This window comes from Gemmatimonadota bacterium, assembly GCA_022560615.1.
In the GTDB taxonomy this organism is placed as follows: Bacteria; Gemmatimonadota; Gemmatimonadetes; order Longimicrobiales; family Gaopeijiaceae; genus UBA1138.
In genome coordinates this window covers 287,582-345,252 of record JADFSR010000001.1, presented here as the reverse complement: position 1 = coordinate 345,252, position 57,671 = coordinate 287,582, and the positions used below count along the sequence as shown (strand labels likewise).

The window sequence follows — 57,671 nt, the reverse complement described above, 5'->3', positions numbered from 1 at the left end:
TTCTCGAGCTCACGCACGTTTCCCGGCCACGTGTACGCCGCAAGTCGCTTCAAGGCATCCGCGGTAGCCGCGCGAACAGGAGAAGCGGTACGGTCGCGCAACTTGTCGATGAAGTGGTCGACCAATAGTGGGATGTCCTCCCTTCGCTCACGGAGCGGTGGGAGAACCACCGGAACCACGTGCAGCCGATAGAAGAGGTCCTCCCGGAAGGCGCCATCGGAGAGCAGCGCCTCGGGTGACGAGTTCGTGGCCGTGATGATGCGCACGTCTACCGAGATCGTCTCTTCGCCCCCGACGCGCTCGAGTTCCCGCTCCTGCAGAACACGCAGCAACCGTACCTGCGTCGCCTGCGGCACGGTGGCGATCTCGTCGAGAAAGAGCGTGCCTCCATCCGCGAGCTCAAAGCGTCCCCGGCGTCGCTTCTCAGCCCCGGTGAAAGCGCCCTTCTCGTGACCGAAGAGTTCGGAGTCGAGCAGACTTTCGGAAAGCGCGCCGCAGTTGACCCGAACGAATGGTCCGTCCTTGCGGCTGGACCCGGCGTGAACGGCGCGCGCGACCAACTCCTTCCCTGTGCCGGACTCGCCGTAGATCATCACGCTGGACTCGCTGGGGGCGACCCTGCTGATCCAGCGGAAGACCTCCTGCATGGGCTGCGACTCTCCCACCATCTCACCGTATCGGGCGACCGTCTCATCACGCAGGTAGGTGTTCTCGACACGGAGCGCGACGTTTTCGCGACGGAGGCGCAGTCGCTCGGCGCGATCGGCGACAAGCCGGTCCACCTTGACGCCGAACTCCTCCGACGAGAACGGCTTGGTAATGAAGTCGGCAGCGCCGAGCTTCATCGCCTCGACGACCCTCTCGATCGTGCCGTGCGCCGTGATGACCATGACCTCGGTCTCAGGCGTCGAAGCTTTGACTCGCTCGAGCACCTCCATGCCGTTCATACGGGACATCCTGAGGTCGGTGATGACCAGGTCGGCCGCCTCTTCCTCGAGAAGCTCGAGCCCGCGCTGTCCGCTCTCGGCGGACCTCGTACGATGACCGCGGCGCCTCAGGAGGAGCTCGAGCCCCTCCCTGATGGAGTCGTGGTCGTCGATGATGAGGATCTCAGCCATACGTACAGCGCTATTCCGGGCCCGCGATCGCGCGGGGAGGATCTTCCAAGCTGCCAAAATATAGACGGAACTCGGCACCTCTCCCACCATTTCTTTCTGAGCTGTCGGTGAGCTCCACGCGCCCGCCGTTCGCTTCGGCGACCTTCTTCACGATCGCGAGACCGAGGCCGGCACCTTGCTCCTTGTCGGTCACGAACGGTTCGAAGACGCGGCTCCGGAGGTCATCCGGCACGCCGGGCCCGTCGTCGGAGACAGCGATGACTACCTCCGCGTTCTCGATGCGCGCATCGAGGCGCACGTGCTGTGAGGCCTGCGCAGCGTTGCGCAGCAGGTTCAACGTCGCGCGCTTCACGTGCTCATCTCTCACGAGAGCCATCAGCGGCGTCTCCGGCAGAATCAGGTCGAGCGTCCCACCGCGGTCGTCCATTTCGGCCTCGACCAGCTCCACCGCCTCACGGATCGGACCGCGTACGTCGCTCGCGTGCTCCGCCCTGCCCATGGGCCGCGCGAAGGTCAGGAAGTCGCTGATGATGACGTTGAGCGCCGTGACTTCGGTGCGCACGCGCGATATGAGTCGCGCCCTCTCCTCAGGATCCTCGGTCTCCTCCGCCGCGGACGCGAAGAGCTCTAGACCTTCGAGCGGATTCCGAATCTCATGCGCGACCTGCGCAAGCATCAGCCGCAATTGCTCGTCCCGCGTCAGGATGCCCAGTCGCATACGCTCCATCGCACGCGCGAGTCGTCCCACCTCGTGGCCGCCCTCTTCGGCGACCGGTTCCTGCATGTGTCCACGCTGGATCCGGGTCGCGACTCGGGCTAGGCGTTCCAGCGGCTGGACAACGCTTGCCGCCAGGACCGTCGCCAGCAGCACGGCGAGCACCGCAGCGGCCGCGGCGCCGACGAACAAGTTCCGCCGAAGTTGTGCGAGCGGCTGCAGGTAGTCAGCGGGCAGCAGAATGGCGAATACCGTCTCGCGGTCGTCGAGCACCGCGAAACCCCACTTGAATCTTCGACCCTCTAAGCTGAACGAGAGGGTCGTCGCGTCGCCAACGAGTCTGGCCTCTGCGAGCTCAGGCGCGAACAAGGCAAACTGCGGAAGCGGCGCCCCGATCGGAATCGAATCGGCGGGAAAGCTCGTCACCAGCGCCGTGTTGTCCGATCGGATGATGTACGACTCCGGCACCACTGAGCGCAGGCGCTGTAGTCGTGCGTGTGTCGAGGTCCAAATGTCGAGATCCTCGAAGCCCGGCTGGAGGAGTATGACACCCGATGCCGAGAGTCCGATGTCGGCCCCGGCACGCGCGACCCATCGAGCCCGCGTGTCGAGCTCCGCCTCCAGGGCTCTGCCCGCTTGCCACCACGCCGCTGCTCCACCGACCGCGGAGACACCCACCGCGAAGGCAACCATGACGAGAACGAAGCGTCTACGGAGGGACACTCAGCGAATCATCCGCCGCAAGGAACGAACTCGACGCCGACGTCGGCGAATCGGATCGGAGACGGAGTACGCGGCGATACCACGATGTGGAACGGGTAGTGCGTGCGCGCCACCGGCGAGCAGAAATCACCGGGCACCCGCTCGAACAGGTGCGTCAACGTGCCGTTGAGGACCGGGAGGATTCGACGGACTTCGACGCTGTCGCCCGCTTCGTGACGTTGACCCACGGCAGCAACGATGACCATCTCGCTTTCGAAGTCCACTTCGGGCGGCTCCGTACCGCCGGAATGTTCGAGCCAGAAGGCGCTCCACGCCGCGTCGTCCAGGACGGGGAAGGGGGCGGCAAGCGTGGCCATCGTTTCCTCGCCTCGGGCGAGCGTCCCGAACGGCACGCTGCCCTCGTACGCCGACAGGCGCGCCCGTCCCCATGTCGCGTCGCGCGCCGCCAGCGCCGCCTGCACCAATCGCGCTGCAGCCGGCGCAGGGCCAGCGTTCAGCTGCCGCAATTCGGACAGAGAGCGATCCGCACATTGCTGCCACGTCGACGTCGAGTCCCTGGGCAGGTCCATGACCGAGAAGGTGATGCGAGTATGGCCCGGCGGGCAGTCCGCAGTGACCCCGATGTAGAAGTCGGCGGCGGCGATGTCGAGCCGAAGACCGTCGACGCTACTTATGGTGGTGATGAGTTGCACGTACGCCGAGACGAAGGCGAAGGGCTCGCCCGAGCTCTCAACCAGCGATTCGTCGCCGACGAGCCCTCGGTAGGAGATGCGCTCGTAGACGCTCCAGGCACCGGAGGACTGCCACTCGATCCGTTGGAGGAGCATACCGACCGGGATAAACGTCCCGGCTTCGAAGCCCCTTGGCGTTTCAAGCTCGATCGTAATGCTACCCGAGAGGCCGAACCTCAGCGACTCGGGTCCAATCCCGTTGTCGTCTCCACACGCGACTCCGAACACTGCTATCATGAGTGCGCAGGCGCTACCGAGGCCGAATCGCAGTACGCGATTGGCTTCGGTTCGGACCCCCAACAGCGTTGGAGCAGAGTGGCGCCGATGAATCATCGTGATCGCTTGAAGCAGCTTCTCGTAGAACGGTCTGTGAGACTGGGGGATTTTACCCTCGCAAGCGGGGCACGTTCGAACTACTACATCGATGCACGCCCCACGACGATGAGTGCCGAAGGCCAGCTTCTCGTCGGTCACGTGGCTCTCGAGTTGGTTTTGGACAGCGGCCTGCAGCCGACGCACGTCGGGGGACTCACCATGGGCGCCGATCCCATCGCTTATGCGATCGCCCACAGAAGCGCCCTCGACGGTCGTCCGATCGATGGCTTCTCCGTCCGAAAGAAAGCTAAGGAGCACGGCACGGGGCAGCGCGTCGAAGGCGGATTACAGGCCACTTCACGCTGCCTGATGGTCGAAGACTCAATGACGACGGGAAGAAGCACCCTTGAGGCGGTACGAGCGGTCCAGGAGTTCGGCGCCCTCGTAGTCGGCGTCATGACACTGGTAGATCGCTCTGAAGACGCCACTGGCCTGTTCGCCGCAGAAGGACTTCCGCTCTTATCCGTCTTCACGGGCGAAGAAATTTTGGAGGCAGCGCGAGCGCTTCGCTGACTCGTCCGTATCCGACACGCTCTGCTCAGTCCAGCAGACGCAGAGGCATCACCAAGCAGAGATAATCGATGTCGTCGTCGCCTGCCGGCTCGATTGTCGCTGCGCGTTCAGGCGCTTTGAACGCGAGATCGACCTCATCTGTCGGCATGTAACGGAGAACTTCTAGGAGGTAATTTGCATTGAAGCCTATTTCCAATTCCTCACCGTCATAGCCGATCTCCAATTCATCGTGCCCCTCACCGAGATCGGGGGTAAGCACATTCAGGTGCACACGACCAGGCTCGAACTTCAGACGGATCCGGTGCGTCTGGTCGGAGGCTACGACCGCCATCCGACGGACCGCGGACTCCAACGCCTTTTTATCGATTCTGGCTACTTTGTCGTTATCGCGCGGAATCACTTGATCGTAGTTTGGATACGTTCCTTCAATAAGGCGCGTATATACTTCGGTGAAGTCAGCCCGAAATCCGAGATGATTCCCGCTACGTGCAACCTCGAGGGTATCGTTGTCCTCAAAGAGGCGTTGCACATGTTGAAGTGCACTCGGTGGTACGATGAAGTCTGCCGAGGGGGCACCACTCGATTCCGCCGGCACACCCATTCGAGCCAGGCGATGTCCATTGGTTGCCACCATACGCATCGATCCGTCACGTAACTCCCACAGCACACCATTCAAGATCGGACGGCTCTCTTCCGTGGACACTGCAAAGACAGTGTGGTGGATGAGTCCTTTCACGTCCTTACCCTTGACGGTCCACGCTTCGCTGAAGTCGACCTCCGGAAGGCTTGGAAACTCGTCAGCGGGTAAGCCGTTCAACTTGAAGTGGCTCCTTCCGCATTTCAGTTCGATCTGCTCACCGCGGGTCGCGACCTCAACCGGCTGTTCGGGAAGCTCACGCGTGATCTCCTGCAGTTTCTTCCCCGGTGCCGTCAGGCGACCCGGTTCTTTGACGTCGGCTGGTGCCTTCACGCGCACGGCAACGTCCAAGTCGGTCCCGCTCATCCACACGCCATCTTCTTTTGCTTCGAAGAGAATGTTGGAGAGAACCGGAAGTGTCGTCTTGGACGGGATGCTTGCCGAGACGGCTGCAAGACCGTTGTGAAGGTTTTGCCGGGTGATCGTGAAGTTCATCGAGCCGTAGCTCCTCGTATGCCCAGGATCATGCTTTTTTCAACGCAGCTAAATACTATCTCTCTTCTCATTAGAAAAACATAGTAGTAGTAGTAGCTGTGGATGTGTGGATCGCAACTGTATGTAGGTGTGTTTTATCGTTTATCTGTAACGATTTCGAGGCTACTGAGGCAGTGTAGAATTTCTGTGGGTTTTTTGGTCTCGTGCTGTGTGCTGCACATGTCTCAGAGAGCGATGTGGAAAAGGAGTGGACTTTCCCACGGTGTATCCACGGAAGCTGTGCGTGGCGGATTGGAGCGTTAACAGGAGCTGCTAATCCGTGTTTTTGCACTCCGCCCGTGCAGCATCGACTTGCTCGCGAAAGATAGGGTCACGCTCCATCTGGGCTTCAACCTTCCGGATCGAGTGAATTACGGTGGAATGATCTCGGCCTCCGAAGAGCTCCCCGATCCGCACGAGCGACGTGTCGAGAGTCTGCTTGATAAGATACATGGCGACCTGCCGCGGTACCGTCAGGTCTTTGGTACGGCGTTTCGAGGCGAGTGCCTCTGGGCGGACCCGCCAGCGTCGCGCTACAGTCTCGCGAATGCGCTCCGGAGACAGAAAGGGTCCCTCGTCGCGGTGGCGACCTAGCACGCCGTGAAGCGCTGTGCGTGCCAACTGGGGCGTGATCTCTCGATGAGTAAGCGAGGAGAACGCAAGCAGCTTAATTACAGCGCCTTCGAGCTCACGGACCGAGGAGGTGCAGGAACGCGCGATCATGTCGAGCACTTCGTCGTCGATCGACAGGTTGTCGTCGGCTGCTTTCTTTCGGAGGATGGCTATCCGTGTCTCGTAGTCGGGAGGCCTCACATCGACCACGAGACCCCACTCGAAGCGGGAAACCAGACGATTCTCGAGACCCGGAAGGTCCTTCGGGGGTCGGTCACTCGTGACAACGATCTGTCGCTGAGCGTCGTAGAGCGCGTTGAACGTGTGGAAGAACTCCTCCTGGGTCCGCTCTTTCCCCGCCAGGAAGTGCACATCGTCTACCAGGAGCAGATCCATCTCCCGGTACCGTCTCCGGAAGTCGGCCATCGCCCCTTGCTGGATCGACGTGACCAGCTCGTTAGTGAACTGCTCGGAGGAGAGGTAGCAGATCTTGCGCGTGGGATCGTTCATCAAGACCTGGTGCCCGATCGCGTGCATCAGGTGTGTCTTGCCGAGGCCAACCCCGCCGTAGAGAAAGAGCGGGTTATACATCTTGGCGGGTTTGTTGGCGACCGCCTGTGCGGCTGCGGCAGCCAGTTGGTTGTCCACACCGACGACGAAGCGCTCGAAGGTGTAGCGCTCGTTCAGTACCGGGCGGCGCGCGCGGAGGGCACCGGAAGCAACGGGAGTGTTCCCCACAGCGGTGGGCGAAGGTGTGGTCAGCTCGATGGAGGGCAGCGGAATGGGGGACGGATCGGCGCTACACGAGGCCGTGATCTTCACCGGATGTCCAAGGATGCGCTCTGCGGCCCCGGTGAGCACTTGGCCGAACTTGTCCTCGAGCCATTCGACGTGAAAGCGGGAGGGTACCTCGACCTGGAGTTCGTCGGACGTCAGTGCGACGGCCTTGGCGGCTGCGACCCAGGTGAGATAGGCGTGCTCCGGAATGGACCCGCGGGCACTCTTTTGGATTCGGGCCCAAAGCTCGACCGCGGTCAGCTCCATTCCACCTCTTGTGTGCTGTGTCTCTCTTCGGTCAGGGCGGCCGAATGTGCTGAGAGGCAGGTGGCAGCTACGGACATGTGTGGAGCGTGCAGGCGCTGAAAATGTAGTGCTGTTGAGTGGTTCCCCTCCGGCAGGAGCGCCGAAGCTACCAAGCGTGTGTCGGGAAGTCAAACCGGCAGTCAGGAGGGGCGTTTTGGACGGGTTCGCTCCCTACCGTGGGGAGGCCGTTGACGCGTTCTGACACCCTCGGCTATCTTTCCGGGCTTCTTTCTGAACGCACGAAAACGATGGGCTGGACTAATCACCATGATGCCGACTTACCGACCTCGGAACCGCAAGCGGGTGAACAAGCACGGGTTCCGGGAGCGCATGAAGACGAAGGGTGGTCGCAAGATACTGAACCGTCGTCGGAGGCGAGGTCGGACCCGTCTGGTGGTCACGATCGGTCGGAAGTAGTCGCGGTTTCGACGGAGCGGGGAGAGCGCCTGCCGCGGAGCGCGCGTATCCGGCACAGCACAGAAATCCGCGCGCTATTGGAGCGGGGGAAGCGGAAGAGGACGACAAACCTGGATGTCTTCCTCATGCCTTCCCCCGCTTCGCGTTCGCGCCTCGGCCTCATTGTGCCGAAGCACGGGCGAGGGATCGTGGAGCGAAACAAATTGAAGAGAAGGCTGCGTGAAATCGGTAGAAGGGAAGTCCTCCCCGAACTGGACGCGAGCGGAAATGGTGGGGACCTGTTGATCCGAGCACGCCGCGCAGCGTACGACGCGGAGTTCGGTCAACTGCGGTTCGACGTCCATGAGGCGGTGGAGGCGCTGTGCTCAGACGAATCGTAATCAGTGTGATCCGCGTCTATCAAATAGGGATCTCACCGTGGACGCCGGCTACGTGCCGCTTCACGCCGACGTGCTCCGAGTACGCGATCGACGCGATCGGCACGCACGGTGTGGCCCGCGGAAGCTGGCTGACCATGAAGCGTGTGGGCCGCTGTCATCCGTGGGGTGGCTTCGGATTGGATCCGGTACCGCCTCGCATAAATAGACAAGCTAGATGAAGACCGAAGTCCGCTTTTTGCTGGCTATATTGTTGATGCTGGGTGTGCTCGTCGGCACCAACCTTCTGTTCCCGCCGGTGGTGCCGGAAGAAGCGCTGTTGCCTGCGGCCGGTGCAGTGGGCGGAGGGGCATCGGCCGCCGATCCCGCAGCCAATATGGATGGCACGGCGGCTGCCGGAGTGCCCGAGATCCCGATTTCTGGCGCCCCGGCGATTCCCAGAGCGCGCGACGCAGTGACTGTGGAGCCCACGGCCGATCCGACCGCGGTGTCGGAGCGCAGGATCGCGGTCGAGGGGCCGCTCTATCGCTACGAGTTCTCGAACTACGGCGCACGGATGATGTCTGCTCAGATGTCAGAGTTCGAAGCGCTCAACAGAGGGGGGGTCGTCGACCTCGTGAAGGATGGGTCGGGCGGGTATATGGGCCAGAAACTCCTCGTGGGCTCGGACACCGTGGACCTGAGTCGTGTGCCGTTCACGGTGGAGCCAGCGGACGGTCTGACGATGGATGCCGGTGCGGGAGCGCGTACGCTACGTTTTGTCTACGAACATCCGACCGATCCGTTCACTTTCGTCCTCGAGTACGAATTCAACCCGGACGAATACACGGTTGGAGTGAGAGGGAGCGTGGAGGGGGATCTCGAGCGCCCGCTGTTACTGACCGACCTGGGTGAGGGGCTCGCATACTCCGAGGCCGACTCCGTGGGCGAGTCGCGCGCGATGGCGTACGTGACCAACCACGTGGAGGAGGGCATCGAATCGACACTCCTGAACAAAGCCGAGCCGACCATCGTGGAGGGTCCGCTGCTGTGGGCAGCATTCCGAAGCAAGTTCTTCGTCTTGGCGTTGCTTGCGGGTGAGAGCGACGAGGCCGCGACCGAGTCGCGGTACCTCGGCGGATTGATCGTGCAGCCGACCGAGGCTGCGGAAGTCGTCCGTGTCGCCGCTGCCCAACCGCTGATGAACGACGGCAGCTTCGCCTATCGGCTCTTTTTGGGTCCGCAGGAGCACGCACTGCTCAGCTCTCTTGGGCAGGGCATGGAGGAGGTGAACCCGTACGGTTGGAAGTTCTTCCAGCCGATCGTGCGACCGATCGTGTCCGTGATCATGACCATTTTCGTATACCTGCACACGAAGCTATCTGTCGGTTACGGCTGGGTGCTGATCATCTTCGGTGTCATGATGCGCGTCGTGCTCTTTCCGCTGAACCAGAAGGCGATGAAGGCGCAGCTCCGCAACATGGCCGTGCAGCCGTTGCTCAAGGAGATCCAGGAGAAGTACAAGGACCAACCGGAGAAGCTGCAGAAGGAGATGATGCGGCTCTACAAGGAGCACGGCTTCAACCCGTTGGCGGGGTGCTTGCCGATGCTGATTCCGTGGCCCGTGCTCATCGCGCTCTTCTTCGTCTTCCAGAACACGATCGAACTTCGGGGGGAGGCGTTCCTCTGGTTGCCCGACCTGTCTGCGCCGGATCCGCTCTACCTGCTGCCGGTGTTCCTGGGGCTGTCTATGTTCCTCATGCAGTATGTGAGCTACAAGTCGCTCGACACGCCGAACCCACAGATGAAGATGATGATGTACCTCATGCCGATCATGATGGTGTTCATCTTCTTCAGGCTCGCCAGCGGCTTGAACCTCTACTACTCGGTCGCGAACATCGCGACGATCCCCCAGCAGATTTGGATCTCGCGCGAGCGGTTGAAAATGAAGGGGAAACCCCCTCCGAAGATGAAGAGCGACTAGGCTGAGTAACGCTCGCGGCACTCTCTTGCGGCTTGAATTGAATGACCTTGGACGTCGACACAATCGCTGCCGTGTCGACCGCGCCTGGCCTCGGTGCGATCGCCGTGGTTCGAGTGTCGGGACCGGAAGCTTCCTCAGTCGCTTTGCGACTCCTCCCTGGACTCGAGGTGATGCCGGATCCACGGTACGCGACGCTCGCGGAGATCCGGGACCCGGACGATCATTCGGTGATCGACCGGGCGGTTGTCACCTACTTCGCCGCTCCTGCGAGCTATACCGGCGAGGACGTTGTGGAGTTCTCGTGCCACGGCGGGTGGCTGATTCCGCGATTGGTGTTGGATGCATGTCTGCGCGTGGGCGCACGCGCGGCTGAGCGCGGTGAGTTCACGAGACGTGCGTATCTCAGAGGGAAGCTGGACCTCGTGCAGGCCGAGGCGGTCTCGGATCTGATCGAGGCGCGCAGTCGCGCGCTCCACCTCGCTGCGCTCGGGCAGTTGGAGCGGGGACTGTCGGGCCGCATCTCGGACCTCCGGGAGCGGATTGTCCGCCTCGAAGCGCTCCTAGTCCACCACATCGACTTTCCGGAGGAGGACGACGCGCCGGTACCGGTGGACGAGATCATCGCGGAAGCCGCAGACGTCGTTGAACGGATCGGCCGGCTACTCGCGACGGCGCCAGAAGGGGAACTGCTCCGCGAAGGCGCGTTGGCCGTGCTCGCCGGCCGGCCGAATGCGGGCAAGTCGTCCCTCTACAATGCGCTGCTCGGAGAGGAGCGGGCGATCGTGACCGAGGAGCCTGGCACGACCCGGGATGCGTTGGAAGCGATGGTGCAAGTCGGAGGGTTTCCGTTCCGTTTGGTAGACACCGCCGGCTTGCGAGAGACCAACCGTCGCGTCGAGCAACTCGGGATCGATGTAGCCAAGCGGTACCTGAAGGACGCCGATGTCGTGCTTCTGTGCGTGCCCGCCCACGAAGAGATTTCTGAATGGGACCGCGCCTTCCTCGAGGAGCTCGAGGCGCCGGTCCTGGTGCTGCGGACGAAATCAGACCTCCGGGAGGGCTCCCGTGAAGAAAAATCGCGCGCACCCGGGGTCGGAGTGATCGAAGTCTCGGTGCGGTCGGGGGACGGGCTCGACAAACTGCGGAGTGCTCTTCCCGAGCTCGCGTACTCGGCGTTGCTCGGCGTGGGCGCTGAGGTTCCCGTCATCACGAGGCGGAGACACGCGCTCGCGCTCGAGACCGCGCGCGCCGAGGTCGACCTCTTCCGGGAAGCGCTCGAGGAGGGACTCCCCCCGGAGGTTGCGTCGACCCATCTTCGTCCTGCGGAGACCGCGCTCGAAGAAGTGCTTGGAGTGATCTCCGTGGAGGACGTGCTCGACGTTGTCTTCCGCGACTTCTGCGTAGGGAAATGAGCGAATCACCTGATGGCAAGCTGCGGCTGCGCGGATACCGGGTCCACGGGTGCGTGCAGGGCGTGGGTTTCCGGTGGTGGACGCGGTCATTAGCGGCTCGGCTCGGCCTCAGCGGTCACGTCCGGAATCTATCGAGCGGCTCCGTCGAGGTTCAGGCCGCGGGTCGTCCCGACGTCCTCGTGGAGTTCGAGCGACTGATCGCCGAGGGCCCCCTGTCGGCACAGGTGACTTCAGTCGAGCACATCGAACCAGACGGGGAGATGTCACGGGTGAGTTTCGATATCGTACTACCGTGACTGATGCCGGCGGATAACATACGGGAGCGAGAATGCATACGTCGTACGATGTAATCGTCGTGGGTGGAGGACACGCCGGCGCCGAGGCGGCGGCGGCCGCCGCGCGAGCCGGCGTGCACACGCTGCTGGTCACTCCGGATCTGACGCGCATCGGGCAAATGAGCTGCAATCCTGCCATCGGTGGTGTGGCCAAGGGGGTCGTGGCGACTGAGGTCGACGCGCTCGGGGGCGTGATGGGTCGAGCGACCGACGCGTCTCGGATCCAGTTTCGCATGCTGAACCGTTCGAAGGGGAGAGCGGTGTGGGGTCCGAGGGCGCAGTGCGACCGAGCGATGTATCCGCTCGGCGTACGTCGAGTGCTCGACGGGTTGGAGAAGTTGGACCTTTACCAGGATCTGGTGAGCGGTCTCCTGATGGAGGGTCGCCAGGTCCGTGGATTGCGCACGCGAGGAGGCCTCACCTTCGAGGCGCCGTGCGTGGTCGTGACGGCCGGCACATTCCTGCGCGGGAAGATCCACGTGGGCGGTGAGGCCGGTGTGGGTGCGGGGCGTGCGGGTGAGGCGCCGTCGATCGCGTTGGCCGAGGCGCTCGAAGCCTTGGGGCTGGAGGTCGCGCGCTTCAAGACGGGGACCCCGCCGCGAATCGATGGACGCACGATCGACTTCGAGCGCACGGAGAGGCAAGACGGGGATCCCGAGCCGTATCGGTTCTCAGCGTACACTCGGGAGGAAATCCCTGAGCAACGCCCGTGTTGGATCACATGGGCGTCGGAGGACCTCAAGAAGATCGTGGCGGATAATCTGCACAAGAGCGCGCTCTACGGGGGAGAGATTGCCGGGCGTGGGCCGCGTTACTGTCCTTCGATCGAAGACAAGATCGTCCGTTTTCCCAACGCCCCGCGGCACCGGATTTTCCTGGAGCCTGAGGGGCTGCATACGACCGAGTTCTACGTGAACGGCTTGTCGACCTCGTTGCCGGCGGAGGTGCAGCTCGAGTTCATGCGCACGATTCCGGGGCTCGAAGAGGTGGTCATGACAAAGGCGGGCTACGCGATCGAATACGACTACTTCCCCCCGCACCAACTTCGGCACACGCTCGCGCTAAAGGCGATTCCAGGTCTGTACTTCGCCGGCCAGATCAATGGTACGACCGGGTACGAGGAGGCCGCGGGGCAGGGAATCGTCGCCGGCATCAACGCTGCGCTCCGAGTGAAGGGGGAAGAGCCCTTCGTCTTGGAGCGAGATCAGGCGTACATCGGAGTGTTGATCGATGACCTGGTGACGCGGGGTGTGGACGAACCGTATCGGCTCTTCACCTCGCGAGCCGAGTTTCGACTCCTGCTTCGGCAGGATAACGCACCGCGCCGACTCGGCCCCATTGCGCGTGAGCGCGGGCTCTTGAGCGCAGCCCAGGTGGCGTCGCTCGAGAGCCGCTTACGGGAGGAGGATCGGGTGCTGACCTGGTTCAGAAGAACGATGATCCCGCCTGAGGTCGCGGGCCCGATTCTGGAGTCGGCCGACTCTATGCCGATCTCGGAACCGACCCGTGCGGTCGAGCTGGTGAAGCGACCACGCGTATCGGCCGCCTGTCTACTCGAGGGTGCGGGGGAGTCTCTCGAGCAGCTGTCTGACTCGGTGCTCAGTGCGGTTGAAGTGGAGCTCAAATATGAGGGATATGTCGCGAGAGAGCGGGAACGGGCGAACAAACTGCGTGAACAGGCGGATTTCCGGTTGGGTGACGACCTCCCGTACATGGACTTCGGGACGCTTTCCTATGAGTCCAGGGAGAAGCTCGCAAAGATTCGGCCGGAAACGCTCGCACAGGCGGGTAGGATTCCGGGCGTATCACCGGCGGATCTGCAAAACCTGCTGCTCGAAGTGCGAAGGGTTGGTGCCGGGCTGACAGACGGCCGTCGTGACTCGAGTAAGGGCGCTAGTACAATGGATCGTACCACGCGCTGACGCTAACTCAGTATATGGGGGGTGCAGAGCGCGTTTCCTTATCTCTGGCGGTGCCTGTTCCACGTGGAACAGAGGCCGCCGGATGAATGCCAAGCACGGGTTGTTCCACGTGGAACAGCCGGAAGGTGACCTACCGCCGCTGCAGATCGAAGTGCGCGAGCGCCGGTTCCGACGTGCCGTCTAGATTGAAGTCGAACTCGGTGTCACCATCCAGAATGAGGCGATCGGGACCTTCAAAGATGTAGGTCGAGATACTCCGCGAGGGAGTCGGGAACTCGCGGTTGAGGATCACCGTGGAGGGGCCCGACACCGAGATCCGGCCGATTTCCGTTTGCCCCTGACCAGCGAAGACCAGGATCGCCGTGTAGTGACCGCTCGGTTGGATATTCAGGTCGAACGACGAGCCGAGCTCAATCAAATCTACCGAGACATCGGGGGCCACAGGGCTGGAGATCACCAAAGAGGTGGCGTGCCAGTCGCCAACGAACGCGGCGAGTGATGAGTCTGGCCCGAGCGGTTCGTCGCCTCCGCAGGAGGGGAGTAGTACCGCGAGTACGATCACGCCCACCCAACGACGCCTCATGTCCAGCTCCTGCACGGAGTTAGGGACGCCTGTAGACGCGTTCGAGCCGTCCCGATCATCCATGGAATTGTTTCGGAGTCCTGCAGCTCAAGTTCAACGCCCTCATGCCCGTGGTCAAGACGCCCTGGCTTTCCGGGGTACGGCCGCAGTGGATATATTCTTCGTCCGCGCTTGTTCGAAGGCGCGTTCACGCCTTCCGAGTGGTCATGTCGCACGTCATCGCAATAGCGAATCAGAAAGGTGGGGTTGGGAAAACCACCACCGCCATAAACCTCGGGGCCTCCCTGGCGATCGCTGAGAAACGAACGCTCATCATCGACATCGACCCGCAAAGCAATGCGACGAGCGGCCTCGGCGTGGAGAGGAGAGAGTCGCTGTCCACGATTTATGACGTGCTGATCGGCGACCGCTCTGTGGACGAGAGCATCTTGCATGGGTTGCATTTCCCTTGTCTCGACCTCATTCCTTCTACTCGGGACCTGGTAGGGGCCGAGATCGAGCTCGTGCAGGCACGGCAACGGGAGACGATCCTGCGCCGTGCGCTCCAACCCATTCGCGAGCAGTACGACTTCGTCCTGGTCGATTGTCCACCGTCTCTTGGGCTCCTCACCCTAAACACGCTCACGGCGGCCGATTCGGTACTCATCCCTATCCAGTGCGAGTTTTTCGCGCTGGAGGGTTTGAGCCAATTGCTCAACACCGTACGGTTGGTCCAGAAAGGCCTGAACCCTGGGCTCGACATCGAAGGTGTCCTGCTCACGATGTACGATGGGCGGCTCAAACTCTCCCGACAGGTTGCGGCCGAGGCACGTGAATACTTTGGTGCGAAGGTCTACCAAACCTCGATCCCGAGAAACGTGAGTCTTGCGGAAGCACCGAGCTTCGGGCGGCCGATCGTGCTCTACGACGTTCTGTCGACAGGCTCCCAGTGTTACCTCGCGCTCGCACAGGAACTGGTCGCTCGAACGGCACGCGGCGCTGAGACTGACCGCGCACAGGTGGTCGGATGAGCGGGCGGGATCGACTCGGCAAGGGCCTGGGGGCGCTGCTCGGGGAGTACCTGGAGCCGGAAGCACAAAGTGGAGAAATCCACGAGCTCCCTGTGAGCGCGATCGTCCCGAACCCAGTTCAGCCTCGGCGCGTCTTCAAGGAGGGCGAGCTCGAGGAACTCGCGGATTCCATTCGGGAGAACGGACTCCTTCAGCCCCTCGTCGTGAGGCCTGCTCCCGCAGCCGCCGGCCGCTACGAGCTCATCGTGGGCGAACGTCGTCTGCGGGCGGTGACGAGCCTGGGATGGGCCGACGTTGCGGTCCTCGTTCGGGATGCGAGCGACGAGACACTGTTGGTGCTGGCTCTGGTCGAGAACCTTCAGCGTGAGGCGCTCAATCCCCTCGAAGAGGCGGAGGGTTATGCCGCGCTCAGCGAGCAGTACGGGATGAGCCAGGGCGACATTGCTAACGCGGTGGGGAAGGATCGCTCAACGGTCGCCAACCTGCTTCGTCTGCTCAAGCTACCGCCCTCGATCCGCAAGTTCGTCGAGGACGGATCACTCTCGATGGGCCACGCGCGAGCATTGCTCTCAGTTGCGGATCCGGTTCGGGCGGCGGATCTGGCTCGCGCAGCGGTGAAGGAAGGCTGGTCCGTGCGCGAGGCGGAGGAACGTGCGCGCAGCGCGGGGGCCAAAAGGCGCAGCAAAGACGCCACCACTGCAGACCCCATGATTCGCGAGCTCGAAGTCGTGCTGCGCGATGCGCTCGTCACCCGCGTCTCGATCAAACGAAAGCGTGGCGGAAGGGGCAGCATCGATATTCAGTACCACGGCGCCGAGGACTTCGAGCGGGTATTCGCGCTGATCACCGGCCGCGAGGTTTCGGATGTCGTCGAATGAATAAGGACGGCGGCCGGAAGCTCACGATCATTGTGATGGCAGATGGGGCAGCTGAGAGTCGCACGATTCACATCCCGTACAAGTGGCTCAGGGTCCTTGCGGCCGGAGCTTCCGTTTTGGCGTTAGCGCTCACGGTCATGGCGGGGAGTTGGTGGTACCTGGCCGCTCGCGCGTCGCGTGTGGCGGACCTCGAGTTCCGGCTCGAGGCGGTGGACGGTGATCGTGCCCGCGTGCAGGCCCTGGCGCGGCAGCTCGACTCGATCGAGGTGCAATACGGCAACATTCGTGACCTGTTCGGGAGTTCCGGGTCGGGTGCCGAGTCGGCTGTTTGGCTTCCGCCGGTCAGCGGTTCGCGCCGGGGCCGCGGCGTCGAGACACTGCCGGCGGTCGGGGCGTCACGGCCATCGGTTTGGCCACTCAGCGAAAGGGGATTTATCACGCAGGCGTTGATCGAAGGCGCCTCTGGCAACGACGACCACCCCGGACTCGACATCGCCGTGGCCACGGACTCCTACATCCGCGCGGCGGGGGGTGGCACCGTGGTCGACTTGGGGGAGGACAGAGTGTACGGCCGCTTCGTGGTGCTCGACCACGGCGGGGGGTACTCAACCATCTATGCCCATGCCTCGCTGCATCTCGTGGAAAGGGGGCAGCGCGTTCGCGAGCGGGAAGTCATCGCCCTGAGCGGGTCCACGGGCCAGTCCACGGCTCCGCACCTGCACTTCGAGATCCTCCTCAACGGGGAGGCTGTGGACCCGCTGACCATGGTGGAGCAGCCTTCCTAGAAGCCTCTGTGAGAGTGGGGCGCACGCCTCTTGGTAGCGTCGCCGGCGTATGGCGCTACATTTGTTTCCCCCTTCCCAGTTGATCCAGAGGTAGGTATGGCACGTGACCGGGGCGGAAGCGGTGTATCTCCGGAGTCGGTGATTTCGATCATCGGACCGGGCATGAAGGTCGTCGGCGATTGCGAGACCGACGGTACGATCCGAATCGAAGGTACTGTGGAGGGCAACGTGCGCGCCGGCAAGGCCGTGGTAGTGGGCAAGGATGGCGTGGTTTCCGGCGATATCACCACGCAAGATGCGGTAGTGTCGGGGACCGTGATCGGGACGCTGATCGCCGAGTCACGGCTCGAGCTCCAGGCCACGTGCCGCATCGAGGGCGACATCAGGGCACGCCGCATGCAGCTCGAGGAGGGGGCGATCCTCAACGGAACCGTGCAAATGGGGGAGATCCGTGGTCCCGGCACTGAGGCTTCTAGCGAGGCCGGGGCGGGACTGGCTGACCGATCAGGTAATAAGCAGACTTTTCCCCACCCGTTGATTCGACGCGGAGTTAGTTGGCGCAAGGCTCCGTAGTGCCGCAAGTGCCTGCTGCACAACGCTTTATACAGGATCCGTAGCCAACGCAGTCGACTGCCCAACCACACGGCCCTCACTTTTCCACACGCTTTCCACGCGCGCTCCGTGAGGCTCGGAGGTCGATCGCATGAAACTAGAATCCATCCTCCAGTATCTGGACGAATACCTAGCGGTTGGTGAACATCCCGACTACTCGACGGCCCTGAACGGGCTCCAGGTCGCTGGGCCGGGAGAGATCGAGCAGGTCGTGGTGGCGGTGGACGCGTCCGAAGCGTCGATCGCAGAAGCCGTGGAGCGGGGCGCGGACCTGATGATCGTGCATCACGGCCTCTTCTGGGGTGGCCTCGAACCGTTGACCGGGCGGCACTTCAGGAAGGTGCGCATGTTGATCCAGGGCGGTGTCGCCCTCTACAGCTGCCACCTACCGCTCGACAGCCATGCGGAAGTGGGCAACTGCGCGCTCCTCGCGCGTGCTCTCGGTCTGGAGTTGCAGGGGCAGTTCGGAGACTATCAGGGAACGCCGATCGGTTGGTGGGGCGCCCTGGCCGAGGCCACGACGCCCTCCGGTCTGTCGGCGCAACTCGCGGACGTTCTCGACAGGCAGGTGCACGTCATCAGGGGTGGCCCAGAGCGGGTGGAAACGGTCGGCGTGGTAACGGGGGGCGGCGCGTCCTTCGTGGAAGACGCAGTCGCCGCGGGCCTGGACGCGTTGGTTACCGGAGAAGGCGGTCACCACAGCCACTTCGACGCCATGGAGCTCGGCATCACGCTGCTCTTCGGCGGGCACTACGCGACTGAGACCTTCGGCGTGCGGGCGCTCGGGCTCCATCTCGAGGAGCGATTCAGTCTACCTTGGGAATTTGTGGATCAGCCGACGGGCTTGTAGGCCCTACCTCCCCGTCATCATCGCGTCCCGAGCAGCCTTGAACTCCTGACCGTCGTTCCATTCTGGCCAGCTGTCGTCGCCTGCGACATCGAGCAGAACCGAGAGCACGAGCGCGCCCTGCTGCACCGCACCGTCGAATACGAAGTCCTCGCTGTACTCGTCGGACGGCGCGTGGTAGCGGTTCGCCGTGTACTCAATCTGGATTTCGGAGCCCCATCCCTCGGGGCGACCCCGGTACTGCCGCCCGTGCTCGACGTAGAGAGACGGAACCCCGGCCTTGGCGAACGGGAAGTGATCGCTGCGGAAGAAGAAGCCCTTCTCCGGTTCAGCGTCCGGGCTGATGGTCAGGCCGAGCATCGCCGCGCGCCGACGCACATAGACACCCAGGGTGCTCCTTTCCTCACCGTGCACGATGATGTCGTCCGTCTCGCCCCAGAGGTTGGCACCGTCGATGTTGATCTCGGCCACCGTTTGCTTCAAAGGGTGCAACGGTGACTGCGCATACCACTGTGCGCCAAGGAGGCCCTGCTCCTCTGCCGCTGTCGCGATGAAGAGGATCGAACGCTCAGGGCCCTGAGGCATCGCGGCAACGGTACTCGCGAGGTTGAGCAGCATCGCCGTGCCCGACGCGTTGTCGTATGCACCGTTGTAGATCGAGTCGCCCTCGACGGCTTCACCGACACCGAAGTGATCGTAGTGCGACGTCACCGTGATCCACTCATCCGGACGTTCGGTGCCGCGAATGAGACCCACGACGTTCTTCGTCTCGACCATGCGCACCGAGCTCTCTACGCTTGCCGACACGGTGATCCCGGTCTCCACGGCGTTGAACGCTCGTGTGGCGGCGCGAGCCTTGAGCTCGTCGAAGTCCAGCCCTGCGGACGCGAGCGTAGCACGCGCGACGTCGAGCGATATCCATCCGACCAGGCCTGCTGGCGTCGTGCCGCTCGGGTCCGGCGGCAGGGAGAACTGCTCGCCCGACCAACCGCCACGCACAACGCTCCAGGGGTATCCCGCAGGCTCTGTCTCATGCACGATGAGGGCCCCCAGAGCCCCCTGGCGTGCCGCCTCCTCATACTTGTAGGTCCACCGTCCGTAGTAGGTCATCGCCCGGCCACCGAACAGATCCGGTTCCGCGGCCGGCGCGGGTGGATCGTTGACGAGGATCATGATGTACTTGCCCGCAACGTCGACCCCGGAGAAGTCGTTCCACTCGCTCTCGGGCGCGTCGATCCCGTATCCGACGAAGACCAACTCCGCGTCGCCGCCTGCGCCGTCGGCAACCGGATCACCGGCGTTCAGCACGAACTCCGTGAGGTAGCGCGGGGTCACGGAAGCGTTCGGTCCGGAGAAGGACAGCGACACAGTGGCCGTGTTCGTCGTCGTTCCCACCATCGGAACGGTCTGGAAGTACGACCCGCCCGGTGCCTCCAGACCGTATTCCTCGTACCGCTCAGCGACGTAGTCCGCCGCGATATCCCCGCCTGGCTGGCCGGGCGCGCGGCCCAGGAAATCATCGGACGAGAGTGTCCTCATATGCTGAGCGATCGCGGTACCGTCCAGCGCCGGGATGTGCTCGGCCATGTTGTAGCCCTGACCGGCGTCGGGAACCGCCTCGCAGGCGGCGATGACCAGGAGCGACGAGAAAACGAAAGCGCGGCGCACGATTGCTACCTCCAGAGATGTGTCGGGAACGTGCAAACGGTATACGTGCGAGCGTAGCCGTGACAACAGTGTTAGCGATCAGCATTAGAACAGCCCGTCCAATACAGGTGCACCTTCCAGCGCTTCGCCCCGCGCACCACGCGCGCGACGTCGAAGCGGAAGAGACCGTCGAGCAACGAGGTGCCCACGCCGACGCTAGCGTTAATCCCCCGGAACCAGCCGATCGAGCTACGCACCCCGGTGACGTCCACGTCATCCGCGGCGAGCACGGTCGTCACGGTGTCGTCTGTAAACGAGTCGAAGAGGAAGAAGGTCTGTCTCGAGGGCTACGCTTCGCTGACGCTCGCGGAATGCGGTCAGTTCGTAGCGCGTGCGCTCCCCGAGCTTCCGGTAGCCAAGGGACGCTCCGGTCGCCCGGTAGAACTGAGCCGTGCCTCCGCCGAGGAAAAGGGCGTCGGCGGAGCTCGGAGCTTGCCTTCATAGCTGTCGATGCCTTCGACGGTGCGAAGCTTGGCGGCGCGCGCCCGGGCCAGGAGAGCCTCCACATGCGGGTCCCTGGTACGCATCCTTGCGGGAAGGTCTCCTGCGCCCGCAGGGTCGCGGCTGGCGGGCCGATCGGAGAGCCGAGAGCAAGGAGTAGGACCACACCGGTCAAGCCAACTCGCCGGGTCCGTTGCCGCCCTTGCACAGCCGCGGTACCGTATTCCGACACCTCACGCAGCGCGCCGCGGGAGGCGTCCGCCGCGGCGTGTCGCACAACGGGAGTATCGATGATTCGCCGGCTCATTTCGGCCCTCGTGGCCCTCTCGATTTTGGCTCCCGCGCTCGCGGCCCAGAGCGTTCCTACTCCACGGGACCACTTCGGGTTCGACATGGGTGAGGACCGGAAGCTGGCGAACTGGGATCAGCTCACGGCGTACTACGAGATTCTGGCAGAGCGGAGCCCGCGTGTGGTGATGGAGTCGCTCGGCCCGACCACGATCGGCCAGCCATTCGTCATGCTCACGATCACGAGTCCCGAGAACCACGCTCGCCTCGAAGAGCTGCACGAGATCCAGATGAAGCTCTCGGATCCACGCACCATCTCCGGAGCCGCCGAGCTCGAGCGCCTCTTCGACACGGGTAAGACCGTCGTGATGATCACGCACGGCATCCACGCGACCGAGGTCGGCGGAAGTCAGGGGGCGGCACGGCTGGCGCACATCATGGCGTCCTCGAACGACGAGAAGATCCTCGAGATCCTCGACAACGTGATCTTCCTCCAGATCCCCTCGCTGAACCCCGACGGCTTGCAGTGGGTCGTGAACTGGTACAACGAGCACGTGGGTACCGAGTTCGAAGCTGCTCCCCTGCCTTGGCTTTACCAGTTCTACACGGGTCACGACAACAACCGCGACTGGTACGCGTTCACACAGAACGAGACGATCCACACTGTCGCCGCACAGAACGAGTGGCACCCGCAAATCGTGCACGATATTCACCAGATGGGTAGCAACGGTGCGCGCATCTTTTTCCCACCCTACATCGAGCCGTGGGAGCCGAACATCGATCCTGCGATCACGACCGCGGTCAACCAGCTCGGCACGTACATGGCGGCCGAGCTCACCTCTCAGGGCAAGAAAGGCGTCGTGGTAAACGCCCAATACGACGCCTTCACGCCGGCGCGGGCCTATATGCACTATCACGGCGGTGCCCGCATCCTCTCCGAAACCGCGTCCGCGCGCCTCGCCTCCCCGACCACGGTGTCTCCGGAGCGCTTTGGACCGGGTCGCAACTTCGATTCCAGCAGGCGCTCCTGGAACTTCCCGAACCCTTGGCAGGGTGGCGATTGGGGCTTACCCGACATCGTCGACTACCAGACCTCGGGAGCGCTCGCGCTGCTCACCAACGCGGCCAAGAACCGTCGCTATTGGCTCGAGAACTTCTACGGCGTGAACAAGCGCGCTGTCGACAAGTGGGATGAGTGGCCCAACGCCTGGATCATCCCGGGCGGGCAGGAAAACCAGACGGGCGTGAAGTACGCGTTGCGTTCGCTCGTTATGGCCGACGTCGAAGTACATCGCGCCGAGTCGAGCTTCTCGGTCGGAGGAATGCAGTTCCCGGCCGGTAGCTACGTGATTCCGATGAATCAGCCGTACGCCGGTTTCGCCAACTCGATGCTCGAGATCCAATACTACCCTGATCTACGGGAGTATCCGGGTGGCCCGCCCCAGCGTCCGTACGACGTGACTGCACACACGTTTGGCTACCTCTTCGACTTCGAGGCCGTCGCGATCGACGGGCATGTAGGCGTGGGCCTCTCTGAAGCGATTGAGGCTCCAGAGTTCGACTTCCGGCTGCCGGATCATCTAGCTGGGTCCGACGCACCACGCATCGCGATGTACAAGTCGTGGCAGGAGCCGATGCCTGAGGGGTGGCAGCGCTGGGTTTTCGATCAATTCGAGATGGCGTACGACACGCTGCATGACGCTGACATCCGCGGAGGGGTGCTCAGCGGCTACGACGTGCTCATCTTCCAGGCGCAGAGCGCGGAGTCGATCCGGGAGGGGTACGACGAGGGTCAGCTCCCCGCGCAGTACACGGGTGGGCTCGGCCGGCAGGGGGTGGCTGCCGTGAAGGCTTTCGTCCAAAACGGCGGACGGGTCATCGCGATCGAGGCCGCGGCAGAGTTCGTGGCGGATCTCTTCGAGCTGGAGGTTTCGAGCGTGACCGCGGGCTTGTCCAACACCGACTTCTACATTCCCGGTTCGATCCTCCGTCTGGAGCTCGACCCGTCGTCGGAGATCACTGAGGGCATGAGGAGTGAGACGGCGATTTGGTATTGGCGGAGCAGCATGGCATACGAAGTGGACGATTCCCGTGTACGCGTCGCGGCCCGCTACGGCTCGGGCGATCCGCTGCTCTCGGGTTGGGTGCTTGGTGGTGAGCACATCGCGGGCAAGCCGGCGATCCTCGAGGCGGACATCGGCGACGGCTCGCTCGTGCTCTTCGGGTTCCAGCCCAACTACCGGGCGCAGACCGTCGCGACGTGGCCGCTTCTCTTCAACGCGATGCGCAAATGAGCAAGCGCGGCGGCGGGAATCCGTTCTGCCCGGAGTGCGGAAAAGCCGCGACAGGCAATTTCTGCCAGCAGTGCGGCGCCAAGCTTGGGGGGCGCTTCTGCAACCAGTGCGGCGCCAAGGTCGCGCCGAACGCGAAGTTCTGTAACCAATGCGGCGACAAGGCGGGGGACGGAGGCGGCCATCGTGCCGCCGCGGCCGCGACCGTCGGGGGTCAGAACCTGCGGTGGTGGATCGCGGGGATCGCGATGTTCGGACTGATCATCGTGGTCGGCACGCAGATGGTCAGCCCAGGCGGGCCGGCTGCGCCGACTCCGGTGCAGCCCGCTCCGCAGACGAGTGTAGGTACGCTGCCCGACCTCACTTCGATGACGCCCATCGAAGCGGCGGACCGGTTGTTCGAACGCGTGATGCGAGCCATAACGCGGGGCGACTCCGCTGAGGCCCAACAGTTCATGCCGATGGCGGTCGGCGCCTACGAGCGGGCGCGCCCCCTCGACCTGGACGGCCTATTCCACCTCTCCCTGCTTGAGCGCACCGCCGGCTTGCTCGAGGAAGCGCTCGCGACCGCGCAGCAGATCCTCGACCAGGATCCTGACCACCTGCTCGGTCTCCACGCTGCAGCGGAGGCCGCCGCCGAGCTGGGACGGGCCGTCGAGGCCGCGCTTCACTACCGTCACATCGTCGACGTGTACGCGCCGCAGATGGCGCGTCAGCTCCTCGAGTACGTCGATCACTCAGGCATCACAGACAACCTACTCAGCGGCGCGGAGGCGTTCCTGGCCGCCCGCTGAGGGCACCAAGGGGCTCTCCCAACCACATGCGCGTCTATCTGACAGGAGGGACGGGGCTCCTCGGGTCCCACCTCGCGTCGGAACTGAGAAGTCAGGGGCATGAGGTGGTCGCACTTCACCGCCCGGACGCCGACACTCTCCCTCTGGAGGAGGCCGAGTGTGAGTTGGTCGAGGGCGACGTTCTCGACGACGCCGGCATGCTGGCTCCCGGCATGGAAGGCTGCACGCATGTCGTGCACAGTGCGGCCCTCGTGTATTCCGTTGGCACGTGGCCCGAAGTACGGGCGGTGAACGTGGATGGGACACGTAACGTGCTGACTGCTGCGGTCCAGGCGGGCGTGGGGCACGCGCTCTACGTCTCATCGGTTGCCGTCTACGGTCCGGCCGAAAGGCCAGTGGACGAGGACACCCCCATCGACTCGATCATTCCGGCGAGTGACCTGTACGCCCGCTCGAAGCGAGAAGCCGAGGAAGTGGCACGAGGCATCGAACGCGTTCAGAGCCTCCCCGTTTCGATCGTGCGACCGAGCGCGATCTACGGCGAACGAGACCGGCTGATGGTGCCTGCGTTACTGAAGATCCTGCGAATGCCGGTCGTGCCGCTGCTCGGATCAGGCATGAACACAGTCCCGGCGGTCTATGCAGGCAACCTTGCCGGCGTGCTCCGGCGCGTCCTGGAGGCGGCCCGCGGTGGGACCACGTACGACCTCGGCCTCGACCACCCGCTCACCCAACGCGACCTGCTGGAGTTCCTGGCGCGGGGTCTTGGTAGGCGTGTGAGATTCGTAACGATTCCGGCTCGACTCGTGAGTGCCTGCGCCCGGTTCCTCGAGCGCGTGGGTGTATCGACTCCGGGCGCGAGGCATGTTCCGATTTCGCGGGTGGCGCGGCTCGCGCTCGGTGACAATCCGTATCCTTCGGGGCGCGTGCGAGAGGAGCTCGGGTGGGATCCGGCGTACGAGCACCGTGACGCGCTGCTGCGAACCGGCCGCTGGGCCGCCGCCCACCTTGACAGCCCACGGGCTGCCAAAACCTCCGGGAGCAGTCGATGAGCGAGAACAGCGGTAGCCGAAGCCCTCAGCCGTATGCGCACGTCCGCCAAACGGAAGACGAGCGCCTTCTGGAGAGCGTGGAGGAGTTGCAGACGATCGGGCGGGACGCGTGGAGGATATTCCGCATCATGGGCGAGTTCGTGGAAGGCTTCGAGGGCATGAGCGAAATCGGACCCGCGGTGTCGATCTTCGGTTCGGCCAGGACGAAAAGCGGCGATCCGATGTATCAACGGTGCACCGAGACCGCACGGCTACTTGGCGAGGCAGGCTTCGGCATCATCACCGGTGGTGGACCTGGCATGATGGAAGCCGCGAACAAGGGTGCGAAAGAGGCCGGCGCCCGATCCGTCGGATGCAACATCGAGCTGCCGTTCGAGCAGTATACCAACGACTACATCGATGTCTCGATCGACTTCCGGTACTTCTTCGTGCGCAAGATGATGTTCGTGAAATACGCGGAGGCGTTCGTGATCTTCCCCGGTGGCTTCGGCACCATGGACGAGCTCTTCGAGGCGCTCACGCTCATGCAGACGCACAAGGTGCGCAACTTCCCGGTTGTGCTCTTCGGCTCCGACTATTGGGGCGGGCTGATGGAATGGATGCGCGGGACGATGGCCATCGAGGGCAAGATCGCCGAGAACGACCTCGACATCTTGCTCGTCACGGATAGTCCCGAGGAGGCGCGCGACCACATCGTGCACCGCTTCGAGTACCGCAAGTCGATTCGGGAAGGCAAGCTGCCACCAGATTGGAGTGAGCCTAGGTGATCTCCGGGCCCGTCCCTTGTAAGCAAACCCCTCTCGCAGCTACCTTTTTTGGCTCCCCGACGGAGGTCCCGCCGCTGCAGCATGCGTGGAACCGCCAGACCTGCGGGGACCTTTTCGTCTGGTGACGCCACGTCGCCAACCGGTTGTGGTTCGCCGCGCAGCGACAGCGCGGGTTGGAGGACGGAGTGAGCAAGACCGCGATGGAGACGCCGTACGGCTACGCGCCCACCGGAAAGGACACCGGGCTCGTAAAGCCGAAGGGTACCTCCAAGATCCGGGCCCATGAGGGCCTCGAGACGATCGATATCAGGTCGCGGAAGCCGCATTGGTTGAAGGTTCGGTCGCCGGGAGGCCCCAACTACTTGCGGTTGCAGAAGAAGATGCGGTCGCAGGGCCTTCACACCGTCTGTGAGGAGGCGAGCTGTCCGAACATCGGCGAGTGCTGGGAGGCCGGCACGGCCACGTTCATGATCCTCGGCGACGTCTGTACGCGAGCGTGCAAGTACTGCGGTGTCGCGCACGGACTGCCGACGAAGCTCGATACCGACGAACCGCGCCGCGTGGCAGAAACCGTCGCAAGCATGGCGCTGGAGCACGTGGTGATCACGAGCGTCAATCGCGACGAGTTACCGGACGGCGGTGCAGGTATCTTTGCCGAAACGATTCGCTCGATCCAACGAGCGGTTCCCGGATGCTCGGTGGAGGTGCTCATCCCGGACTTCAAAGGTGATGAGGACGCGCTCCAGACCGTGGTCGATGCCCAGCCGGCGATCTTGGGACACAACCTCGAGACCGTTGAGCGCCTCCACCCCGACGTGAGGCCGGGCGGACGCTATTGGCGTTCGATCTCGTACCTCGGGGCGGTGAAGCGGCTCGATCCGGGGATGATTACCAAGACCAGCATGATCCTGGGCATGGGTGAAGAGCACGACGAGGTGAGGCAGGCGATGGCCGACCTGAGAGAGGCCGCGGTCGACGTGCTCACGCTCGGACAGTATCTGCGCCCCTCTGCGATGCACATTCCCGTAGCGCGGTGGGTCACGCCTGACGAGTTCGCGATCTACAAGCGCATCGGTGAAGAGGAGTTCGGATTCAAGCACGTCGAGTCCGGGCCGCTCGTGCGCTCCAGCTATCACGCCAAAGAGCAAGCGCGTGAGGTGGTGGCGGGGGGACCGGGCAAGATCCGGTCGGTGATGGAAGCCGACATCCAGGCGCCCGCGGAGATGCGGCTGGACCTCGTTCAGCTCGAGCTCGGCCGTCCCAGCCGGCCGGTCGCGGGTTCCTGAAATGGCAGAGACCAAGACCAAGAAGACGGGCGGGAAGAAGAGGGACGTGCTGGGCGAATATGGCGTGAGCCCCGAGCTGGCCCTCGACCTGCTGAGGGACATGCTGCTCTATCGGCGTTTCGAAGAAAAAGCCGAAGAGGCGTACGCGATCGGCAAGATCGGCGGTTTTTGCCACGTGCACATCGGGCAGGAAGGTGCGGCCGCGGGCAGCATCAAGCCGCTGCGCGAAGACGACTACGTCATCACCGCGTACCGCGACCACACGCAGGCGATCGCCAAGGGTGTACACGCGAACGCGGTGATGGCCGAGTTGTTCGGTCGGGTCGATGGGGCGTCCGGCGGCAGGGGCGGGTCGATGCATATGTACGACAAGTCGTGCCGATTCATGGGCGGCCACGGCATCGTCGGCGGCCAGGTGCCGCTCGCGACCGGCATCGCTTGGAAGATCCGGTACAGCGACGAAGACACGGTCGTCATCGTCTACATGGGCGACGCGGCCGTGAACCAGGGCGGATTCCACGAGTCGTTGAACATGGCCGCCGTGTGGGAGCTTCCGGCAATCTACGTGGTCGAGAACAACGAGTACGGAATGGGGACCGCGTTCAGCCGAGTCTCCAAGACGGACATGTCCGCCAAGCCAGTCCCTCACGGGGTCCCGGCGAGCGTAGTGAACGGTCAAGACGTGCTCGCCACGTATGCGCACTTTCGTGGGCTGATCGCCGAGGTGCGGGGTGGTGGCGGTCCTCGCTTCGTGGATCTGCAGACGTACCGCTTCCGCGGTCATTCGATGTCCGATCCCGTCTCGGGCACCTACCGCCCGACCGAAGAGGTCGAGCGCCGCAAAGAGGAAGACGACCCCATCGCGATGCTGCGTGACAAGCTCCTTGCCGGGGGTCACCTCGATCAGGCCGGCCTCGAGGAGATGGACGACGAGGCCCGCCAGATCGCGCAGGACGCTGCCGATTTCGCGGAGGCTTCCCCCGTACCCGATCCCTCCTCTCTGTATGAGAACGTTTGGGCGGAGATCAACGAGAACGGGCGTCTCTTCTTCGACGGAAGGCCGAGATGACATCCCTGCGGTTCCTCACGGTAGGAGTTCATCCGTAATGGCCGTCATGACCTACCGGGATGCGCTCAACGAAGCGCTTCGCGAGGAGATGCGGCGCGATCCAGACGTCTTCCTCATGGGCGAGGAAGTCGCCGAGTACGACGGGGCGTACAAGGTATCCAAGGGCTTGCTCGAAGAGTTTGGCGACAAGCGCGTCGTCGACTCACCAATCAGCGAGCTGGGCTTCACCGGACTCTGTGTGGGCGCGGCGATGGCCGGGCTGCGTCCCGTCGTGGAGTTCATGACGTTCAACTTCGCGTTCCTGGCGATGGATCAGGTCATCAACAACGCGACGAAGATGCACTACATGTCCGACGGCCAGTTTCCGATACCGATCGTCTTCCGTGGACCGACCGGCGCCGCGCTACAGCTCTCCGGCCAGCACTCGCAGGCGTGCGAGACCTACTACTCGCACGCACCTGGCTGCAAGGTCGTCACGCCGGCAACGCCCGCAGACGCGAAGGGGCTGCTCAAGGCCTCGATCCGCGACAACGATCCGGTCGCGTTCATGGAGGGTGAGCTGCTGTACAACGTCAGGGGTGAGGTGCCCGAGGATGACGATTACGTCATCCCGCTTGGAGTGGCGGACCTGAAGAACGAGGGCTCGGACGTCTCCATCATCACGCACGGCAAAATGGTGCACATCGCGCTTCAGGCTGCCGCGAAGCTCGACAAGGACAACATCGGCGCCGACGTGCTAGACCTGCGCACCATTCGCCCTCTCGACATGGATGCGATCCTCGAGACGGTCAAGAAAACCAACCGGGTCGTGTATCTCGAAGAAGGTTGGCCGTACGCGGGCACGGGCGCGCAGATTGTTGCGATGATCCAGGAAGAGGCGTTCGACCACCTCGACGCACCGATCCTGCGTGTGACGCAAGCCGACATCCCGATGCCGTACGCCAAGAACCTCGAGATCCTGGCGAAACCTTCGGCTGACCGGGTTGTCGAGGCGTGCCACAAGGTCCTCTACCGATGATTCAGATCCGACGCGGCCCCTGGGGCCGAGGACGGCGATAGACATGGCGACCAAGGTCCACATGGAGGCGTTGTCGCCCACCATGGAGGAAGGGGAGCTCGTCCAGTGGCTCAAGGCTGAGGGTGACGACATCGCAAACGGCGACATCCTCGCCGAGATCGAGACGGACAAGGCCACCATGGAGCTCGTCGCGCGTGGTGAGGGGGTGCTTCGGAAGATCTTCCTCGCGGCGGGCGGTACGGCGGAGGTCGGCGCGGTCATCGGGGTGATTGCCGGAGCCGACGAGGACATATCGGGCATAGAGGGTGTGAGTGGTGGTGGGGCGGCAGCAGAGCCCGCCGCTACGCCTGACACGCCACTCACCCTTCCAGCATCCGCGGAGAACGGCGGCCGTGTGAAGGCGTCCCCGTTGGCCCGTCGCCTCGCAGAGGAGACGGGCGTCGACATTGCGCGCGTGCCCGGATCGGGTCCAGGCGGCCGAGTGGTCAAGCGAGACGTGGAGGCCGCGAAGACTTCTGGAGTGGCGGCCCCTGTCGCCGTGCCCGCTGCGTGGGCGCCGGACGGTGCCGAATACGAGGACATCCCGACGTCGCAGATGCGCAAGGCGATCGCGAAGCGACTCGTCACCTCGATCGGTCCTGTGCCGACGTTCTACCTCACCGTCGACGTGGACATGGGCCGCGTGATGGAGGCCAGGAAGAGCATCAACGCGATTCTCGAGAAGGACGGCATGAGGATCTCGATCAACGACATCCTGCTGAAGGCGATCGCGGCGGCGCTGCGTCAACACCCGAACTGCAACGCACAGTGGCACGACGACTTCGTCCGCCGTTTCAATGCCGTGCATCTCGGCGTTGCGGTCGCGATCGAGGATGGCCTCATCACGCCGGTCATCAAGAACGCCCACGCCAAGGGCATCGCGCAGATCAGCGCCGAAGTTCGGGAGCTCGCGGGCCGCGCTCGCGAGAAGAAGCTCATGCCCGACGAGTACACGGGCTCGACGTTCACCGTCTCCAACCTCGGCATGTTGGGCATCCACGAATTCACGGCGATCATCAACCCGCCCGAGTCGGGTATCCTGGCGGTGGGTGGCATCGTGGAGACGCCGGTTGTCATCGACGGTCAGGTCACGGTGCGGCCACGGATGCGAATCACGATGAGCTGCGACCACCGCGTCATCGACGGAGCGCAGGGCGCGCGCTTCCTGCAAACGCTACAGGGCATGCTCGAGGAACCGACGGCGATCTTGCTGTAGACCTCGTGCAGGGGCGCAACGTAGTATGACGCGATGAGAGAAAGTCATTTGCGCCGAGTGCCGCTCGGCGTGGCGACGGTCGTGATGCTGTCCGCGTCAGCCTGTGGCCCCGACCCCGCCGACCTCGTCCTCTTCGGTGGCGCGGTCGTCACGCTGTCCGACGCCGGGATCGTCGAGGGCATCGCCGTTCGGGGCGAGCGCATCATAGCAGTGGGATCGTCGGCAGACGTCCGCGTCTACGTGGGCGCCGACACGCGTGTCGTCGAGCTCGACGGCCGCTCGGTCATTCCCGGGCTCGCCGACAATCACTTTCACGGGATCGGAGGCGGACCGGGCGTCGACCTGTCGCAGACGCGCTCGCTCGCGGACGTTCTCGGCGCGATCTCGGCCCGCGCGGCGGAGACGCCCGCCGGCGGGGTGATCGTCACGAACAGCGACTGGCATGAAGGTCAGCTCGCCGAGCACCGGCTCCCGTACCGCGACGATCTGGACCGGGCTACGTCGGATCATGCTGTCGTCGTCGTGCGGGGTGGCCACGAGTACATCCTCAACAGCTCTGCGCTCGCCCGATGGGCCATTGACGAATCGACGCCGCCTGTGACGGGGGGCCGCATCGGGCGGTACGCGGACGGTCGGCTGAACGGGGAGCTGGTCGATCGGGCCAAGGGCCTCGTGGCGCTGCCGCCGAGGCCGCGCCCAACTCCCGCCGCCATGCTCGACGTGCTCGCCGAGTCCCACCGCACGCTCAACAGTCGAGGCATGACGAGCATCCGCTACCCGGGTGGCTCCCTCGGCCAGTACGGCGCGCTGCAGCAACTGAAGGAGGCCGGTCGCCTGAACATCCGGGTGGAGTTCCTATTGCGTGCCCCCGGCTCGCCGGAGGCGCTTGCTCAGGCCCTGGACGGATGGCCGACTCCCGGTGAGGGCGACGCCTGGCTGAGGATCGGCGGCGTGAAACTCGGGGTGGACGGTGGCTTCGAGGGTGGGCTCATGCGTGAAGCGTACGAGGAGCCGTGGGGTGAGGGCGGCACCTTCTACGGTCTCCAGACTGTGAGGCGCGAGCCGTTCATCGAGACCGTGCTCGCGCTTCATTCCCAGGGCTGGCGTGTCGCGACGCATGCGGTGGGCGACGCCGCGATCGACCTCGTGCTCGACGCGTACGAGGCCGCGAACGCCGATGCGCCGCTTGCGGGACTCCGCTGGGTGATCGAGCACGGCTTCATCCCGCGCGCGGACCAGTTCCCGAGGATGCGCGCACTCGGTCTGGCCGTTTCTGCGCAGAATCATCTGTATGTCGCCGCGCCGAGCCTCGTCGAGTACTGGGGAGGAGAGCGAGCCGCTTGGACGACGCCTCTTCGGGCGTATATCGACGCCGACATCCCGGTCTCGCTCGGTACGGACTCACCGGTCGTGCCGTACGACCCGTGGTGGGTCCTCCACCACTTCACCACCCGAGAGACGATCAGTGGGGGTGTGGTCGGCGCCGACCAACGAGTGACGCGCTTGGAGGCGCTTCGGGCGGCCACGGAGGGCTACGCCTACCTCACGTTCGCGGAGGACGAGCAGGGCACGCTCGAGGTCGGGAAGCTGGCCGACCTCGCGGTTACCGCCGAGGACTACCTGACGTGTGCGGATCCCTGCCTCGAGACGATGCGGGTAGACCTGACCGTCGTGGGCGGCCGGATCGTGTGGGAGCGCTAGCGCACTCGCTCCTACTCCTGTTCTGGCTCGCAAACTCCGGTACCGGCCCAAAGCGACATCCGGGTACGCGGCACCATCCGAAAGGTGACCAAACTCGGGGCCGCGACTTGGATTCAGGTAGGCGACCAGGCGATGGGTCGCTATTCTACGCCGTCGTCGTTCGACTCCCACCGTGACCAAAATGCACCGCTCCCGCCTCTTGGCGATTCTCGGTTCCCTCGCGCTCACGGTCGCCGCGTGTGGCGGTAGCCCGGCGACCACGACCGACCAACCCGTCGAGTCCGACACGACCCCGAAGAATGCCGAGGCGCACAACAGTGCACCTTACGTCGTGCTCGTGTCGTTCGATGCTTTCCGATGGGACTACCAGGACCTATACGCGACGCCCAATTTCGACCGGGTCGCGGCCGCCGGGGTTCGCGCCGAGCGGATGACCCCCGTTTTCCCCACGAAAACGTTTCCCTCGCACTACTCCATCGCGACCGGGATGTACGCGGAGAGCCACGGACTAGTGGGCAACACGTTCTGGGCTCAGGACAAGCAGGCGTGGTATAGCATCGGGAACCGAGTGGCCGTCGAGGACGGCGGCTTCTACCGAGGTGAACCGATCTGGGTCACGGCGGAGCAGCAGGGCATGATCGCCGCTTCGTTCTTTTTCGTCGGCTCGGAAGCGCCCGTGAAAGGCGTTCAGCCCACGTATTGGAATCGGTTCGATGCCTCGATCCCGAACAACACCCGTGTCGACCAGGTGCTCACGTGGCTCGGCATGCCGCTCGAGAATCGGCCGCACATGATCACGTTGTACTTCGAAGATGTCGACAACGCGGGTCACGACTTCGGCCCGGGTAGTTCTGGGGTTGGAGACGCGGTCGCGACCGTGGACGCGAATCTCGGCCGGCTACTCGACGGCATCGCTCTTTTGCCCCATGCGAACGACGTCTTCGTAGTGCTGGTCTCGGATCACGGCATGATGAGCCAAAGCGCGGACCGCGCCGATGTGCTCGACATGGAGCTCTATCCGGGTGTCCGGCTAGGCCAGGCAGGCCCATACGCTAGTCTGTACGTCGATGAAGGAGGCGCGGAGCGGGCTGCCGCAGTCCGTGACTCGATCGCGGCGACGATGCCCGAGAACGGGGTCTATCTGCGGGCCGATGTGCCGGAGCGGCTCCACTACAGTGCCGATCCACGGGTGGGCGACATCGTGATCGTGGCCGCAGCAGGGAGGTCGGTCGTCACTCCCGACCGCGTGCCAGACAGCGATGGTTTCAACCACGGCTGGGATAATGCGTTCCTGGGCATGGGCGGCATCTTCCTGGCACAGGGCCCCGGGATCGCCGGAGGACAGACGATTGACGTCTTCGAGTCGATTCACGTCTATCCCTTTCTCGCGAGCGTACTGGGATTGACGCCGAACCCGGATATCGACGGCCGACTCGAAGTCCTCCAGCCGATCCTGGGGAACTGAGCTTGCCGGTCGTATGCAGCGAGCGCTGGCCGCTGCTCATCAGGGGTGTCATCGACTCAAACTAGAATCCGCCTTCTATTTCTGTGACCCTGGCCGCGTCTTCGGCGGCGCCGTAACCCCCAGTCCACGAGGCTGTCCCCAGGTGCCCTATCGCCCCGAACTCAGGTCCGATCTTAGGTGCGGCCCCGTCCGAGGGTGAAGCGCGCATTCCCTGACGTCCACTGGGTTACGGGCCTCGTCGCGGCTCTCTTCAGCGGGCCGGTTGCTCACCTTTACCCTTCGACCCGGCTGTTCTACCTTCGTGATCCCCACGATTTCCGCCCGTCAGGGCCTGCTCCAGGCCCCTTTCATACAGTGAGGAACCACGTGGCTGGCGACAACAGCGGACGCTTCGACCTAATCGTCATCGGGAGTGGCCCGGGCGGCTATGTAGCTGCGATTCGGGCCGCTCAACTCGGTATGAACGCGGCCTGCGTCGAGGCGGAGGAGTTAGGCGGCGTCTGCCTGAACGTCGGTTGTACTCCAACGAAGGCGTTGCTCTCGAGTGCATTCTTGGTCAATGAGATGAAGGACGCGGAGAAGCACGGCATCATAGCCAAGGATGTGACCTTCGATCTCGCTCCCGCGCAGGAGCGTAGCCGTCGCGTCGCGGAGCAGATGGCGAAGGGCATCGTCCATCTCTTCAAGAAGAACAAGGTCACGCATCTGCCCGGCCACGGCCGCCTGAAGGGCGCCGGAAAGGTCGAGGTCGAGGCGCATGACGGCTCCAAGACCGTCTACGAGGCCGCCAACGTGATCATCGCTACCGGTTCGCGCCCGCGGGACCTGCCTGTGCTCAAGATCGACGAGGACCGCATCTGGTCGTCGACCGGGGCGCTCATGCAGAAAAGGGCACCCGAGTCGCTGTTCATCGTAGGCGCTGGAGCGATCGGCGTGGAATTCGCCGACATCTACGATTCCTACGGCACCAAGGTCACCGTCGTCGAGGCGCTCGATCGGATTCTGCCGCTCGAAGACGCCGAGATCTCCAACTTCATGGAGCGTCTGTACAAGAAGCGCGGCATCGACATTTACACCGGCTCCTTTTTCCAGAAGGCCGAGATCGAGGCGGACGGTGTCAAGGTCACGTTCAAGGATAAGAAGGGTGAAGAGCAGACGCTCAAGGTTGAATACGTGCTTTCCGCGGTTGGGCGCGTGCCGAATTCAGAAGACGTCGGCCTCGACGCCGCCGGAGTCAAGCTCGACGATGGGGGCTTCATCGTGGTCGATGAGCAACTCATGACCACCACGCCGGGCGTCTACGCGCTCGGCGACGTGGCCGGGCGCCAGCTTCTCGCCCACAAGGCGAGCCACGAAGGCATCGTCTGCGTCGAGCACATCGCGGGACAGGGTCATGGCACCGTCGACTACGGCAACGTGCCGAACTGTACGTACTGCCATCCGGAGGTTGCTTCCGTGGGGCTGACGGAGGAGCAGGCCAAGGAACAGGGATACGATGTCGCGGTGGGAAAATTCCCATTTGTCGCCAACGGGCGCGCGGTAGCGGGGGGCCACGCCGAGGGTTTCGTGAAGGTCGTCCGCGACAAGAAGTACTCGGAGATTCTGGGGGCCCACATCGTGGGACCGCACGCCACAGAGCTCATCGCTGAGTTCGTCGTGGGCCGTCACCTGGAGTCGACAGTCGAGGAGCTCGAGAAGGCGATGCACCCGCACCCCACGTTGTCGGAAGCCGTAGCCGAAGGAGCACTCGCCGCACTCGGAAGGCCCATTCACATCTAATCGGTGGTGGGGCCGTGGTGGCACCGTAACGCGACCCGCCAGCTGAGGCTACGCGGTTTGCGTGTCGGCGCGGAGATCGACCTCGATGCCGCGACTGGTCAAGATTCGCAGGAGCGCCTCACCGATCTTGTTGTTGGGCGTCGATGCGCCTGCTGTGATACCGAGCACGAACGGTCCCTCGGGGAGCCAGTCCGCGGTCACGATCTGCGGTGCGTCGGGGCTCAGCCCAACCTTGTGCCGGATCGTCCCCTTCTCGATGTCGATGCACGAGGCGTCCTCGACGTGGAACGTCCGCGTGTGTTGTTCACAGAGGTGCGCGAGGTGGTTCGTGTTCGAGGAGTTGTAACCGCCAATGACCAGCATGACGTCGGGCGGGTCCTCCATCATCTCGGCGACCGCGTCCTGACGCTCCTGCGTCGCCGAGCAAATCGTTCCGAACGAGCGGAAGTGTGTTGCGGCGTGCTCGTCACCGAAACGCTCGACCATCGTTTCGTGGATCTTCCAGCCGATCGCGAGCGACTCGTTGGCAAGCATCGTGGTCTGGTTGGCCACGCCGATGAACTCGAGATCGACGTCAGGGTCGAAACCGTCCGACGCCTTCTTCTCGAAGTGGGTCATGAACTCTTCGCGCGACATCTTGCCGGGCCTGTCGGCGATGTAATCGCAAATGAGCTTCGATTCATCCATGTCACGGATGATGATGAACCTGCCGCCGTCGAATTTGTGCACCTGCGAGGCGGTCGCGCGGGACTCCTCGTGCGTGTCCTTGCCGTGGATGACTGCGGTGAAGCCGTCCTTCGCATAGCTCTCCACCCGCTTCCAGACATGCAACACCGAGCCGCATGTCGTGTCGACCAGGATGCATCCGATGTTCTTCAACTCATCGAAGTCGTGAAGAGTCACTCCGAATGCCGGCATGACGGCAACGTCTTTCGGCGTGATTCGGGAGAAGTCGAAAATGCCCGACTCGTCGGGGTAAATGAAGGAGATCCCCATGTCGATCATCCGCTGGTTCACATATGGATTGTGGATGATCTCACCGACCAGATAGATCTTCTTCTCCGGGAAGTTGTGCACAGTTTCGTAGGCGTAGTCGACGGCCCGATCGACGCCGTAGCAGAAGCCGAACTTGTTCGCGAGCCTGATGGAGACATCCCCAAACTGGCCCCTGTTCCCGTTTGATCGGATCTGCTCGACCAACGCCGATTTGAATTCGGCGTCGATGACCGGCCTGAGCTCTTTCCTGAGCCCGAAGCCTTTGCGGAAGTATGTCTGCTCCATCCGTCGATTCCCCCCTGAGGCCCTTGAGGCTAGAGAGTTCACACTCGAGCGTACCCCTTGTGCCCGAGCCCGGTCCCGAGTCCTGCACACAAGTTCATCGCGGGTCTTGAACCCCGCCGGTCCTCAGGCGGGTAGTGGTTTGCATGACCACTCTTGGCCGTCTGGCTCTTCTCTTCGTCGTCGTCCCCATCATCGAGTTGATGCTGCTCATCCAGCTCGGGCAGTTCATTGGGCTCATGCCGACCCTGGCGCTGGTCGTCGCGACCGGTATCGGTGGAGCCGCGATGGCGCGAGCCGAAGGTCTGCGTGTACTCTTTCAGTTCCAAGAGGAGTTGGCCCAGGGTCGGCTGCCGGGCCAAGCGATGCTCGACGGTGCGTCGGTCCTGGTCGGTGCCGCGTTTCTGCTCACGCCGGGGGTGCTTACGGACCTGCTCGGCTTTTCGCTACTCTTTCCTCTGAGCCGACGATGGATTCAAAGGCGGTTGAAGAAGCGGCTCGAGCAGCAGATCGCGGACGGCTCGATCAGGGTCGTGGCGATGGGGCCCGGCCTGGGGTTCGGTGGCGTGGATCCGCGACAGGGACCTGAGATGGATCCCTCGAAGGGCATCGTCGTCGAGCCGAAGGAGTAGCCGAGCCTGCTCGCGCCGGAGGGGGGGCTATGCGTTCCGCAGGTCTAGCGTCGGCAGCATCCTCGCTGGCCTTCTGTGCCGCGTGGCTTGCTCGTAGGAATACGCGAGCTGGATCAGCCTGCCCTCGCTCCAGGCGCGGCCGAAGAAGAGCATCCCGATCGGCAGCCCGCGCACCGAGCCCATCGGCACCGTGATGCTCGGATATCCCGAGATCGCCGCGGGGCTGGAGGAACCCAGGCTCGACAGACCTCCGTTGATCAGGTCTGTCTTCCAAGCGGCACGTGTGGTCGCCGCCACGATCGCGTCCAGTTGGTGCTCCTCCATGAGACGGTCGATGCCTTCTTCTTGCGATAGACGCCGGGCGGTTTCCTTGAAGCCCAGATACTCCGGGTCGGTAAGCGGTCCCATTTCGTTGGCAGCGATGAGAATCTCCTGACCGAAATATGGCATCTCCCGGTCGGCATTCGCCTCGTTGAACGCGATCAGGTCCTCGAGGGTGCGCATGCCGAGCTCCGGCGAGACAGTTGAGAAGTACGCCCGCAAGTCCGCCTTGAATTCATAGAGCATCAACTGATACGCGGGAGCATTGTACTGGCTGCGGTTGTCGAGTGTGGCGGGGTCGACGATGCTCGCGCCCGCGGCCGCCATGTCGAGGATCGCCTGCTCCATGAGGTCGTCGCGGTGCCGGTCCTGCCCGAAGTAGCTGCGTTCGACGCCGATGCGCGCCCCCTGCAGGGCGTCTGAGTGGAGGAACGACGTGTAGTCCGTGCCGGCGAATGGGGCGGATGCTTGGCTCATGGGATCACGTGGGTCGGGCCCCGCCAGCGCGGTCAACATCGCTGCCGCGTCCGCCACCGTGCGCACCATCGGGCCCGCCGTGTCCTGCGTGTGGGAGATGGGGATGATACCCGAGCGGCCGACGAGGCCCACTGTGGGCTTCAGCCCGACGACGCCATTGAGGGAGGATGGGCACACGATCGAGCCGTTGGTCTCGGTACCGATCGAGCCGGCGCACAGGTTGGCCGAGGTGGCGGCACCCGACCCCGCGGATGAGCCGCACGGGTTCCGGTCGACGGCGTACGCGTTCCCGCACTGACCGCCGCGACCACTCCAGCCCGACGTCGACTCAGTGGAGCGGAAGTTGGCCCACTCGGAGAGGTTCGCCTTGGCCAGAATGATGGCGCCCGCTTCCCGCAACTGCGCGGCGACGTGGCTGTCCTGAGCGGCGACGTGGCCCTCGAGTGCGTACGAACCGGCTGTGGTCGTCATGCGGTCCGCGGTGTCGATGTTGTCCTTCACCACGATCGGGATGCCATGCAGGGGGCCACGGAGGCTCCCGCCCGCCCGTTCCTCGTCGAGCTGACGGGCGATGTCGAGTGCGTCAGGGTTTGTCTCGATGATCGCGCGAAGCTTCGGACCCTCGCGGTCCACGGCGGCGATACGGTCCAGATAGAGCTGCGTGATCTCGACCGCAGAGCGGCGGCCCGACGCCATGTCGTCCAGAAGGCCCGCGAAGGTGGCTTCTTCCAACTCGAAGGTCTCAGTGGTCCACCACGGGGCGTCGTCGGCGCCACGCATTGCCGCGGTGTTTGCCGCGGTGTCGGGAGCACAGGCCGCGGTCCCGACCGTGGCGGCGGCAGCGGCTCCCAGTCCACCGAGCTTCACGAACTCACGGCGGCCCAAGGTCATGGCCTGGCGGTCTCGCTTCTCGTCCATCGTCGCCTCCTACGGTCGCAGAGCGGTGAACGTGGAGTACGCGGGCGGGTGCGAGCAAGCTTGAAGTTCGCATAAGGGAGCCTTGGCCGCTTCAGTAGCCTCCCCATAGGTTCCCCCCCTCAACTCATTCCGTCCGGATTCCCATGAGTCACGACATCTCCTTCCTCGAGCGGCTTCTCGACGCCGCCGGGCCTTCCGGCTTCGAAGTCCGCGCGGCTCGCGTTTGGCGCGAGGACGCTGAGACCTTTGCGGACACCGTGCACACGGACGTTACGGGCAACTCGTTCGCGGTGGTGAACTCATCGGGAAGTCCGAGAGTCATGCTTGCGGGACACATCGATGAAATCGGTTTGCAGATCACTCACATCGACGATGATGGCTTCGTATACATCGCTGCGATCGGCGGGTGGGATCCGCAGGTGCTCGTCGGTCAGCGCGTCACGATCTTGAGCAAGGACGGCGACGTTGCCGGTGTGATCGGCAAGAAGGCGATCCACCTCATGGACCCCGAGGACCGCACCAAGGCGTCGGAGACGAAGAAGCTATGGGTCGACGTGGGCGCGTCCTCCAAAGACGAAATCGGCCAACTGGGCATCCGGGTCGGCGACCCCATGGTCATGTCCCAGGGGATGGTGCGCCTTGCCGGAGACAGGATCGCGAGTCGCGCCATCGATGACCGCATCGGGGCGTTCGTAGTGCTGGAGGCGATCCGTATGCTTTCCGCCGATCCGCCCGCCGCGTGTGCGACTGCGGTGGCCACCGTACAGGAGGAAATCGGGTCCGCGGGAGGTGGCGCAATGCCCAGTGCGTACGCGCTCGAGCCCGATGTCGCGATCGTCGTGGACGTGACGTTCAGTACCGACGTCCCAGACCTGGAAAAGAAGGAGTTGGGCGACCACAAGCTCGGTGGCGGTCCGGTGCTCAGCCGCGGTTCGGCTGCGCACGACGGCGTCTTCGAGATGTTGGCGTCCGTGGCTGAGGACGAGGGAATCCCCTACACGATCCAGGCGTCGCCCAAAGCGACACGCACTGACGCGGACGGGATCTTCCTCACGCGCGCGGGCGTGCCGACGGGCCTCGTATCGGTCCCGAACCGCTACATGCACTCACCGAACGAGATCATCAGCATCGAGGATCTCTTCAACTCGGCGCGCCTCATCGCCGCGTTCATCCGTCGGCTGACACCGAAAACCGACTTCACGCCGCGGTAATTGACGCTCCGATCCCCCTTCTCTACCCTTCGTGCCTCTGTCGTTGGGACCGCGGGATCCTCTCGCCCTGAGAGACGCTGACGATCGGGGTTCTTGCAGGAAGCCCACGCGGGACCGCGCTGCAGTGGGTGTGACGTTCTCATGGATGCGACAGAATGGCTTTGGATAGTGCAGAAGTGGTGCTGGCCCTACAAGAGATGCGGGAGGAGGGTTACCTCTCGGACGCGCTGCTCCGCAAAGCAGTGCGCTCGATCGACGCGGCCGATGACCGCTTCAACTGGGTCGGTGTGTATCTGCTCAACGAGGCCGAGCAGGAACTGTGGCTTCACAATTACATGGGTTCTGGCACGGACCACGCGAAGATCCCGGTGGGCACGGGTGTCTGCGGGCGCGCGGTCGCCGAGCGGACCAACCTCAATATCGCCGACGTGAGCGCCGAGGAGAATTTCCTCGTATGCTCGCCCGATACACAGTCGGAGCTAGTGGTTCTGATCCGCGCGGGTGAGGTCATCTTCGGGCAGATCGATATCGACTCGGACGATAAGGCCGCGTTCACCGAGGAAGACGAGATGGCGCTCATCAGCATTGCGGACAAACTCGCGGAGCAGCTCGCCGCGGAGCGTCGGTAGGAGTCACTGCGACGGAGCAGGCGACCTACCTGAACGCGGGTAACGCGAGCGCCTTTACGCTCGATGGGACCCGCACCTTCCTGGTAGGGAAGGACAGGGTTGCAGTGATCGATCCGGGTCCGGACGTGGAAGATCACGTCCGGGCCTTGGCTTCGGCCGTCCGGGGCGCATCGGCAAGAATGATCGTGCTGACGCACGGGCACGGTGACCATGCCGGAGCGACGCGCTCGTTGGCGGATGCGATCGGTGCGGAGGTGTGGGGTCCCAAGGGTGTGGAGCACGTCGACCACCTCCTGGGTGACGGCGACGTGGTCGAGACCGACGACGGGGAGCTCGTCGCCGTTCACACGCCGGGTCATACGGCAGAACACTTGTGCTTTTATTGGCCTCAGCGGCGCGCGCTTTTTGCCGGGGACATGTTGCTCGGACGGGGCGACACCACCTGGGTCGCCGAGTACCCCGGATGTGTCGCGGACTACTTCGACTCGATCGACCGGCTGCGGGAGCTCGACGTCTCCGTCGCATACCCCGCTCACGGCCCACCGCTGGAGGACGTGACGAAGGCGCTCGATCGCTTCGCGAGACACCGACGGATACGGGTCCGACAGGTCGAGCACGCGTTGATCGGGCACGAGAACGCGACCCCCGAGGAGTTGCTCGAGATCGTCTACGGAGGGTCGCTGCTTCCAGGCATGGACGAGCCTGCCAGACGCAGTTTGGCCGCGCTCTTGGAATACGTGAGGGACCGCTAGAGCGCCGTATCGCACCCCCCGTTGCGAGCGGGGTATGCTCGGGCATGAGCCAGCTTTTACCCTCTATGCCCTCCGCGCTCGTGCGTCGCCTGTCCGGAATTGTCGGGGCGAAGCACGTCATCACGGACCCGGATCGCCTGCTCGTATACGAGTCCGATGGCCTCACAGCGTATCGGATTACGCCCCGTGCGGTGGTGCTGCCGAACTCGACCGATGAGGTCGCCCGCGTCGTCGAGGCTCTACACGCGGAGGGGATCGAGGTCGTCCCACGAGGTGCGGGCACGGGACTGTCCGGCGGCGCCCTCGCGACCGAGAACGGCGTGGTCGTTGGCACGGCCCGCATGAACCGGATCCTGGACATCGATCCGGAGAACCGGCTCGCCCGAGTGCAGCCGGGTGTGGTCAACGCACGCCTCACGGAGGCGAGCGGTCCGCACGGGTTGTACTACGCGCCTGACCCATCGTCGCAGAGCGCCTGCACCCTGGGTGGCAACGTGGCCGAGAACTCCGGCGGACCACACTGCCTCAAGTACGGCGTCACGTCCCGGTACGTCACGGGACTCACCGTGGTACTGGCCGGAGGGCGCGTCGTTCAGCTCGGGGGTGCCGCGGGAGCTGCGTACGGGTCACTCGACCTGGTGGGGCTCTTCGTCGGTTCGGAGGGCTGCTTCGGAATCGCGACCGAGATCGAGTTGCGTCTGCTACCCATCGCGGAGGGCGTGCGCACCTTGCTCGGCATCTTCGACACCATGGAGGACGCGGGGCGTGCGGTGACCGCGATCATGGCGTCTGGTCTCATGCCGGCCGCGATCGAGATCGTGGACCAGGCCACGATCCGGGCCCTGGAGGCGAGTGTCTTCGCCGCTGGCTACCCCGTCGACGCTGCCGCTGCGCTGGTCGTCGAGTTCGACGGCACCGAGGCGGGTCTCGAGGCGGACGCGGTCAAGGCGGAAGAGTGTTGTATCGCCGAGGGTGCACGCGAGGTACAGAGGGCCACGGATGCCGAGCACCGCGCGGCGCTTTGGACGGCCCGCAAGAAGGCATTCGGCGCCATGGGGCGAATCGCGCCCGATCTGCTGGTCCAAGACGCGACGGTGCCGCGCACGAAGCTCCCGGAGGTGCTCGCACGCATCGCTCAGATCGGTGAGCGTTACGACCTCAAGATCGCGAACGTTTTCCATGCCGGAGACGGTAATCTGCACCCCAACCTCCTATTCGATCGGCAGGACGCGGACGAGCTGGACCGCGTGGAGCGCGCATCCAAGGAGATCATGCAGCTGTGCGTCGACGTGGGCGGCACGATCACCGGCGAGCACGGTGTGGGCATCGACAAGCGCGACTACATGCCACTCGTGCACAACGAGACGGAACTGGAGATGCTGCGTTCCGTGAAGCTACTCTTCGATCCCGATGAGCTCTTCAACCCGGGAAAGGTGCTTCCGAGTCGGACGTCGAGCACGAGCGAGTTGCCGGCTGGCGTGATTTCGTGACAGTGGGCAGCGCGACCCCCCTGTCCGACGTGGTTTCCGCGGAGGCGCTCGAACTTCCGCCGAGCGGCTCGGCACGGATCGCGCTTGGGCGGGAACCGGACGCGGTCGTCGCTCCCGGCTCGGTCGAAGAAGTCGTCGAGCTTCTTGCGTGGGCGCACGCCGCCGCGGTCGGGGTGATCGCGGTGGGGACCGGTGCACACCTAAGGGACCGCCGGCCCGAGCTTCCGTACATCGTGCTCTCTGCCGCGCGATTGAGCGGAGTCGAGATGTACGAGCCTGCGGATCTCACGCTGACCGCCGGGGCCGGAACCCCCCTGGCGGAGCTCGCTGGCGTGGCGGGCGAGCACCGCCAGTGGCTCCCGTTCGACCCGATGGACGTGCCAAACCGCACCTTGGGTGGACTCGCCGTGGCGGGAGTGACCGGGCCCTTGTGGGCCCTCTACGGACACGTGCGCAATCACGTGCTCGGAATGACGGTCGTGTGCGGCGACGGCCGCACGCTTCGGCTCGGTGGCCGCGTGGTGAAGAACGTCGCGGGCTTTGATCTGATCAAGCCGATGGTAGGCAGCCGCGGTCGTCTCGCGGTCGTGACGTCGGTCACGGTGCGGCTCTTTCCCGTGCCGGTGGTCGACAGGGTGCTCGTGCTCGAGGCCGCCGAGCCCGCTGCGCTGGTGCCCGCTGCCAGGGCGGTCGCGACCGCACCGACGCTTCCTGCGTCGATCGTGCTCTCTTTCTCGACCGGGGCCGCGAGCTTGCTGGTGCGCCTGCACGGTGCCGAAGACACGGTCGATGCGGACCAGCGCATGCTCGAGGCGCACGCGGGGGTCTCCTTCGCTTCGAGAGAGGGGCCGGAGGCAGAGGCATTGCTTGCCACCACCCGAGACGCCGGCGCGGACGCTGAAGTCCTGCTCCACGCCTGTACGCTGCCCTCGGAGCTAGGCGCATTGCTCGACCTGATACGAGGCACGCTCGTGGGTGTGGACAGCGTAGTCGTGGCGGACGTTGCCGAAGGCTCCGCACGGGTTGCTTTCTCTGGCGTTGCTCCAAGCGATGTCGTGCAAGCTGTACGTGCGGGAGCCGAGGCGTTGGGCGGTACCGTCGCGGTGGACCGTTGTCCCATCGACGCGAGCCCGGCGGCTCTTTCTACTCCACTCTCGCCCGCTGCCCGGGAGATCGGCGACGGGTTGAAGCGGCTCTTCGATCCCGGCGGTGTGCTACTTTGAGCCATACATTGTCGACGCTCTCCGAGGCGCTGGAGAAGCAGCGCGATCGCTTGCTCCCGTGTGTGCACTGCGGGTTTTGTCTGCCGGCTTGCCCCACGTACAACCGTCTTGGCGACGAGGCGGATTCTCCACGCGGGCGCCTGTACCTCATGAGGGCAGTTGTCGAAGGGCGGCTCGACCCCGGCTCCGACGCGTTCGCCACGCACATCGATCGATGCCTCGGGTGCCGCGCGTGTGAGCCGGTGTGTCCCTCGGGAGTCGAGTACGGTGCGCTGCTCGAGCTGGCCCGCGAAACCGTTGCTGAGCACCGTCCCTCCGGTTTCCTGACGCGCGCTCTGCTCTGGGTCTTCTCGTCCTCATTGCGGCGAGCCCTCTTCTTCATGGCGAGTCGGTCGATCCGGGGCCTCGGGGTTGCGTCGCTCGGCGCCCGCCTGATGCCGGCTGTGGGACCACCCAAGACCGCGAAGCTCGCACTCGCGATGCTCGCTTCAACGGCAGGTTGGAGCCGCCTCCGCACCTTGGGTATTGCCAAGACCGGCTCGGCCGACCTGCCGGCGAACCCGGTTGTGGCGGGTTCGCGCGGACGGGTCGCCGTGTTGATCGGCTGTGTGCAGGAGGGACTCTTCAGCCGCCTGAACCGCGCGACCGTTCGCACACTCGAGGCCAACGGCTACGAGGTGGTCCCGGTCGGCGGTCAGGATTGCTGTGGTGCGCTACACGCCCACGGAGGGGACCTCGAACAGGCGCGGGCCCTCGCGCGGGCGAACATCGCCTGCTTCGAGGCTGTCGATACCGATGCCATCGCAGTGAATACGGCAGGGTGCGGTGCCGCCATGAAGGACTATGGCGTGCTGTTGGAGAACGACCCTGAGATGTCAGCGCGAGCGAGCGAGCTCGCTGCCAAGGTGAAGGACGTCACCGAGCTGCTTGCCGATGCGGGGCCTTTGGGCGGCGCGGAAGTGACGTGCACGGTGGCGTACGATCACCCCTGCCACCTGCTGCATGCCCAGCGCGTCGAGCAGCCTCCGCTCGCGGTGCTCGCTGCCATACCGGGCACCGAGGTCCGCATCGTCGAGAAGGCGGACGAATGCTGTGGCGGAGCAGGCATCTACAGCATCACGCACCGGGAGCTCGGCGGCGAGATCGGACGGGACAAAGTGGCGGCGGTGCGCGCTTGCGCGGCGGACGCGGTCGTGACGCCCAACCCGGGCTGCATGATGCAGATCGGTGCGGGACTCCGGATGGAGGGGGCCCGAGAAGGCGTGTTGCACCCGGTCGAGCTGCTGGACGAAAGCTATCGGCGCGCCGGCTACTACCAGACCTTAGAAGGGTGATCGGAAAAGGGGCGTGGTGCCCAACACCATGAGTGATGTTTCTGCCCGAGCGCAGTCGATCCTCGAGTATCTGGCCGGGCAGCGCGACGCCATGGTCGAGATGCTCGTCTCGCTGGCGAGCAAGGAGTCGCCGAGCGACGTGGTGGCTTCCCAGGCGGCGGTGCAATCGGAGCTGTGCGAGGCCTTGTCTGAGCTGGGCTTCCGAGTGCGGCACATCTCCGGTCGTGAGACCGGTGGGCACCTGTTCGCGGTGCCTGAGAGGCGCGAGCGGGGCAGGCCTGCACAGCTGCTGATCGGGCACTCGGACACGGTTTGGCCACTCGGTACGCTGGAGTCGATGCCGGTCGTCGTCGAGAACGGCACGGTGCGCGGGCCCGGCACCTTCGACATGAAGGCCGGCATCGTTCAGGGTCTCTTCGCGCTGCGCGCGCTGCGCGACCTCGGTCATCAACCGCCTGCGACACCGATCTGGTTCATCAACTCCGACGAGGAGACCGGGAGCCCCGAGTCGAAGCGCTACGTTCGGCTGATCGCCAAGCATGTTGTGCGCACTTTCGTGCTCGAGCCGGCCTTGGGCCCGGACGGCCACCTCAAGACAGCCCGCAAAGGTGTCGGGCGCTTCAAAGTGCGGATCCACGGCAAGGCCGCTCACTCGGGGCTCGACCCCACGGGAGGGGCCTCGGCGATTCATGAGTTGATGCACGTCGTGCAACGACTTCACGCGCTCACCGATCTCGAACGTGGGGTGACTGTGAACGTCGGCGTCGTTCGGGGTGGCACGCGAGCGAACGTGATCGCGGCGGGAGCCGAGGCGGAGGTCGACGTGCGCATCGTGTCGGCATCCGATGGAGAGGCGATCGCCAAGAGCATCCGCGGACTCGAGCCGCTGACCCCCGGCACGTCGATCGAGATCGAAGGAGGCATCCAGATACCGCCGCTGGAGCGCACCGCTCGGAATCGACTGCTCTGGCGGGCCGCGATTGAGGCGGGAAGCCGTCTGGGCATCGATCTAGACGAAGACATATCGGGCGGTGGCTCCGACGGAAATACGACCAGCCAGTTCACTGCGACGCTCGACGGGCTCGGTCCCCGGGGGGACGGCGCCCACGCGCGACACGAGCACGTCGAGATCGAGGGCTTGGTCGAACGTGCGGCGCTGTTGGCGGAACTGCTCATGAGCCCGGTGGAGTCTGGCTAGTGCCCTGTCCCAGAAGTTCGCCGGCATTCGGGCACCGATGCGTTCACCCTGGCTGCGTTGCTCCTCGTCAAAATAGCTCTGCTATTCCTCCTCGTCGCGCCTTGCCAGGCCGGCGCCTCGGCACCCTCGGTGCTCGCCGAACTTCTGGGACAGGACACTAGGAATGAGCTCGCCCGGGAGCACGACCGACCTCGAGATCCGACCGCTCACCACGATCGAGGAATATCGTGCCTGCGTGGAACTCCAGGAGGAGACTTGGGGAGAGGGATTCTCGGAGGGAGTACCTCCCGCAATTCTGAAGGTCTCTCAGATACTGGGCGGTGTATGCGCCGGCGCGTACCATGCGGACGGGTGTCTGGTCGGCTTCGTGTTCGGGATGACCGGTCCGCGAGACGGCAAGCTCGTGCATTGGTCCGATATGCTCGCCGTGCGCGCGCACGCGCGCGACACGGGGCTCGGGACCCGGTTGAAGGCGTACCAGCGCGAGCAGGTCTTGGCGCGAGGTGTCGAGACGATGTACTGGACCTTCGACCCGCTGCAGTCGCGCAACGCATACCTGAACTTCAGCAAGCTCGGCATCGTCGCCCGCGAGTATGAACGCGACATGTACGGCGACACGGACTCGCCGCTGCACCGGGCCGTGGGAACCGATCGCTTCATCGCGTATTGGCTCATGAACACGGAGCGCGTCGTCGCCCGACTTGCCGGCGAGGAGCCTGGACCGAGTCACGAGGGCTTTCCTGATGCTCAGCGGGTGTTGCACGGTGATGATGTGGATGGGCTCCTTCACCCGGGCACTCCCGACCTCGGGAACCGGAGTGACCAGCTGCTCGTTGCGATTCCCGCGAACATCGTCGAGATCATGGATCGGTCTATGGATGTGGCCGTGCAGTGGAGGGGCGCCACTAGGGCGGTCTTCACGCACTATCTGAACGAAGGCTACGAGGTGCGGGAGTTGCTGCGTGCGGGGCTTATCTCCGACTACCTGCTCGTGCGCCGGGATGACACATGAGTCGCACACACATTCTGATCCTCGGGGCTGGACCTACGGGTCTGGAGGCAGGGTTGGCCGCGGTGGAGGCTGGGCTCGATTTCACGATCTTCGAGATGGCGGACGGGCCGGCTGGCAACGTGCGGTCGTGGGGGCACGTACGGACCTTCACGCCGTGGTCGATGAACGTGTCCGTGAGGGCCGGGGCGCAGCTCGCGGCCGCCGGCATCGCGGTCCCCGACGGGGATCAGTGCCCCATGGGTCATGAGCTCGTGTGGGACCTGCTGCAGCCGATCGCGGAGCTCGCCGAGGTCGCTCCGCGCATCCGCTATGGAACGCGTGTCCTCGAGATCGGTCGCGACGGGCTGTTGAAGAGCGACGAGATCGGCACCGCCCAACGCGGAGAGGCGCCTTTTCGCATTCTGGTCGAACGCGCGGGCGAAGAGAGCCTCGTCTTCGCCGACGTGGTCCTCGACTGCACGGGCAGCTACCACAACCCCAACGCTTTGGGCAGGAGCGGGATACACGCACCGGGCGAACGGTCCGTTGCCGACTCGATCGTCCGTATTTTGCCAGACGTCATCGGGAACGAGTCCGACTGGGCGGGGCAGAGGATCCTGCTGGTGGGCGAGGGCTACTCGGGGCAGACGGCCGCCCGAGATCTGGCGGAACTGTGCTCCCGGCACCCTGACACCGAAGTGACATGGGCGATCCGAAGCCAGCCGCCGAAGCTCGGGGAGGTCGCGAACGATCCGCTCCCGCAGCGCGCCGCACTCGCGGCGCACGCCCGTGGCCTGATCTCGGCCGCGACGAGCGGCACCGCGGAGGATCCGGGGATCGTGGTTCGCCTCGGCCGCTCCGTCGAGGCGCTGCGTCGAACTTCCGCCGGCATCGAGGTGACCCTTCGCGGCTCCCTGGCTGGTGAAACGGAGACCGTCGTGGTCGATCGCATCATCGCGCTCACGGGCTACGTGGGGGATCACACGATCTACCGACAGCTCCAGGTACACGAGTGCTGGGCGACGTCGGGCCCGATGAAGCTGTCGGCGGCGCTACTCGCGTCATCTTCGGTGGACTGCCTGGATCAGACGAGTCAGGGTGCCGACACGCTCAGAAACCCCGAGCCCGACTTCTTCATCCTGGGGGCCAAGTCGTACGGCCGGAACTCGACGTACCTCATGCGGGTGGGCTGGGGACAGGTGGACGAAGCCTTTTCGCTTCTCGGCAGCACCCCAGCCCTCGCCGGCGAGCGTCGATGAAGATCGAGCGTGCGGTACTGCGGCAGATTCCGCTGCGCTTGAAGGAGTACTTCGAGATCAGCAGTGGCGGCATGCAGGATCGCCGGATTCTCCTGCTGACTCTGTACTCAGAGGGCATCGAGGGATGGAGCGAATGTGTCGTGGGTGAGGACCCGGCCTACTCCTACGAGACCACGGACACCGCGTGGCACGTGCTCACGGAGTTCATCCTTCCAGCTATCGTCGGGCGGGATGCGGAAGCGCCGGAGGACATCTTGGCTCCCGTCCGTTGGGTGCGCGGCCACAACATGGCGAAGGCCGCCGTAGAGATGGCCGGCTGGGACCTCGCGGCGCGTGCCGACGGTGTCTCACTCTCCGAGAAACTGGGCGGTGATCGGGACGTCGTACCGGTCGGTGTGAGCATCGGGCTCAAGGCCACGGACGAGGAGCTACAGGAGAGTGTTGAGGGTTACCTCGACGACGGCTACGCCCGAGTGAAGATCAAGATCAAGCCGGGCCGCGACATCGAGATGCTCGCGGGGCTGCGGGAGCGGTTCCCAGACGTTGCGTTCATGGCCGACGCGAATTCGGCCTATACGCTCGACGACGTGGCTCGACTCCAGGAACTGGACGCGCTCGATCTGATGATGATCGAACAACCGCTCTCGTATGACGACTTTCTCGACCACGCACGCCTGCGGGAGCGCATCAGCACGCCGGTCTGCCTCGACGAGTCGATCAAGTCCGAAGGTGATCTGGCGCTCGCGCTGGAGTTGGGCAGCTGCCAAATCGTGAACATCAAGCCCGGTCGGGTGGGGGGGCTCGGCGTGAGCCGGCGACTGCACGACACGATGCGAGCTCGGGGCATGCCGGTCTGGTGCGGCGGCATGCTCGAGTCCGGGGTCGGGAGGGCGTACAACGTGGCGTTGGCCTCGCTTCCGGGTTTCACTCTTCCGGGGGACATCTCCGCGAGTCGACGGTACTGGGAGCAGGACATCGTCACGCCGGAGTTCGAGGTCGAAGACGGGGTCATGCGGGTACCGACTGGGGTTGGTCTGGGCGTCGAGCTCGATCTCGATCGCATCCGCGGGCTCACGGTGCGGGAGACTTCATTCACGTAGGTCCTAGAAAGTGTGATCGGAAAGGGGGGCGGGCTGCGTTGCCGTGCCACCGTGACCCACGAACCGGTAAGTACTGTCACTCATGGTGTTGGCCGCAGGGGGGTCGTGGCCTTGGAGGTCGTTTCTCCTCCTCGGACCACCGCCTTCGGCGGCGGTGCCCGAACAACTACGACTCGTTGTGGTGTCTACTCCAGGTCGGCCAGTCCGCGGTGCAGCGCGACAGGAGTTGGCGATGGCTGCGAAGAAGCCTTATAAGCACGGAAGCCACACGTTCCCACTGGAGCTTCCACCCAACCTAAACCTCGACCTTCACGCCTTTTGCACGCTCTACTTCAATGCGCCGAAGAGCGAGGTGGCCAGGCGGGCGCTCCAACGGGTCATCCAGCGCGAGACAGTCCACCCAGACAAAAAGCGCGAGTTTGAGGCCATCCGACGACGACTCTCCGGCATGACTGACGCCACGCTACAAATCGTCGAAAGGAAGGACGGTGAAGGGGAGAATGAGCTTCCGACCAGGAACGCTGATGGAAACCCGTGAAGCAGGTGCTGGAGTTCGGGCGGTGACCCCCTCGCCGCCATCCGAACTGGAGATCCGGTCGGCGCTCCGAGCTCGACTCATGCGCGCCCACGACTCCGGTGAAGACACCACCATTCTTCACGAGCTAGGCATCCGTCGCGGTCAAGTACGCATCGACCTCGCCGTCGTGAACGGCTTAATGCACGGATATGAGATAAAGTCGGACCGGGATTCCCTGCGGCGCCTGAGTGGCCAGGTTGAACTCTATAGCCAAGTGCTGGACCGAGCCACGCTTGTCGTCGGGGCCCGCCACCTCGACGATGCTGTGGGCATACTCCCTGACTGGTGGGGCGTGACGCTAATCACCTGGGAAGAGGGTACGTTGATCTTCCGCACCCTGCGTCCCGCCGAGTCCAACCCGCAGCGGGATTCTCGCGCCCTAGTTGAACTGCTGTGGCGGGACCACACGCTCGATCTTCTGGCAGAGCGGAATCTGGACATAGGAGTGCGCAGCAAGCCGCGAGCGATCCTGTGGGATCGAGCGTGCTCTCACTTCGATATCGAGGAGATTGCGTCTGCCGTTCGCTTCCACCTCAAGGCCAGAACAGCGCCGGCAACTCCTCAGTGACACACGTCAGATGATGAATGGTCCCAAGCCGCCGCCACACCTCGGCCGACCCTAATCTCGGCACACCGTTCGCGGCCTCCCACATTGATTGGCACCCACGGCAGTGTGAGCCACCGGCAAAGCGGGATCTGAGGCTGCCATACACGAGCTGAGTAGAAAGTTGTGGGAATTGCTGTTTCGCAGGAGTTTTGCGTGTGCTCTGCCCTTTGATCAGAAGCCAATCATCACTCTCCGTGTACCTGATCGACGCCGACACCGCCATCAACCGAGGATCGAAGTCCTCGACACCGGCCGGGTGCTGGATCGCGCAATCGCTGTACGTTGGAAGGCGCTCGATGTCACCCCTGAGGGCGAAAAGGCCGTCCCGCCAGGCGATCCACTCAGAGCGCTCGACTAGCACGTGAGAGTTACGACCTACCCGCCCCATGCTGGAAGGGAAGGCTGAACCCGAAACAGTAAGAGTGAGCCACCGTCTGTGGTGGGGCACGTCAGCGAGAAAAGCGTCTGTCAGCCTGAGGATGCCTTCCACAACCATGTCGTCTGCGGCGCCGAAATCGACTATCAGGTCTACTTCCTCAGGAGCCAATCCGTGGTCACCCAAGAACTCAGGAACGGTTGAGCGAAGCGTACCACGCTCGAACTCGTCACGGGTAAGTCGAAGTGCGAAACCCTGTGTTCGATAAGAGAGCGCGGCTGCAACGTCTTCCGACCGCTCTATTCCGGTGACTGGCGTGAAGGAAATGCGTTCAGCCTTCGCACGACCGAAAACCGCCGCCGAGGCGCTTGGGCCGTCAGGAGCCAGCTCGCGGGCGTCCAAGAAACAGCGGGAGTAGCCAGACAAGTTCTTGGCGAGGTCCTTGAAGGCGGTCTCGATGTGCGCCGCCAACGTCTTTTCCTTTTTCCGCTCTACTACCTCAAGCAGAGGCGTCATGTGGTCCTGCGACGCCGCGGCCACGAGCCCAAGTGCCGTCTTCTCCCCGCGCTTGACCTTCAATACCGGGACATAATGATCGGGACCAAAGCTCATCCTTCCGACTCCATTTCATGCTTCCACAAGGCCAACGGCCTCACTTCGTCAGCCAGCGTGTTGTAGTACGAAGCGAGCCCCTCCTTCGGCGTGGACTTCCCACTGAAGCATACCTTCACCATGGTGTCGAAGTCATGTAGCGGTTCGACTGCGGTCGCCACGAACCCGTCTCCGAAGCTCTCGCACAATGAGAGCAGGACCGCCTCAAGCACGATTACTCGACCGGACAACTCTGTGGCGACGTCCGGTACATTGGCAACGGCGCGCAGAGCTCGCTTATCGTGCGTCAGGACTTTTACGTTAGGTGCAGCCGCGGCCCCGAGGATCAGAGCTTCGCCCGGATCCACGTCACTGAGTGTCACGAGCTTTTCGAGAAGGTCGCCGTCCACACGCCCGAGTGCGCCCACGCTTCTTGCTACGGGCAAGAGAGCGTCGCATTTCTTGGCCCCGAAGCGTGCACGAAGTTGCCCCCGCTCCAACATGTAGGGAAGTGCTGGCAACCGGACCCAATCGGTGATGGGAATGCCCAGTGCCGAGGCGGTCGGTTTCAGCAGATTCGCTATGCCGAGCTTGCAGAAAGCGTCGGTGTCAACAGCGAGTTTCATCCGGGCGCAGGATCACCCCTGACGAGTCGCAGCAGATTGCGGTCGCTCTCTGTTGCCCCTTCCAGATCGACGTGCTGGTCCAAATGTCGTCTAAGTGATCGACTGGCCCCTTTCGCTCTATACAAGGCGTGAACGGCCATCGTGGCCATGCCATAGTCGCCCGTCTTGCGGGCCCAGGCGAAGATGCAGGCGCTGGCGTCAGCTCCGCTCGCCCGTTCCACAGCCACCGCCGTTTTCGCGAGCTGCCTGAAATCACCCGCGTCGATTGCCGGAACATCGTCATTGCCCACGAGTGTGCGGATCGCGAACTGATCCGCATCGCGCTCCATAGGGCTTTCGTCCTCGATCGCCTCGTCTTCATCGACGACGGGGCTGCCTTCCTCGCAATGATCGCCTGCAATGTGTCCAGCTTCGTGTGCGACAATGAAGGCAACTCGACCGGGCTCGTCATGCCTGTGGCCTAGGAGAATGACTGGTCTGCCCCCAACAATGCAGGCGAGGCCTTGGAAACTCGGCGCAGGCAGCAGATCGAGAGGGACGACTGGGACTCCACGGCTCCAGAGGTCCGCGAGGACGTCGTCCAAGTCAACCGGTCCGGACGCCTCGATCTGTGTGCGCCAGATCAGACCGTCCGATGGGATGGCGCGCGGTTCGACAGGATCTCTGAGAGCCCGGACAACGGCCTTCGCTACCCGGAGAGCGGTATGGATAGCCGGGGCGAGCCGGTCGCGATCAAGGTCACGCACACGACGGAGCCGCGCTCCTGGGTACACGGGTGACGAGAGCGGCTGAGCCGGATCCTTGATGACCGCAAGCGGTTGCTCCAAGAAACGAGCTATTCGCACCTCGAGATCTGGCACTAGCCCGGTATCGTTTTCACAACGTTCGTCCCACCAATCAGGAAGGATCGCCTTGTCGACGAACGCTCTGTCGAAGCCCGACTGGGACAGCCGACGAGTCAGGGTCTTGAAGTTGTGCTCTCTCAGGAGTGCCTCCCCTCGCGGTGGTTCGGGACCATAGTGGTCGTTGGCGAAACTACTCTTCGCGTACCCGTCGGCGCGAGCTGGCCTCTGGGGTGCGGCCCACCGAAGACGGGGTCATGCGGGTACCGACTGGGGTTGGTCTGGGCGTCGAGCTCGATCTCGATCGCATCCGCGGGCTCACGGTGCGGGAGACTTCATTCACCTAGCGGGTTCACGCTGCCACGCGCCGCACGCACCACGGGCAAAAACGCCAGGCCCGTTCGAGTGTTCTTCCGCAGCCGCACACACGAGCGCGCTGGTGCCCGCAAGCGGGGCACGCGAGCGCGCCGAGCGGCACTCCGGTTCCACAGGTGGCGCACGGGAGCGTACCTCCGCTCGAGGCCTGAATGAGACGCGTAATCTCGTGCGGGGTCGTGAGTCCTTCCGCCAGGACACGTCGAGCGTCCGTACCTAGCGTGCCCATCCCGGCCTCCGCCGCGAGCTGCCGAATGCGAGCGGATGGCTCTCCCCTCGAGATGGCGTCTCGCAGCGGGTCCGTGAGCGTTAGGACCTGAAATACGCCAGTCCGTCCGCGGAGTCCCTCGGCACAACGGGCACACCCCTGGCCGCGGCACTCGGTGCAGACGCGGCGTACGAGTCGCTGGGCTACGACACCTGAAAGCCCACCCCCCACGAGGAACGACGGCACGCCCATGTTCAACAGCCGGGTGACCGCGCCGGGCGCGTCGGTCGTGTGGATGGTCGAGAGGACCAGATGGCCGGTCACGGCGGCGGTCATCGCGATTTCGGCCGTCTCTCGATCACGAATCTCGCCGATCATCACGACATCCGGGTCCTGTCGGAGCACGGCCCTCAGCGCGTCGGCGAAACCGAGACCGGCTCGCCGATCGACCTGGATCTGGTTCGCGCCAGGCAGTCGATACTCGACCGGGTCCTCCAGGGTCACGACATTCTGAGTCTCACGATCCAGCTCCGACAGTGCCGCGAAGATCGTCGTGCTCTTTCCGCTGCCGGTGGGGCCAGCGACGAGGATGACCCCCTCTCCACAGAGCAGGAGGCGTCGGAGACGCGTGAGGTCCTTCGGAGCGAGACCCAATGCATCTAGGTCGGGCGGCGCGGCGCCGGGGTCCAGAATACGGACGACCGCCTTTTCGCCGCCATTCACCGGAAGTGTGCTCACGCGCAGGTTCAGCTGGCGGCCGCCCAGTTCGAGATTGATGCTCCCGTCCTGCGCTCGCCGCTTCACGGAGATGTCCATGCCGGCCATGACCTTGATGCGGGACAGCACCGCGCGCCGAGCCGCAGCCGGCAGGTCGCCAACCTGATGGAGGATGCCGTCGACACGGTGCCGCACGCGGACGTCACCACCGGTTTCCTCCACATGGATATCGCTCGCGCCGGCCTCGACCGCCGCGCGGAGTAGCGAGTCGACCAGACGCACGACCGGAGCCGCCCGCGTAGCGCGCTCCAGGTCGCTCGGCCCACTCGAGCTGTCAACGCGGAGCTCGCGGGGGAGAGCCGCGACCAGGTCCTGCATGTCGTCGGGGTAGTGAAGCTCGAGCGCCTCCTGGACGGCGTCCACGGCGGCCACGGTGGCTTCGATGCGGCGGCCCGTCTGGAAGCGCAGGTTGTCCATGGCGTTGAGGTCGAGTGGATCGGCCATCGCGATCTGGATCGTCCGGTGGCTGACTCCCAGCGGCATGACCTGATGCTCGCGTGCGAGTTCGGGTCGGACCGCCCTGAGCGCGTCTCGGCTCGGATTCAGGGGAGCTGGGACGTACTGCAAGGCGAGCTGCGTCGCGAGTGCCGAGGCCACGTGACCGGTTGTCACGCCTCCGAGGCGGACGAGTGTCTCGCCAATGCGCAGGCCGGTCGAGCGCTGCTGGGCGAGCGCCGCGTGGAGTGCTTCCTGGCCGAGGTCGGTGATCTCGACGAGCAGCTGTCCGAGGATCTTGGGTCGCGTCGTCACGCCCGGAGCATCTAGCCGACCCTGGGGCGGCGGGATGGTGTCGTGGGACTACGTATCGACTCCCAGGCAAGCAAGGATGAAGGGAGTCACCTGGCGCAGGTCGCTGAGCTCCTCCGCGTGCTCCGCGCCCGGGCCCGAAGCGATGCCGAGTGCCGGATTTCGGGTGTGTCCTGTGCGAACATCCTCGATGTTGCCGTGATCGCTGGTGACGAGCAGGAGCGTATCCGTCGCCATCTCCTGCAGCAGGCCCTCGAAGAGCCCGTCGACCCGCTGTAGCGCAGAGACCGCGGCGTCCATCGACTGTGAGTGGCCCGCAGCGTCGGTCGCGTAATGGGCGTACAGCGTCAGATCGTTATTGCTACTGATCGCGGCCAGGTTCGCGCCCGCCTCCTGAGGTGAGATCTCGGGCAGCCAGTCGTGACCGAGGTGGGTTCGCCAGCCGTCGTTCACGATCTCGCTCGACACGGCCCGGCCCTCGCCGAGCGCTTCCTCGTGGCGGTCCAGCAGGCCTGCGGCCTTGGCGGCGAGTGGAGCCGCGGCGATGAAGCGGCCCCGTCGTCCACTGCCCGGCCACCCACGGGGATACGCGTTGGCAAACGCGGCCGAGCGCCCCGCGTCGAGCGCTCGCTGCAAAACACTGCGCTGCTCGACGAGCGGCCGAAGAGCCACGGGGACCCACGGACCGAAGTGTCGCCCGTGCAGGTCGGCGGCGTTCTCACCCGTGAGCAGTGCGGTCTGCCCAGTGCCGCTCTGTGGCAAGCCTTCGATGCCGAGCGTCGCGTCGAGCGGGATCGCCAAGCCGAGGGGGCCGCTGGTTCGTGGGGTCTCGAGCGTAGGCAGACTCCCACCCATCAGCTTTAGGAAGGTGGGAATCAATCCGCGCCCCCGCGCGAACGGGTTGAACTCGGCGTCGTCGTCGCCGATCCCGACGCCGTCCAGAAAGACCAGCAGGACGCGGCCGGGCCTCGCTATCTCCCGAAGGCTACTCGGCAGGGCGTAGATCCACAGTCACTTGCACCTGGATGTGGCCCATGTCGGCTCGGTCGCGAATGGCGTCGCGAATGCGGGGCTCGAGCTTCTCGTACGCCGCCTTCACGCCCTGGCGTAGCTGCCTGCGCAGCACCTTGAGCGCGTTGACGTCCGCGCGGCTCGTCTTCGTCTCCTTCTTCGCGTCCGCGATCTCGGAGGGGTACAACTCGAACGGCGCCACGCCGACGTCATCGTAGCGTTCGTGATCCATGTACTGGACCGAGATACTGATGTCACCGCGAGCATGGTGGTGGTGGATATCACCCACGGCCTGAAAGCGAGCGGCGAGTCGGCCGAGCTCGGTTCTTTGGGCGGCCTTGGTGTAGGCGCGCTCCAGGCTGGCAAAAATTCTCTTCAGCCGCTCCGTGTTCGTCGCGTCGAGGTCCGGAATATTGGTATCGAGGTCCCGCGCCATGGCCTGCCTTTCGACATGAAAGCGCGCGTTCTCGGCGTCGCGGTTCCGCGCTCGATCGATGTTGTCGAGGATTCGGTCAGGGTTGGTCCGATAGCTCATGCGGTGCTCGATAATCTGGTCTTGTCAGTGGTCCAGGAATGGGCCCTGAACCCGGAGTCCATGAGGATAAAGGCTCCTCCACGAGTGGCCAAGGGTACTCTGGCGAAGATTCTTTCGGCCGAGGCCTGGCAACTCCGGGCCGAGCCGGGAATATTCTCCGCACCAGTTTCGTAGGCACGGTGCCTACCTATCCGGAGCGGAGAAGCCAAAATGGACGAGTCCCAAAGCACCGATGCCCCCGAAGAGGCCGGCCAGACTGAGCCGACCGACGAGGCCGTAGTGGCCGCGGAGGCCGAACAGTCTGAGATCCCGTCGCTTCCCAGCCGGCTCTTCAACGTCTTCCTGAGCCCGGGAAAGGTGATGGAGGCGGTCGCGAAGGATCCGGTGTGGGTCGGAGCGCTGCTCGTCGGCGCCGTCCTGGTTGCGCTGCAGGCCGCGCTGATCCCGTTCGACATGATTATGGAGACGCAGCGCCAGGCGGCGCTCGAGGC

55 protein-coding genes (2 of these 55 running past the window's edge) are annotated in these 57,671 nt (G+C 64.2%); 39 read left to right on the top strand and 16 right to left on the bottom strand.

The genetic code is table 11. The annotated features are described in order from the left end of the window. The 3 genes in view from IIB36_01580 to IIB36_01570 are tightly spaced (at most 10 nt apart) and all read right to left on the bottom strand, a layout consistent with a single transcriptional unit that may run on beyond the window. A protein-coding gene (locus tag IIB36_01580; protein ID MCH7530438.1) for a sigma-54-dependent Fis family transcriptional regulator crosses the window boundary here: on the bottom strand, positions 1-1,118 show its 5' portion. It extends 295 nt beyond the left edge of the window; only the first 1,118 of its 1,413 coding nucleotides appear in the window; the start codon lies at positions 1,116-1,118; its stop codon lies off the left edge, out of view. 10 nt (positions 1,119-1,128) lie between these two features. Beyond that, complete coding sequence (locus IIB36_01575; protein MCH7530437.1) at positions 1,129-2,556, bottom strand: HAMP domain-containing histidine kinase; 1,428 nt, start codon at positions 2,554-2,556, stop codon at positions 1,129-1,131. 8 nt (positions 2,557-2,564) lie between these two features. Continuing rightward, the gene (locus IIB36_01570; protein MCH7530436.1) at positions 2,565-3,524 is read right to left on the bottom strand and encodes a hypothetical protein; all 960 of its coding nucleotides are present in this window, start codon (positions 3,522-3,524) and stop codon (positions 2,565-2,567) included. An 87-nt stretch (positions 3,525-3,611) separates the two neighbouring features. Between IIB36_01570 and pyrE the strand changes: the two genes are divergently transcribed. Continuing rightward, entirely contained in the window at positions 3,612-4,175 is a 564-nt protein-coding gene (gene pyrE, locus IIB36_01565; GenBank protein MCH7530435.1) for an orotate phosphoribosyltransferase, read from the top strand. Positions 4,176-4,200: 25 nt separating this feature from the next. Here pyrE and dnaN read toward each other — a convergent pair whose 3' ends face one another. Both dnaN and dnaA read right to left on the bottom strand, forming a co-directional pair. Further along, a complete protein-coding gene (gene dnaN / locus IIB36_01560; protein MCH7530434.1) occupies positions 4,201-5,307 on the bottom strand; it encodes a DNA polymerase III subunit beta in 1,107 nt (368 codons plus the stop codon). Between the two features lie 312 nt (positions 5,308-5,619). Next, complete coding sequence (gene dnaA / locus IIB36_01555) at positions 5,620-7,002, bottom strand: chromosomal replication initiator protein DnaA (GenBank protein ID MCH7530433.1); 1,383 nt, start codon at positions 7,000-7,002, stop codon at positions 5,620-5,622. Positions 7,003-7,308: 306 nt separating this feature from the next. On the opposite strand from dnaA, the gene rpmH reads away from it, so the two are divergent. From rpmH to mnmG, 7 genes are read left to right on the top strand one after another with little or no spacing between them, the layout of a single operon-like run. Then, complete coding sequence (gene rpmH, locus IIB36_01550; protein MCH7530432.1) at positions 7,309-7,458, top strand: 50S ribosomal protein L34; 150 nt, start codon at positions 7,309-7,311, stop codon at positions 7,456-7,458. A gap of 29 nt (positions 7,459-7,487) precedes the next feature. Then, positions 7,488-7,838, top strand: coding sequence for a ribonuclease P protein component (rnpA, locus tag IIB36_01545; protein ID MCH7530431.1), 351 nt, complete (start codon positions 7,488-7,490; stop codon positions 7,836-7,838). Further along, positions 7,820-8,056 carry a membrane protein insertion efficiency factor YidD gene (gene yidD, locus IIB36_01540; GenBank protein MCH7530430.1) on the top strand — a complete coding sequence of 79 codons (237 nt, stop codon included), beginning with the start codon at positions 7,820-7,822 and terminating at the stop codon, positions 8,054-8,056. Before rnpA ends, yidD begins: the two co-directional genes overlap by 19 nt. Continuing rightward, a complete protein-coding gene (yidC, locus tag IIB36_01535; protein MCH7530429.1) occupies positions 8,053-9,798 on the top strand; it encodes a membrane protein insertase YidC in 1,746 nt (581 codons plus the stop codon). Before yidD ends, yidC begins: the two co-directional genes overlap by 4 nt. A gap of 41 nt (positions 9,799-9,839) precedes the next feature. Further along, positions 9,840-11,210, top strand: a complete 1,371-nt coding sequence (gene mnmE, locus IIB36_01530) for a tRNA uridine-5-carboxymethylaminomethyl(34) synthesis GTPase MnmE (GenBank protein MCH7530428.1) — start codon at positions 9,840-9,842, stop codon at positions 11,208-11,210. Then, positions 11,207-11,506: an acylphosphatase gene (locus IIB36_01525; GenBank protein ID MCH7530427.1), complete on the top strand. Its 300-nt coding sequence runs from the start codon at positions 11,207-11,209 to the stop codon at positions 11,504-11,506. The genes mnmE and IIB36_01525 overlap by 4 nt, the downstream gene beginning before the upstream one ends. Before the next feature lie 32 nt (positions 11,507-11,538). Beyond that, a complete protein-coding gene (gene mnmG / locus IIB36_01520) occupies positions 11,539-13,467 on the top strand; it encodes a tRNA uridine-5-carboxymethylaminomethyl(34) synthesis enzyme MnmG (protein ID MCH7530426.1) in 1,929 nt (642 codons plus the stop codon). Positions 13,468-13,597: 130 nt separating this feature from the next. On the opposite strand, the gene IIB36_01515 is transcribed toward mnmG, so the two are convergent. Then, positions 13,598-14,050, bottom strand: coding sequence for a hypothetical protein (locus tag IIB36_01515; GenBank protein ID MCH7530425.1), 453 nt, complete (start codon positions 14,048-14,050; stop codon positions 13,598-13,600). A gap of 206 nt (positions 14,051-14,256) precedes the next feature. Here IIB36_01515 and IIB36_01510 point away from each other — a divergent pair, with 206 nt between their 5' ends. From IIB36_01510 to IIB36_01490, 5 genes are all read left to right on the top strand, one after another. After that, positions 14,257-15,060: a ParA family protein gene (locus IIB36_01510; GenBank protein ID MCH7530424.1), complete on the top strand. Its 804-nt coding sequence runs from the start codon at positions 14,257-14,259 to the stop codon at positions 15,058-15,060. Then, positions 15,057-15,938, top strand: a complete 882-nt coding sequence (locus tag IIB36_01505) for a ParB/RepB/Spo0J family partition protein (protein ID MCH7530423.1) — start codon at positions 15,057-15,059, stop codon at positions 15,936-15,938. The genes IIB36_01510 and IIB36_01505 overlap by 4 nt, the downstream gene beginning before the upstream one ends. After that, positions 15,935-16,723 (top strand): M23 family metallopeptidase, encoded by a 789-nt coding sequence (locus IIB36_01500; GenBank protein ID MCH7530422.1) that lies wholly within the window; start codon positions 15,935-15,937, stop codon positions 16,721-16,723. Before IIB36_01505 ends, IIB36_01500 begins: the two co-directional genes overlap by 4 nt. Positions 16,724-16,819: 96 nt before the next feature. After that, positions 16,820-17,296 carry a polymer-forming cytoskeletal protein gene (locus IIB36_01495; GenBank protein MCH7530421.1) on the top strand — a complete coding sequence of 159 codons (477 nt, stop codon included), beginning with the start codon at positions 16,820-16,822 and terminating at the stop codon, positions 17,294-17,296. Between the two features lie 130 nt (positions 17,297-17,426). Beyond that, a complete protein-coding gene (locus IIB36_01490; GenBank protein MCH7530420.1) occupies positions 17,427-18,185 on the top strand; it encodes a Nif3-like dinuclear metal center hexameric protein in 759 nt (252 codons plus the stop codon). 3 nt (positions 18,186-18,188) lie between these two features. Here the strand turns inward: IIB36_01490 and IIB36_01485 are convergent, their stop codons facing one another. Both IIB36_01485 and IIB36_01480 read right to left on the bottom strand, forming a co-directional pair. Beyond that, a complete protein-coding gene (locus IIB36_01485) occupies positions 18,189-19,850 on the bottom strand; it encodes a M28 family peptidase (protein ID MCH7530419.1) in 1,662 nt (553 codons plus the stop codon). A gap of 71 nt (positions 19,851-19,921) precedes the next feature. Next, positions 19,922-20,128, bottom strand: a complete 207-nt coding sequence (locus IIB36_01480) for a hypothetical protein (protein MCH7530418.1) — start codon at positions 20,126-20,128, stop codon at positions 19,922-19,924. 492 nt (positions 20,129-20,620) lie between these two features. Here IIB36_01480 and IIB36_01475 point away from each other — a divergent pair, with 492 nt between their 5' ends. The 11 genes from IIB36_01475 (at position 20,621) to lpdA (ending at position 35,095) form a co-directional block, all read left to right on the top strand. Next, on the top strand, positions 20,621-22,912 hold the full coding sequence (locus tag IIB36_01475) for a hypothetical protein (protein ID MCH7530417.1): 2,292 nt from the start codon (positions 20,621-20,623) through the stop codon (positions 22,910-22,912). Beyond that, positions 22,909-23,703 (top strand): zinc ribbon domain-containing protein, encoded by a 795-nt coding sequence (locus tag IIB36_01470; protein MCH7530416.1) that lies wholly within the window; start codon positions 22,909-22,911, stop codon positions 23,701-23,703. Before IIB36_01475 ends, IIB36_01470 begins: the two co-directional genes overlap by 4 nt. 26 nt (positions 23,704-23,729) lie before the next feature. After that, complete coding sequence (locus IIB36_01465; GenBank protein MCH7530415.1) at positions 23,730-24,755, top strand: NAD(P)-dependent oxidoreductase; 1,026 nt, start codon at positions 23,730-23,732, stop codon at positions 24,753-24,755. Next, entirely contained in the window at positions 24,752-25,522 is a 771-nt protein-coding gene (locus IIB36_01460; GenBank protein MCH7530414.1) for a TIGR00730 family Rossman fold protein, read from the top strand. The genes IIB36_01465 and IIB36_01460 overlap by 4 nt, the downstream gene beginning before the upstream one ends. 200 nt (positions 25,523-25,722) lie before the next feature. Further along, positions 25,723-26,808: a lipoyl synthase gene (lipA, locus tag IIB36_01455; protein ID MCH7530413.1), complete on the top strand. Its 1,086-nt coding sequence runs from the start codon at positions 25,723-25,725 to the stop codon at positions 26,806-26,808. 1 nt (position 26,809) lies between these two features. Next, entirely contained in the window at positions 26,810-27,877 is a 1,068-nt protein-coding gene (pdhA, locus tag IIB36_01450; GenBank protein MCH7530412.1) for a pyruvate dehydrogenase (acetyl-transferring) E1 component subunit alpha, read from the top strand. Then, positions 27,813-28,895, top strand: coding sequence for a pyruvate dehydrogenase complex E1 component subunit beta (locus IIB36_01445; GenBank protein ID MCH7530411.1), 1,083 nt, complete (start codon positions 27,813-27,815; stop codon positions 28,893-28,895). The genes pdhA and IIB36_01445 overlap by 65 nt, the downstream gene beginning before the upstream one ends. 43 nt (positions 28,896-28,938) lie before the next feature. Next, positions 28,939-30,150, top strand: coding sequence for a 2-oxo acid dehydrogenase subunit E2 (locus tag IIB36_01440; GenBank protein MCH7530410.1), 1,212 nt, complete (start codon positions 28,939-28,941; stop codon positions 30,148-30,150). Between the two features lie 33 nt (positions 30,151-30,183). After that, positions 30,184-31,851, top strand: a complete 1,668-nt coding sequence (locus IIB36_01435) for an amidohydrolase (protein ID MCH7530409.1) — start codon at positions 30,184-30,186, stop codon at positions 31,849-31,851. A 181-nt stretch (positions 31,852-32,032) separates the two neighbouring features. Further along, a complete protein-coding gene (locus IIB36_01430) occupies positions 32,033-33,316 on the top strand; it encodes an alkaline phosphatase family protein (protein MCH7530408.1) in 1,284 nt (427 codons plus the stop codon). A gap of 366 nt (positions 33,317-33,682) precedes the next feature. Beyond that, positions 33,683-35,095, top strand: coding sequence for a dihydrolipoyl dehydrogenase (gene lpdA, locus IIB36_01425; protein ID MCH7530407.1), 1,413 nt, complete (start codon positions 33,683-33,685; stop codon positions 35,093-35,095). Between the two features lie 48 nt (positions 35,096-35,143). On the opposite strand, the gene IIB36_01420 is transcribed toward lpdA, so the two are convergent. Next, the gene (locus IIB36_01420; GenBank protein ID MCH7530406.1) at positions 35,144-36,376 is read right to left on the bottom strand and encodes a 4-hydroxy-3-methylbut-2-enyl diphosphate reductase; all 1,233 of its coding nucleotides are present in this window, start codon (positions 36,374-36,376) and stop codon (positions 35,144-35,146) included. A gap of 143 nt (positions 36,377-36,519) precedes the next feature. Between IIB36_01420 and IIB36_01415 the strand changes: the two genes are divergently transcribed. Further along, the gene (locus IIB36_01415; GenBank protein ID MCH7530405.1) at positions 36,520-37,005 is read left to right on the top strand and encodes an FxsA family protein; all 486 of its coding nucleotides are present in this window, start codon (positions 36,520-36,522) and stop codon (positions 37,003-37,005) included. Between the two features lie 27 nt (positions 37,006-37,032). Here IIB36_01415 and IIB36_01410 read toward each other — a convergent pair whose 3' ends face one another. Beyond that, positions 37,033-38,688 (bottom strand): amidase, encoded by a 1,656-nt coding sequence (locus IIB36_01410; GenBank protein MCH7530404.1) that lies wholly within the window; start codon positions 38,686-38,688, stop codon positions 37,033-37,035. A gap of 176 nt (positions 38,689-38,864) precedes the next feature. On the opposite strand from IIB36_01410, the gene IIB36_01405 reads away from it, so the two are divergent. The 12 genes from IIB36_01405 (at position 38,865) to IIB36_01350 (ending at position 51,053) form a co-directional block, all read left to right on the top strand. Further along, complete coding sequence (locus tag IIB36_01405) at positions 38,865-39,932, top strand: M42 family metallopeptidase (GenBank protein ID MCH7530403.1); 1,068 nt, start codon at positions 38,865-38,867, stop codon at positions 39,930-39,932. A 155-nt stretch (positions 39,933-40,087) separates the two neighbouring features. Next, positions 40,088-40,561: a GAF domain-containing protein gene (locus tag IIB36_01400; GenBank protein ID MCH7530402.1), complete on the top strand. Its 474-nt coding sequence runs from the start codon at positions 40,088-40,090 to the stop codon at positions 40,559-40,561. A gap of 104 nt (positions 40,562-40,665) precedes the next feature. Continuing rightward, positions 40,666-41,313: an MBL fold metallo-hydrolase gene (locus tag IIB36_01395; protein ID MCH7530401.1), complete on the top strand. Its 648-nt coding sequence runs from the start codon at positions 40,666-40,668 to the stop codon at positions 41,311-41,313. A 65-nt stretch (positions 41,314-41,378) separates the two neighbouring features. Next, a complete protein-coding gene (locus IIB36_01390) occupies positions 41,379-42,803 on the top strand; it encodes an FAD-binding protein (protein MCH7530400.1) in 1,425 nt (474 codons plus the stop codon). After that, positions 42,800-44,026, top strand: coding sequence for an FAD-binding protein (locus tag IIB36_01385; GenBank protein MCH7530399.1), 1,227 nt, complete (start codon positions 42,800-42,802; stop codon positions 44,024-44,026). Before IIB36_01390 ends, IIB36_01385 begins: the two co-directional genes overlap by 4 nt. A gap of 8 nt (positions 44,027-44,034) precedes the next feature. Then, positions 44,035-45,360, top strand: a complete 1,326-nt coding sequence (locus IIB36_01380) for a 4Fe-4S dicluster domain-containing protein (protein ID MCH7530398.1) — start codon at positions 44,035-44,037, stop codon at positions 45,358-45,360. 28 nt (positions 45,361-45,388) lie between these two features. After that, positions 45,389-46,558 (top strand): M20 family metallopeptidase, encoded by a 1,170-nt coding sequence (locus IIB36_01375; protein ID MCH7530397.1) that lies wholly within the window; start codon positions 45,389-45,391, stop codon positions 46,556-46,558. A gap of 163 nt (positions 46,559-46,721) precedes the next feature. After that, positions 46,722-47,570 (top strand): hypothetical protein, encoded by an 849-nt coding sequence (locus IIB36_01370; protein ID MCH7530396.1) that lies wholly within the window; start codon positions 46,722-46,724, stop codon positions 47,568-47,570. Next, on the top strand, positions 47,567-48,808 hold the full coding sequence (locus IIB36_01365; GenBank protein ID MCH7530395.1) for an FAD-dependent oxidoreductase: 1,242 nt from the start codon (positions 47,567-47,569) through the stop codon (positions 48,806-48,808). The genes IIB36_01370 and IIB36_01365 overlap by 4 nt, the downstream gene beginning before the upstream one ends. Next, complete coding sequence (gene menC / locus IIB36_01360; GenBank protein ID MCH7530394.1) at positions 48,805-49,908, top strand: o-succinylbenzoate synthase; 1,104 nt, start codon at positions 48,805-48,807, stop codon at positions 49,906-49,908. Before IIB36_01365 ends, menC begins: the two co-directional genes overlap by 4 nt. Positions 49,909-50,140: 232 nt before the next feature. Further along, positions 50,141-50,446, top strand: coding sequence for a hypothetical protein (locus IIB36_01355; protein ID MCH7530393.1), 306 nt, complete (start codon positions 50,141-50,143; stop codon positions 50,444-50,446). A gap of 22 nt (positions 50,447-50,468) precedes the next feature. After that, positions 50,469-51,053, top strand: a complete 585-nt coding sequence (locus IIB36_01350) for a sce7726 family protein (GenBank protein MCH7530392.1) — start codon at positions 50,469-50,471, stop codon at positions 51,051-51,053. Here IIB36_01350 and IIB36_01345 read toward each other — a convergent pair. From IIB36_01345 to IIB36_01335, 3 genes are read right to left on the bottom strand one after another with little or no spacing between them, the layout of a single operon-like run. Then, complete coding sequence (locus IIB36_01345; GenBank protein ID MCH7530391.1) at positions 51,019-52,080, bottom strand: hypothetical protein; 1,062 nt, start codon at positions 52,078-52,080, stop codon at positions 51,019-51,021. The two genes, IIB36_01350 and IIB36_01345, sit on opposite strands and share 35 nt — an antisense overlap. Continuing rightward, a complete protein-coding gene (locus IIB36_01340; GenBank protein ID MCH7530390.1) occupies positions 52,077-52,685 on the bottom strand; it encodes a hypothetical protein in 609 nt (202 codons plus the stop codon). Before IIB36_01340 ends, IIB36_01345 begins: the two co-directional genes overlap by 4 nt. Further along, positions 52,682-53,269, bottom strand: a complete 588-nt coding sequence (locus IIB36_01335) for an ImmA/IrrE family metallo-endopeptidase (GenBank protein MCH7530389.1) — start codon at positions 53,267-53,269, stop codon at positions 52,682-52,684. Before IIB36_01335 ends, IIB36_01340 begins: the two co-directional genes overlap by 4 nt. Here IIB36_01335 and IIB36_01330 point away from each other — a divergent pair. Beyond that, entirely contained in the window at positions 53,189-53,464 is a 276-nt protein-coding gene (locus tag IIB36_01330) for a hypothetical protein (GenBank protein MCH7530388.1), read from the top strand. The two genes, IIB36_01335 and IIB36_01330, sit on opposite strands and share 81 nt — an antisense overlap. A gap of 415 nt (positions 53,465-53,879) precedes the next feature. Here IIB36_01330 and tadA read toward each other — a convergent pair whose 3' ends face one another. From tadA to IIB36_01315, 3 genes are all read right to left on the bottom strand, one after another. Further along, positions 53,880-55,637 (bottom strand): Flp pilus assembly complex ATPase component TadA, encoded by a 1,758-nt coding sequence (tadA, locus tag IIB36_01325; GenBank protein MCH7530387.1) that lies wholly within the window; start codon positions 55,635-55,637, stop codon positions 53,880-53,882. Positions 55,638-55,685: 48 nt separating this feature from the next. Further along, on the bottom strand, positions 55,686-56,513 hold the full coding sequence (locus tag IIB36_01320; GenBank protein ID MCH7530386.1) for an alkaline phosphatase family protein: 828 nt from the start codon (positions 56,511-56,513) through the stop codon (positions 55,686-55,688). A gap of 106 nt (positions 56,514-56,619) precedes the next feature. Beyond that, positions 56,620-57,180 (bottom strand): hypothetical protein, encoded by a 561-nt coding sequence (locus tag IIB36_01315; protein MCH7530385.1) that lies wholly within the window; start codon positions 57,178-57,180, stop codon positions 56,620-56,622. 210 nt (positions 57,181-57,390) lie between these two features. Here IIB36_01315 and IIB36_01310 point away from each other — a divergent pair, with 210 nt between their 5' ends. Further along, positions 57,391-57,671, top strand: the beginning of a protein-coding gene (locus IIB36_01310) for a hypothetical protein (GenBank protein MCH7530384.1). Its footprint extends 466 nt past the window's final position; only the first 281 of its 747 coding nucleotides appear in the window; its start codon is at positions 57,391-57,393; the stop codon falls past the right edge of the window.

Coding starts and splice junctions, on each gene's coding strand:
- IIB36_01570 (MCH7530436.1), bottom strand. CDS start 3,524: ATGATAGCAGTGTTCGGAGTCGCGTGTGGAGACGACAACGGGATTGGA.
- pyrE (MCH7530435.1), top strand. CDS start 3,612: ATGAATCATCGTGATCGCTTGAAGCAGCTTCTCGTAGAACGGTCTGTG.
- dnaN (MCH7530434.1), bottom strand. CDS start 5,307: ATGAACTTCACGATCACCCGGCAAAACCTTCACAACGGTCTTGCAGCC.
- dnaA (MCH7530433.1), bottom strand. CDS start 7,002: ATGGAGCTGACCGCGGTCGAGCTTTGGGCCCGAATCCAAAAGAGTGCC.
- rpmH (MCH7530432.1), top strand. CDS start 7,309: ATGATGCCGACTTACCGACCTCGGAACCGCAAGCGGGTGAACAAGCAC.
- yidC (MCH7530429.1), top strand. CDS start 8,053: ATGAAGACCGAAGTCCGCTTTTTGCTGGCTATATTGTTGATGCTGGGT.
- mnmE (MCH7530428.1), top strand. CDS start 9,840: ATGACCTTGGACGTCGACACAATCGCTGCCGTGTCGACCGCGCCTGGC.
- IIB36_01525 (MCH7530427.1), top strand. CDS start 11,207: ATGAGCGAATCACCTGATGGCAAGCTGCGGCTGCGCGGATACCGGGTC.
- mnmG (MCH7530426.1), top strand. CDS start 11,539: ATGCATACGTCGTACGATGTAATCGTCGTGGGTGGAGGACACGCCGGC.
- IIB36_01515 (MCH7530425.1), bottom strand. CDS start 14,050: ATGAGGCGTCGTTGGGTGGGCGTGATCGTACTCGCGGTACTACTCCCC.
- IIB36_01510 (MCH7530424.1), top strand. CDS start 14,257: ATGTCGCACGTCATCGCAATAGCGAATCAGAAAGGTGGGGTTGGGAAA.
- IIB36_01505 (MCH7530423.1), top strand. CDS start 15,057: ATGAGCGGGCGGGATCGACTCGGCAAGGGCCTGGGGGCGCTGCTCGGG.
- IIB36_01500 (MCH7530422.1), top strand. CDS start 15,935: ATGAATAAGGACGGCGGCCGGAAGCTCACGATCATTGTGATGGCAGAT.
- IIB36_01495 (MCH7530421.1), top strand. CDS start 16,820: ATGGCACGTGACCGGGGCGGAAGCGGTGTATCTCCGGAGTCGGTGATT.
- IIB36_01490 (MCH7530420.1), top strand. CDS start 17,427: ATGAAACTAGAATCCATCCTCCAGTATCTGGACGAATACCTAGCGGTT.
- IIB36_01475 (MCH7530417.1), top strand. CDS start 20,621: ATGATTCGCCGGCTCATTTCGGCCCTCGTGGCCCTCTCGATTTTGGCT.
- IIB36_01470 (MCH7530416.1), top strand. CDS start 22,909: ATGAGCAAGCGCGGCGGCGGGAATCCGTTCTGCCCGGAGTGCGGAAAA.
- IIB36_01465 (MCH7530415.1), top strand. CDS start 23,730: ATGCGCGTCTATCTGACAGGAGGGACGGGGCTCCTCGGGTCCCACCTC.
- IIB36_01460 (MCH7530414.1), top strand. CDS start 24,752: ATGAGCGAGAACAGCGGTAGCCGAAGCCCTCAGCCGTATGCGCACGTC.
- lipA (MCH7530413.1), top strand. CDS start 25,723: ATGGAGACGCCGTACGGCTACGCGCCCACCGGAAAGGACACCGGGCTC.
- pdhA (MCH7530412.1), top strand. CDS start 26,810: ATGGCAGAGACCAAGACCAAGAAGACGGGCGGGAAGAAGAGGGACGTG.
- IIB36_01445 (MCH7530411.1), top strand. CDS start 27,813: ATGAGAACGTTTGGGCGGAGATCAACGAGAACGGGCGTCTCTTCTTCG.
- IIB36_01440 (MCH7530410.1), top strand. CDS start 28,939: ATGGCGACCAAGGTCCACATGGAGGCGTTGTCGCCCACCATGGAGGAA.
- IIB36_01435 (MCH7530409.1), top strand. CDS start 30,184: ATGAGAGAAAGTCATTTGCGCCGAGTGCCGCTCGGCGTGGCGACGGTC.
- IIB36_01430 (MCH7530408.1), top strand. CDS start 32,033: ATGCACCGCTCCCGCCTCTTGGCGATTCTCGGTTCCCTCGCGCTCACG.
- IIB36_01420 (MCH7530406.1), bottom strand. CDS start 36,376: ATGGAGCAGACATACTTCCGCAAAGGCTTCGGGCTCAGGAAAGAGCTC.
- IIB36_01415 (MCH7530405.1), top strand. CDS start 36,520: ATGACCACTCTTGGCCGTCTGGCTCTTCTCTTCGTCGTCGTCCCCATC.
- IIB36_01405 (MCH7530403.1), top strand. CDS start 38,865: ATGAGTCACGACATCTCCTTCCTCGAGCGGCTTCTCGACGCCGCCGGG.
- IIB36_01400 (MCH7530402.1), top strand. CDS start 40,088: ATGGCTTTGGATAGTGCAGAAGTGGTGCTGGCCCTACAAGAGATGCGG.
- IIB36_01390 (MCH7530400.1), top strand. CDS start 41,379: ATGCCCTCCGCGCTCGTGCGTCGCCTGTCCGGAATTGTCGGGGCGAAG.
- IIB36_01375 (MCH7530397.1), top strand. CDS start 45,389: ATGAGTGATGTTTCTGCCCGAGCGCAGTCGATCCTCGAGTATCTGGCC.
- IIB36_01370 (MCH7530396.1), top strand. CDS start 46,722: ATGAGCTCGCCCGGGAGCACGACCGACCTCGAGATCCGACCGCTCACC.
- IIB36_01365 (MCH7530395.1), top strand. CDS start 47,567: ATGAGTCGCACACACATTCTGATCCTCGGGGCTGGACCTACGGGTCTG.
- menC (MCH7530394.1), top strand. CDS start 48,805: ATGAAGATCGAGCGTGCGGTACTGCGGCAGATTCCGCTGCGCTTGAAG.
- IIB36_01355 (MCH7530393.1), top strand. CDS start 50,141: ATGGCTGCGAAGAAGCCTTATAAGCACGGAAGCCACACGTTCCCACTG.
- IIB36_01345 (MCH7530391.1), bottom strand. CDS start 52,080: ATGAGCTTTGGTCCCGATCATTATGTCCCGGTATTGAAGGTCAAGCGC.
- IIB36_01340 (MCH7530390.1), bottom strand. CDS start 52,685: ATGAAACTCGCTGTTGACACCGACGCTTTCTGCAAGCTCGGCATAGCG.
- IIB36_01315 (MCH7530385.1), bottom strand. CDS start 57,180: ATGAGCTATCGGACCAACCCTGACCGAATCCTCGACAACATCGATCGA.